General features: G+C 38.7%; 41 protein-coding genes (1 of these 41 only partly in view). 36 read left to right on the top strand and 5 right to left on the bottom strand.

Going from position 1 to position 51980, the window contains the following annotated elements:
* The 18 genes from ACLCDL_RS14455 to ACLCDL_RS14370 form a co-directional block, all read left to right on the top strand.
* Nucleotides 1-208, top strand: a 208-nt coding sequence (locus ACLCDL_RS14455; protein WP_423149084.1) for a hypothetical protein, incomplete at its 5' end; no start/stop codon positions are given.
* Nucleotides 209-219: 11 nt separating this feature from the next.
* Entirely contained in the window at nt 220-1464 is a 1245-nt protein-coding gene (locus ACLCDL_RS14450) for a glycosyltransferase (protein WP_423149083.1), read from the top strand.
* Nucleotides 1461-2408 carry a glycosyltransferase family protein gene (locus tag ACLCDL_RS14445; protein WP_423149081.1) on the top strand — a complete coding sequence of 316 codons (948 nt, stop codon included), beginning with the start codon at nt 1461-1463 and terminating at the stop codon, nt 2406-2408. The genes ACLCDL_RS14450 and ACLCDL_RS14445 overlap by 4 nt, the downstream gene beginning before the upstream one ends.
* A 9-nt stretch (nt 2409-2417) precedes the next feature.
* A complete protein-coding gene (locus ACLCDL_RS14440) occupies nt 2418-3335 on the top strand; it encodes a glycosyltransferase family 2 protein (RefSeq protein ID WP_423149080.1) in 918 nt (305 codons plus the stop codon).
* A 5-nt stretch (nt 3336-3340) separates the two neighbouring features.
* Nucleotides 3341-4489 carry a glycosyltransferase family 4 protein gene (locus ACLCDL_RS14435; RefSeq protein ID WP_423149079.1) on the top strand — a complete coding sequence of 383 codons (1149 nt, stop codon included), beginning with the start codon at nt 3341-3343 and terminating at the stop codon, nt 4487-4489.
* A gap of 176 nt (nt 4490-4665) precedes the next feature.
* Nucleotides 4666-5763, top strand: a complete 1098-nt coding sequence (locus tag ACLCDL_RS14430) for a hypothetical protein (RefSeq protein WP_423149077.1) — start codon at nt 4666-4668, stop codon at nt 5761-5763.
* The gene (locus tag ACLCDL_RS14425; RefSeq protein WP_423149075.1) at nt 5753-6916 is read left to right on the top strand and encodes an acyltransferase family protein; all 1164 of its coding nucleotides are present in this window, start codon (nt 5753-5755) and stop codon (nt 6914-6916) included. The genes ACLCDL_RS14430 and ACLCDL_RS14425 overlap by 11 nt, the downstream gene beginning before the upstream one ends.
* Before the next feature lie 43 nt (nt 6917-6959).
* Complete coding sequence (locus ACLCDL_RS14420) at nt 6960-9290, top strand: glycosyltransferase family 4 protein (protein ID WP_423149074.1); 2331 nt, start codon at nt 6960-6962, stop codon at nt 9288-9290.
* Entirely contained in the window at nt 9272-10408 is a 1137-nt protein-coding gene (locus ACLCDL_RS14415; protein ID WP_423149073.1) for an XrtY-associated glycosyltransferase XYAG1, read from the top strand. The genes ACLCDL_RS14420 and ACLCDL_RS14415 overlap by 19 nt, the downstream gene beginning before the upstream one ends.
* A gap of 110 nt (nt 10409-10518) precedes the next feature.
* A complete protein-coding gene (locus tag ACLCDL_RS14410) occupies nt 10519-10782 on the top strand; it encodes a nucleotidyltransferase family protein (RefSeq protein ID WP_423149072.1) in 264 nt (87 codons plus the stop codon).
* A complete protein-coding gene (locus ACLCDL_RS14405) occupies nt 10769-11134 on the top strand; it encodes a HepT-like ribonuclease domain-containing protein (RefSeq protein ID WP_423149071.1) in 366 nt (121 codons plus the stop codon). The genes ACLCDL_RS14410 and ACLCDL_RS14405 overlap by 14 nt, the downstream gene beginning before the upstream one ends.
* Nucleotides 11124-12020, top strand: coding sequence for a glycosyltransferase family 2 protein (locus ACLCDL_RS14400; RefSeq protein ID WP_423149070.1), 897 nt, complete (start codon nt 11124-11126; stop codon nt 12018-12020). The genes ACLCDL_RS14405 and ACLCDL_RS14400 overlap by 11 nt, the downstream gene beginning before the upstream one ends.
* Nucleotides 12021-12163: 143 nt before the next feature.
* A complete protein-coding gene (locus ACLCDL_RS14395; RefSeq protein WP_423149069.1) occupies nt 12164-13909 on the top strand; it encodes a carbamoyltransferase family protein in 1746 nt (581 codons plus the stop codon).
* 164 nt (nt 13910-14073) lie between these two features.
* On the top strand, nt 14074-22452 hold the full coding sequence (locus tag ACLCDL_RS14390; RefSeq protein WP_423149068.1) for a T9SS type B sorting domain-containing protein: 8379 nt from the start codon (nt 14074-14076) through the stop codon (nt 22450-22452).
* Between the two features lie 84 nt (nt 22453-22536).
* Nucleotides 22537-23454 (top strand): PorP/SprF family type IX secretion system membrane protein, encoded by a 918-nt coding sequence (locus ACLCDL_RS14385; RefSeq protein WP_423149067.1) that lies wholly within the window; start codon nt 22537-22539, stop codon nt 23452-23454.
* 168 nt (nt 23455-23622) lie between these two features.
* Nucleotides 23623-24726: an MraY family glycosyltransferase gene (locus tag ACLCDL_RS14380; RefSeq protein ID WP_423149065.1), complete on the top strand. Its 1104-nt coding sequence runs from the start codon at nt 23623-23625 to the stop codon at nt 24724-24726.
* A 30-nt stretch (nt 24727-24756) separates the two neighbouring features.
* On the top strand, nt 24757-25572 hold the full coding sequence (locus tag ACLCDL_RS14375) for an alpha/beta fold hydrolase (RefSeq protein ID WP_423149063.1): 816 nt from the start codon (nt 24757-24759) through the stop codon (nt 25570-25572).
* A gap of 67 nt (nt 25573-25639) precedes the next feature.
* Nucleotides 25640-26704 carry a DNA topoisomerase IB gene (locus tag ACLCDL_RS14370; protein ID WP_423149062.1) on the top strand — a complete coding sequence of 355 codons (1065 nt, stop codon included), beginning with the start codon at nt 25640-25642 and terminating at the stop codon, nt 26702-26704.
* An 18-nt stretch (nt 26705-26722) separates the two neighbouring features.
* Here the strand turns inward: ACLCDL_RS14370 and ACLCDL_RS14365 are convergent, their stop codons facing one another.
* A complete protein-coding gene (locus tag ACLCDL_RS14365; protein WP_423149061.1) occupies nt 26723-26956 on the bottom strand; it encodes a hypothetical protein in 234 nt (77 codons plus the stop codon).
* A 104-nt stretch (nt 26957-27060) separates the two neighbouring features.
* On the opposite strand from ACLCDL_RS14365, the gene gap reads away from it, so the two are divergent.
* The 18 genes from gap to ACLCDL_RS14275 all read left to right on the top strand — a co-directional run bounded on the left by gap (nt 27061) and on the right by ACLCDL_RS14275 (nt 47626).
* The gene (gene gap / locus ACLCDL_RS14360; protein ID WP_423149060.1) at nt 27061-28059 is read left to right on the top strand and encodes a type I glyceraldehyde-3-phosphate dehydrogenase; all 999 of its coding nucleotides are present in this window, start codon (nt 27061-27063) and stop codon (nt 28057-28059) included.
* 6 nt (nt 28060-28065) lie between these two features.
* Nucleotides 28066-28500 (top strand): GNAT family N-acetyltransferase, encoded by a 435-nt coding sequence (locus tag ACLCDL_RS14355; protein WP_423149059.1) that lies wholly within the window; start codon nt 28066-28068, stop codon nt 28498-28500.
* Nucleotides 28501-28514: 14 nt separating this feature from the next.
* Nucleotides 28515-29705, top strand: a complete 1191-nt coding sequence (locus tag ACLCDL_RS14350; protein ID WP_423149058.1) for a phosphoglycerate kinase — start codon at nt 28515-28517, stop codon at nt 29703-29705.
* 174 nt (nt 29706-29879) lie between these two features.
* Complete coding sequence (gene mraZ / locus ACLCDL_RS14345) at nt 29880-30344, top strand: division/cell wall cluster transcriptional repressor MraZ (RefSeq protein WP_423149056.1); 465 nt, start codon at nt 29880-29882, stop codon at nt 30342-30344.
* Complete coding sequence (rsmH, locus tag ACLCDL_RS14340; protein ID WP_423149055.1) at nt 30337-31242, top strand: 16S rRNA (cytosine(1402)-N(4))-methyltransferase RsmH; 906 nt, start codon at nt 30337-30339, stop codon at nt 31240-31242. The genes mraZ and rsmH overlap by 8 nt, the downstream gene beginning before the upstream one ends.
* A 52-nt stretch (nt 31243-31294) precedes the next feature.
* The gene (locus ACLCDL_RS14335; protein ID WP_423149054.1) at nt 31295-31699 is read left to right on the top strand and encodes an FtsL-like putative cell division protein; all 405 of its coding nucleotides are present in this window, start codon (nt 31295-31297) and stop codon (nt 31697-31699) included.
* Nucleotides 31700-31733: 34 nt separating this feature from the next.
* Nucleotides 31734-33833 (top strand): penicillin-binding protein, encoded by a 2100-nt coding sequence (locus tag ACLCDL_RS14330; RefSeq protein ID WP_423149052.1) that lies wholly within the window; start codon nt 31734-31736, stop codon nt 33831-33833.
* Nucleotides 33833-35293: a UDP-N-acetylmuramoyl-L-alanyl-D-glutamate--2,6-diaminopimelate ligase gene (locus tag ACLCDL_RS14325; RefSeq protein ID WP_423149051.1), complete on the top strand. Its 1461-nt coding sequence runs from the start codon at nt 33833-33835 to the stop codon at nt 35291-35293. The genes ACLCDL_RS14330 and ACLCDL_RS14325 overlap by 1 nt, the downstream gene beginning before the upstream one ends.
* Nucleotides 35293-36537, top strand: coding sequence for a phospho-N-acetylmuramoyl-pentapeptide-transferase (mraY, locus tag ACLCDL_RS14320; protein WP_423149050.1), 1245 nt, complete (start codon nt 35293-35295; stop codon nt 36535-36537). Before ACLCDL_RS14325 ends, mraY begins: the two co-directional genes overlap by 1 nt.
* The gene (gene murD, locus ACLCDL_RS14315) at nt 36537-37886 is read left to right on the top strand and encodes a UDP-N-acetylmuramoyl-L-alanine--D-glutamate ligase (protein ID WP_423149049.1); all 1350 of its coding nucleotides are present in this window, start codon (nt 36537-36539) and stop codon (nt 37884-37886) included. The genes mraY and murD overlap by 1 nt, the downstream gene beginning before the upstream one ends.
* A 74-nt stretch (nt 37887-37960) precedes the next feature.
* The gene (locus tag ACLCDL_RS14310) at nt 37961-39145 is read left to right on the top strand and encodes an FtsW/RodA/SpoVE family cell cycle protein (protein WP_423149048.1); all 1185 of its coding nucleotides are present in this window, start codon (nt 37961-37963) and stop codon (nt 39143-39145) included.
* Between the two features lie 43 nt (nt 39146-39188).
* Nucleotides 39189-40286, top strand: a complete 1098-nt coding sequence (murG, locus tag ACLCDL_RS14305) for an undecaprenyldiphospho-muramoylpentapeptide beta-N-acetylglucosaminyltransferase (protein WP_423149046.1) — start codon at nt 39189-39191, stop codon at nt 40284-40286.
* Between the two features lie 152 nt (nt 40287-40438).
* A complete protein-coding gene (gene murC, locus ACLCDL_RS14300) occupies nt 40439-41794 on the top strand; it encodes a UDP-N-acetylmuramate--L-alanine ligase (protein ID WP_423149045.1) in 1356 nt (451 codons plus the stop codon).
* Nucleotides 41787-42662 (top strand): cell division protein FtsQ/DivIB, encoded by an 876-nt coding sequence (locus ACLCDL_RS14295; RefSeq protein ID WP_423149043.1) that lies wholly within the window; start codon nt 41787-41789, stop codon nt 42660-42662. Before murC ends, ACLCDL_RS14295 begins: the two co-directional genes overlap by 8 nt.
* Before the next feature lie 2 nt (nt 42663-42664).
* Nucleotides 42665-44017, top strand: coding sequence for a cell division protein FtsA (ftsA, locus tag ACLCDL_RS14290; RefSeq protein ID WP_423149042.1), 1353 nt, complete (start codon nt 42665-42667; stop codon nt 44015-44017).
* A gap of 125 nt (nt 44018-44142) precedes the next feature.
* Nucleotides 44143-45774 (top strand): cell division protein FtsZ, encoded by a 1632-nt coding sequence (gene ftsZ, locus ACLCDL_RS14285; RefSeq protein ID WP_423149041.1) that lies wholly within the window; start codon nt 44143-44145, stop codon nt 45772-45774.
* A gap of 157 nt (nt 45775-45931) precedes the next feature.
* On the top strand, nt 45932-47173 hold the full coding sequence (locus tag ACLCDL_RS14280) for an aminotransferase class I/II-fold pyridoxal phosphate-dependent enzyme (protein ID WP_423149040.1): 1242 nt from the start codon (nt 45932-45934) through the stop codon (nt 47171-47173).
* A 264-nt stretch (nt 47174-47437) separates the two neighbouring features.
* Nucleotides 47438-47626 carry a histone H1 gene (locus ACLCDL_RS14275; RefSeq protein WP_423149039.1) on the top strand — a complete coding sequence of 63 codons (189 nt, stop codon included), beginning with the start codon at nt 47438-47440 and terminating at the stop codon, nt 47624-47626.
* Nucleotides 47627-47678: 52 nt separating this feature from the next.
* On the opposite strand, the gene dapA is transcribed toward ACLCDL_RS14275, so the two are convergent.
* The 4 genes from dapA to ACLCDL_RS14255 all read right to left on the bottom strand — a co-directional run.
* Complete coding sequence (gene dapA, locus ACLCDL_RS14270) at nt 47679-48560, bottom strand: 4-hydroxy-tetrahydrodipicolinate synthase (RefSeq protein ID WP_423149038.1); 882 nt, start codon at nt 48558-48560, stop codon at nt 47679-47681.
* A gap of 116 nt (nt 48561-48676) precedes the next feature.
* Nucleotides 48677-50692 carry an NAD-dependent DNA ligase LigA gene (gene ligA, locus ACLCDL_RS14265; protein WP_423149037.1) on the bottom strand — a complete coding sequence of 672 codons (2016 nt, stop codon included), beginning with the start codon at nt 50690-50692 and terminating at the stop codon, nt 48677-48679.
* A gap of 62 nt (nt 50693-50754) precedes the next feature.
* On the bottom strand, nt 50755-51432 hold the full coding sequence (locus ACLCDL_RS14260) for a hypothetical protein (RefSeq protein ID WP_423149036.1): 678 nt from the start codon (nt 51430-51432) through the stop codon (nt 50755-50757).
* Nucleotides 51433-51517: 85 nt separating this feature from the next.
* Nucleotides 51518-51980, bottom strand: the 3' portion of a protein-coding gene (locus tag ACLCDL_RS14255) for an NUDIX domain-containing protein (RefSeq protein WP_423149035.1). It continues 110 nt past the right edge of the window; only the last 463 of its 573 coding nucleotides appear in the window; its start codon lies beyond the right edge, outside the window; it ends in the stop codon at nt 51518-51520.

Genomic DNA, 51980 nt, shown 5'->3' with positions numbered 1-51980 from the left:
AGAAGTAATTAGTTCTGTTTTTGAGATAGGCGGGATTTCTTCTAATATAGAAATTTCTCAGAAAGAAAAACAAAGGGTTTTTGAAAATGAACTAGTTCATTTAAAAGCTGATTTTGAAATATTTAAAAAACTTCACAATTATGAATCATCTAGGTCTCATCACCTTTTGAATAAAACGTTAATTTTTCTCGGCTACAGAAGGAGTTAATCAATTAGAAAATGAAGGTTGGTGTTATTGTAGAAAGATTTCCTAATATCTCCGAAACGTTTATTTTAAATCACATAACAGGATTAATTGATGCCGGCATTGAAGTGAAAATTTTTTCAGTTTATAATCCTAAGCCAACAACTATTCACCACAATTACTTCAAATATAACCTGAAGGACAATTGTGTTTATGATGAACGCCCTTCTGGGAATATTATAAAGAGGTCTTTTGCATATCTATTTATCGCTGTAAAAGTATTATTTAATCAGCCGAAACTATTTTTGAGGCTCCTTTTTTTAAAAGATCTAGTATTTAAGAAGGAATATCTTCCGGTAATTTTAAACAGAAGATATTTTAAAGATATTGATGTCATTCATGCTCATTTTGGTCCAATTGGTAACCGTTGCCTGAATCTTAAAAAATTAGGGGTAATAGGAGCTCATGTTCCTCTTGTTTGTTCTTTTCACGGTTATGATATTGATCATCGACCATTCAGGACTCCACACTTTTATGATAATCTTTTTGTAAGAGCTTCTTGTATAATTGCCAATACTAATTATACAAAAAGTAGATTAATACAATTAGGGTGTAATGAAGATAAGATCGAAACTGTAAGTGTTGGTTTATATACTTCATGTTTTAAACCCCTAACAAATAAAAAGGCTGAAGGACAAATAGTAGTTACTACTGTTGCCCGACTAATTGAAGTTAAAGGTATTGAGTATTCTATTCTAGCAATTAATGAGTTAGTGAAAAAAGGAACAACCCATGTTTTATATAGTATAATAGGGGATGGGCCGTTAAAAGGATCGTTACAAGAGTTAGTAAAGAAACTTCAATTAGGCAATTATGTCACTTTTTTAGGTTCAATGTCACAAGATTCTGTTATCAATCAACTAAATATTTCAGACCTATTCTTGTTAACCGGGATAATTACAGAAGAAGGAAGACAGGAAACGCAAGGCTTGGTAATCCAGGAAGCTCAGGCAATGAAGTTGCCCGTAATTGTCTCCCGCACAGGTGGAGTGCCGGAAGGCGTACTTGACGAACGTACAGGATTTGTTGTAGAACCAAAGGATTTTGTAGCAATTGCAGAAAAATTAGAGTTGCTTGTGAAAGATCAGGATTTGAGGACCTCCATGGGTGAAAACGGGCGTAAGTTTGTTAAAGGCAAATATGAAAACCGATTAATCACAGGCTCGCTTTTAAAAGTATACGAAAGAACATTAGTAATTAATCGATTGCATTCAATATGAATAAGAACAGATCTATAGCATTTACTCTTTTTGAAGGCGATTATGAATATGGAGTAGGTGTTTGGATTAACTCTCTCATTGATAACGCATTTGTCGGAAGAATTGTTGTAGGATATCGTAACGCTCTCCCATTTTGGATAAATCAATTGGAGAAGAATGAGGACAATTATTACTCAATAAAGCGTTTTTCAGAGATACAACTAGAGTTTAGAAGAATTGATTTTAACCATCACCTACGTTATTATAAACCCTTTCTTTTTGAGGAATTATTAGAAGAGTATCCTGATGCTAATATCTATTATTTTGATCCGGATATAACAGTAATTGGAGACTGGCAGTTTTTTGAAGAATGGATAGAGTATGGAGTATGTTTGTGTTTAGATGACTGCTATAGTATAATGCCGTTTTCGCATCCTCATAAACAGAAATGGCTTAAACTTTTCCCTGTTAACCCTGAAAACATTAATTACAGGTATGATTACTATATTAATAGTGGATTTGTTGGAGCTAACAAAAATCATGAATCTTTAATAAAAGAATGGAAAAAATTTATTCTTCATTTAATAAGCCATAGTCATAACCTAAAGAAATTTGGGCCAACACAAGGACGGTTTAAAAAAAGTATAAGATTAGAGGATATAGGGGGCGACCAGGATATTCTTAATGCTGTCCTATGTGCTAATAAGACAGAGGTTAGTTTGATAGGAAGGGAAGGAATGGGATTTATCCCTGGCGAATACCTAATGATGCACAACACAGGAATTAAAACTTGGAGGAAGAATTTCTTAAAAGAGTTCATTAGAAAAGGGATAAGAGTTTCAAGCAGTGATAAATCATATTTACATTATTCTTTTTGTCCTATCAATATTTATCCTAATAGGTGGACCTTCAGAAGCAAAAACCTTAATAAAAATCTAACTCTTCTCTTGCAAAGAGTTTTTTAAAACGTCATCGTGATTCTTTCCATTTGTGTTCCAACTTATAACCGCCCTGACTACTTAATAGAGGTAATTAAATCCTGTTTTTCTGTAACAGAAGTGCCTTGTGAAATTTTAATAGGTGATGACTCTCAGCTTGATAATGCAAAAGTGGTAAATGAAATAGAATATCCAGCTAATTTTGTAGTTCATTACTTCCATCATAAAACTCCTTTAAAGCAAAACAAAAATGTTGACTTTCTATTGCAACGGGTAAAGGGGAAATACTGCGTGTTAATGCATGATGATGATGGTTTTAATAATTCAGGATTGTTAAATTTACTTGAAAAAGCGAAAGAATTGCCACCTAATATAGTTGTTTTTGGAAAACAAATACTTATTGATGAAAACGGAAAGATAGACTTAGCATCAAGTAACGCTGCGAATAAGGATTATTGTAGGAGTGAAGAGTATGCCGGTTTACAGGAAGATAGTACTATAACAGCAATAAATCAGAGCTGTCCCAGTAATGGTTTTATATTTCCCGGATATCTTGCAAAAAGAATTGGCTATAGAAGTTCCGAAATAGTTGGCAATGCCTGTGATTTTGATTTTGTGTTAAGATTGGCATTAGAAGAAGAGTGCGGATTCTATTTTATTAATGAATTCGTCTCTTTTTATAGAATGGGCCATAGTGCTGTTTCAACAAACACCAACTCTGCTTTATATTTTTGGAAAATTATTCAGGAGTACAGGCTGGATGAAACTTATCCGGATATTATTTCACAAAAGTATTTAAATCAATTAAATAAATGGATCGGGACCGCCTACCGATTTAGAGATCTCCCGCTATATAAATATTTGTTTTATCATAAAAACTATCCTTTTCTAAGGCGATTTTCTTTACGGGGAATATTAGATTTTTTTAGGTTTTTAAACCTTATAATTAAGTAGGATAAGTGCAGATTTTAATTATTACAAAAAATTATCCCCCCACCGTTGATGGAGTAGGAGATTATTCATTTCAATTGCAAAAAGCACTAAGAACATGCAATAACACGTTTGAATTTTATATTGCAACAAGTAAAAGTAAAGAGTGTACGGAGCTCGAGGGTAAATTCTTCTATTTTCAGCACTGGAATAAGAATGAATTTAAACTATTGAAAAACTTTATTAAAGAAAAATCAATTTCGGTTGTTCTCGTGCAGTATGTTCCTTATTCATACCATAAGTTAGGTGTGCCTTTTAAACTCGTTTCTTTAATAAGTGATCTGGGCTTAAATTTAATAACCGTTTTTCATGAAGTAAGGATAAAGCTAATTCCATGGAGAAAAAATTTTATTATTGGTTTGGGTCAATTACTTTGTGCTAGAGTACTGTATAATAGATCAAAGTATATTATTACCAGTAATTTTCACTATAAAAAGCTTATTAGTGACAAAGACAGTTACAATAAAATCAGAGTGATTCCTGTTGGAAGTAATTTAAGTTCGGATGAAAAAAATAGAATAATAAAATCAGAAGCTTCTAAATCGAAATTTGTAATAACTTCATTCGGCCAGAGTATTCGCTGCTGGAGAACTATTTTGAATGCATCCTCCAAGTTATTAAATGATATACCCTCCTTACAAGTTTTGCTAATTGGAGCCTTGCCTGAAGATGATAAAAGATGGATAAATGCCGAGGCGAAGAAGTTAAATATAGATCATATAGTAAAAGTAACAGGTAAAATAAGTGCAATCTCGGTACATCAGTTGTTAAAAGAATGTGATTTGTATTTAATGCTTGAAAACTTTAGCTATAATAATTGGACAGGTACCAGTTTTCGGAGTGGTAGTTTGGCAGCTGCGTTAGAAGCACATTTGCCTGTAATAGGAAATGAAGGGGAATTAACTAATCCTGGAATACAAAATTGTGAAGGGATTATACTTCTTAAAACCACTACCGTCGATTCCCTTGTTGATGCTATTTTAAACTTTTATTGTTTAAGCGACCAGCAAAAGAAAGAGCGGAAAAAATCAATAGAAAGCTTGTTCAAAACTGAAATAAGCTGGAATGCAATTGCAAAATCCTATTTAGAAGTCATCAGTTCTGCAGTATCATGCTAGACAAGCAGAAACAAAACCAATATATTATCCTCTTTGTCTTCCTTTTTAGTCTTCTTAGCGGTGCTTTAAGGAAGTGGATTATTGACAATAGTATTATTAATCAAATAATCACAATAGGTCAGGTGGTTGTTATTTACGCGTTTTTATTAATACGGCCACTTGAGAAAAATCGTTTTTTGAATAAAGAGTTTACGGGTTTGTTTGGTATCTATTTTTTTTATCTCTGCATATCAACCGCGAATCCACTCTCTCCTACAATATACCATGGACTTGCAGGTATTATTATTCACCTGGCTTTCTGGCTTGTGTTATTTATTTACATCTCGAATCGCGAGGCCTTCAACCATAAGATCTTTTTCAAATTTGTTTTTATTCTAATTATTGCTGAAAGTATTCTTGCAATTATCCAGTATAAACTTCCAGCAGGGAGTTACCTGAATAGGTATGCAACAGAAGAAGCATCTACTGCTACTACGAATGTTGCTGCAGTCGGAAATGCAATTCGTGTTACTGGCTCATTTAGTTATTTGTCTGGGTTTACAGGATTTATGCTGTTTTTTCAGTTATTTACTTTTGCATTATTATATTCAATGAAAAGGCCCTATGTTCCATTTATAATTTTAAGTGTACTTGGGTTGGTACTTTCTTTCATAAGTGGATCAAGGGCTGCAGTTTTTCTTTATATAATTCTTTATACATCCTTTCTCGTGTTTCAAGTTTCATATAATCAAATAAAAAGAATCGTTCCTCCAATTTTAATCAGTACTCTTCTGTTGGTTCTATTAAATATTGGTTTAGGTGATCCCTTGAAATTTAGCGATTTTATAGTAGAAGCGTACACTAATTTTTCTACAAGAGTGGAGACTAGTGGCACAGAGAGCGATGGAAGAATATGGGGGCCTGTTACTATAATCTTTTCTAATAATTTCCCAAACTGGTTTTGGGGAAACGGTTTGGGAATTGGTTACCAGGGAGTCAATAGTATTTTTGGAACCTCGAGAATTGCATTGAAATATGGAACTGAAGATGAAATAAGAAGGACTATTATTGAAGGAGGATATATATTATTGTTTTTCAAACTGATCTTAATATATTTTGCAGTTAACTACTTGTCTTTAAACAAAATATTTTCTGCAATTATGCTCATATTCATTTTTATTTATGTGCCTTTAAGTTCTAATGCATATAATGCCATATTTCTGCTATTAGGATTAATATATTTAGATAAAGCAATTTATCAATCAAGAGTAATAAAATTACCACTTGTTAACTAACCGAAGCCTTTTGATTAATTTCTTACGTTGGTTCTCAGCAATGCTGGTTCTTATAAGCCATATACGTTCTGTTTTATTTGAAGATTATCAGCAATTGAATTCGCAATCCTATTTTCTGAAATTCTTTTATTTTATAACTAGCCTGGGACATGAAGCTGTTATAGTTTTTTTTGTAATAAGCGGCTATTTAGTAGGAGGAGGAATTGTGAGGAAAATACAGGCATCATCATTTCAGTTAACTGATTATGCCCTTAAAAGATTTAGCCGATTATATGTGGTATTACCTGTGGCTCTTTTATTAACTTTCGTATTTGATGCTTTTGGAGCATACATAAGTGCTTCTAAAATATATGAACAGAATACTTATATCTCTTCTTTGGGATATAACATCGTGCAACGATTAAGTTTTGAACATTTTGCAAGTTCTTTTTTTATGTTGCAAAACATTGTTAAGCCTCCCTTCGGAAGTAATGGGCCTCTTTGGAGTTTATCCTATGAATTTTGGTATTATGTTATTGCAGGTATTACCGGTGCATTTTTATCCAGAATTAATGATAAGAGATTTTTTTCTGCAGTACTTCTTTCCTTTTTAATGATTGCCTTAATATCATTTTTGCCTTTAGTTATTCTGAAATATTTTTCAATATGGATGTTAGGGGTGATGATTGTTGTCTTAAATTATAGAGTTCAATCGTTAAGGTTATTTTATACTTTTTGCGTTTGTCTAGTCCTTTATGTTTTGATTCTTAAGTATGGAGTCCTTCCAAATTTTTTCACTCAATTTTATAAGGATTTCACACTAGGCGGGTTAATTGCATTAACACTGGCCTCTATTGTGGATAAAAAAGAACAGCAGTATGGCATCCATTATCTGTTATCCTCGTTTTCGTATACTTTGTATTTAATTCATTTTCCTTTTATGTTATTTATTCTTGCTCTTTTATTTGAGTATATAGGATTTGGAATCAAAGAAATACCATCGGTGAGAACTTTTTCTTGTTTTTTTATTCTGACCATATTATTAATGTTTACCAGCTTCTTTTTAGCACAATATACTGAGTTGAAAACCCATTTGATTAGGAAGAAAATATTGAGATATCTGAGGCAAATCAGGATGTTCTCAGGGAATTTAACAACTTTAAAGCATAAATAATTAAGAGCAAACTCTGGATAATAATAAAACATGGGACAAAAATATGTTCCGAAGAAAAGCTATCATTATACATCCCGGCACCCAGCATGCTTTTCGACTTGCTAATGGATTAACTAAATCGGAAAGATATTCGAGGGTTTCCCTGTTTACCTGGCTAACACTTCCGGGTCACTATCGTTTGGGTAAGGTAAAGCAATTCAAAAAGCGGGTGAAGAATATTGATAAGGGTGTTGCCGTATATAATTTCCCTTTTTTTGAAGCCTTCATGCTGCTTCATAAAAAGATATTGATCTTGTTGGGTAAGCAGAATAACAACCCGTACTACTTCTGGTACCGGATATTTAACTGGTTCATGCTCCCTTATATTTATTTTAACAGGAGGGGGCTTACTCTGGTGCTATTCGAAACAGCCGGCTGGCCTCTCAGCTATTTCGCAAAGAGATGGGGCATTACTGTGATAATGGATTTTCCTTCGATAAGCCACGAGAAAGCGATGGAGCTGGGAATAAAGGAAACAGCATTAGGTATCCGGATTAAAGAAAAGGAAAGGCAATACATTGATTTTGCACTTTTCTGTTCGTCTTTTGCAGCACAAACGTATCGCAACAGAACATCTGCAAAAAAAGATTTCGTCTTGCCGGTCGGAGCAGATGTTCAGATAGTTAACGTAAATCCTCAAAAGCAGGAAGACAATTGCTTACGACTGGCTTGCATTGCCAACATGGAGTTCCGAAAAGGAATAGACATTCTGTTGCTTGCTTTTTCTAAAATAAAGTTTGATAAAGAATTACATCTGATCGGAAAAATCAATAAACAATGGGTACTGGAGTTTTGCCGTCAGAATTCTATTGATACAAGTCATATTATATTCAGCGGTTCTTTATCGCAGGGAGATTTGAACAGCTACCTGATTGCCAAACAAATCGATTTGCATGTACTTCCCAGTAGGTTTGATTCATTCGGTATGGTTGTTCCTGAAACCATGATACTGGGTATCCCTAATATCCTGTCTCCTTTTGTAGGTGCCGGAGAATTAATAGAAAAGGATCAGGATGGTTTTATTATGGACAACTTAACCCCGGAGGATCTGTTTAATAAAATTCGACAATTTAGACTGCTTTCATTCGAAGATAAGGTAAAGCTGCAAAAGAACGTAATAAACAAGTCTGCTACCATGACCTGGGATAACTATTACGGGCAAGTCGGAAATATGGTGCAGGAGGTTTTGAGTGAAAAGAGAACGGGTAATGGCCGACGAATCGCGTTCATTGTTACACATCCTACACAGTTTGAAGTGCCTTTTTTTCAATTCGTGTCAAAAACTGATAAGGTGAACAACTTATATGTTTTTTACCTGAAAGAACAAAACGAACATTTCGATTCTGAACTAAAACAGAAAATTAATTGGGGCTTTAACTTGTACGAAGGTTATGAGTTTACTATTCTGGATGTTCAGCAGAAGTTTAAGAAGTTGGAGCAACAATTAACCGAACATACATTTGACCTTGTAATTTTAAATGGGTATAAAGGTTTATATAATGGGTTGAACAAGTTTTTCAAATCGCGTAATATTCCTGTTGCCCTTCGGCTGGATTCAGTCCTGTTCAATAATAATCAATTGAGTAATACAATCAGGAGAGTACTTCTGAAGACTGTTTACAGAACTTTTGACGGTTTTTTTGCTACCGGCTCTGCATCGTCTCAATATCTCGCAGAAATGAGGATTAACGAAAACAAGATACATTATTTTTATTATTGTACAGATAATGACTTCTTTGCCGCTAACTCAGCGGATTCCGTAAAAGTTGCAGATCTTAAAGAGCGACTAGGTATCCGGGATGAAAAAGTTATATTATCAGTAGCTAAGTTTAACAAAAGGGAGAGTCCGGAAGATATTATCAGGGCTTTTGGTATTTTAGATAGGAAGGACATTACTCTTATACTTGCGGGTGATGGTGAAGAAAGAGAAGGACTGGAACAACTCGCAGGTCAATTCCCGCAATTAAAGATTGTCTTTACAGGTTATGTTCCATATACGGAACTGGCTGTCTACTATGGAATAAGTGACTTATTCGTTCATTCTGCACAAAATGAGCCCTGGGGAGTTTCTGTGCAGGAGGCGTTAGCTTCAGGATGTAAAGTGATTGCTTCAGACAGGGTAGGTGCAGCTTTTGATCTGGTTAGACAGGGAAGAAACGGATACATTTATCCATACGGTGATGTTGGGAAATTAGCTGCTTTTATTTCAGAATCCTTAGACATGCAAGGCGAAGTTGTAGCAAATGCAACTAATGAAGTACTAGGAACTTGGAATTATTCCGTTGCCTGGAATGAAATATTGAAAGGTGCAAGTAAATGCCAGTTAAAAAACTGAGGATACTCCACATTACCGCCTCCTACAAACCTGCTTATATTTATGGCGGCCCTATTTATTCTGTTGCGGCTTTGTGTGAAGCCCTTGTAAAAGAGGGTAATCTGGTTGATGTATACACCACTACTGCAAACGGAACACAGGAGTTGCCAGTAGCTAAAGCGACAGACGTAGATGGGGTAAATGTTTATTATTTTAAGCGGATTACAAAAGATCATACTCATTTCTCTCCTTCTCTGCTGATTCATTTATTCAGAAATGCGAAGCAGTATGAGGTTATCCATATCCATTCGTGGTGGAACCTGGTCTCTGTTTTATCTGCATTCGTGTGTGTGCTGAGAGGAGTGAAGCCGGTTTTATCTCCAAGGGGAATGTTAAGTGAATATTCGCGTCAACAAAGTAATTCCATTTTAAAGAAACTCATTCATATTATCCTTGGGAAACAATTATTGAAGCGAGTCCGGTTTCACGCCACATCAGAACAGGAAGCAGAAGAAATAAGAACAGTTTTTAAAGAAAGGGCTATACGGACCAATGTTATCTATAATTTAGTTTATTTACCTGCCTGTATTCCTGATAAACTACCATCTTCTAACGTAGTTCTTAAATTGCTTTTTCTCTCCAGGGTACATGAGAAGAAAGGTCTGGAGATGCTTTTTCAGGCTATTGCAAGTTTAGAGTTTCCTTTCAGTCTGACCATAGTAGGTGAAGGAGAGAAAGATTACCTGGAGTTACTAAAGGAAAAAGTGAAAAATTTAAAAATAAGTAATTGTATCACCTGGTTGGATCCGGTTTATGGGAGTAAAAAGTTTGATTTGTACTCTCAATTTGATTTGTTTGTCCTACCTTCCTATAACGAAAACTTTGCAAATGTGGTAATAGAATCACTATCCGTAGGTACTCCCGTTTTGATATCTAAAAATGTCGGCCTGTCAGCTTTTGTCAAAAGCAATAAGCTGGGAGAGGTGTTTGACGGCAGTCAAGAGGATTTGCAGTTGAAAATCAGGAAAATGATGAATGATATTGCTGATTTTAACCCGGAAAGAATTCGGAATACCATTCTGAATGACTTTGATTCCGGAAAACAGGTTAACAATTATTTAGACCTCTATAATTCCTGATGTGTATCTATTAGGTAGCTACTTTGTTAAATAATAAAGCTATAGTTTGTAAATTTGTTTTCATGAGAGAGGCTATAACAGACAAAGTTTCATTGTTGAAAAAGCTATCTATGAACAAAGATAGAATTAAAGCTTTTGGAGTAAAGCAGTTAAGCCTCTTCGGGTCTTTTGCTGCGGGCAATCAAAAAAGTAGCAGCGATGTTGATTTATTAGTGGAGTTTGAACAGGGTAAAAAGACCTACGATAACTTTATTGAATTGTCTTTTTACCTTGAAGAAATGCTTAACAGAAGGGTTGAACTTATTACAATTCAGTCGCTGAGCCGGCGTATTGCGCCTCACATTTTAAAACAAGCGGAAAATGTTCCCCTCTGACCTCGAGTTACTGTACCACATTCTTGATGAAATAGATTTTATTCTCGAAAACTATGCAGCTAAACATTACACCGAAATCGAGAACGATCCGCTTTTATCACGAGCAGTGATTAGAAGCCTGGAAATAATAGGCGAAGCATCAAAGAAAATAAGTCCCGAACTTAAAAACACTTATCCTACTATTGAATGGAGAAAAATAGCAGGAACGAGAGATCGGTTAATTCATAATTATTTCGGAATTGATTATGATATTGTGATAGATATTATACAAAGCAAACTGCCGGACCTTAAATTCTTTATTAAAGAAATTATTGTTCGATACCAAAGCAAAGACAGTGCACGTGAAAGTTGAGAATTTATCCATCATCATCCTAACTTTCAACGAAGAATCCAATATCCGGGACTGCCTCCAAAGTCTCAATGGGTTAAACGTTCCTGTTTTAATTGTTGATTCCGGTTCTACCGATCGGACTTTAACGATTGCACAGGAATACACCTCTGCTATTTTTACGCATCCCTTCGAGAATTACGGGGCGCAACGCAACTGGGCGATAAATAATCTTCCCATTCAAACCGAATGGATGCTGCAGATGGATGCAGACCATCGTTTAAGCGAGGAACTCAAAAATGAAATCGCTACGCTTTTCACGAAGGGGATTCCGGAGGATATTAACGGATTTTTAATCAGCCGTCGTACAATCTTCATGGGAAAATGGATGAAATACGGAGGACATTATCCTACCTATCATGCTACCTTATTCAAAAAAGGATATGGACATTGCGAGGAAAAGCTATATGACCAGCATTTTGTGGTTGAGGGCAAGACTGTAAAATTGGAAGGCGACATGATCGACGTGCTGACGGATTCCCTCTCCAGCTTTACATCAAGGCATAACCGTTGGTCAACTTTGGAAGCTGAGGATCAGTTTTATCGTTACTCGCAAAATAAAAAAGGATTGATTAAGGGAAAGATCGGAGGTGATGCTATTGAACAAAGACGGTTTATAAAATCAGTTTATGAACGTTTCCCCCTGTTTGTCCGTCCTTTCATCTATTTTTTTATCCGTTATTTTTTAAAACTCGGCTTTTTAGACGGCATGAGGGGTTTAATATTTCATTTTTTGCAGGGCTTCTGGTTCCGCTTTTTAATAGACGCTAAAATTTATGAATTAAAAAAAGCGAAGATACCTTTCCACTCCGCTCAGGTTGACAGGAAAGATGAGGATATAAAGGAATAGCATAGTATTCTGAACCTATTTCACTAGCTTGATCTATTTATCTTAACCTCAATTTCGATCACCTACAACCCATAACTTACAACTCGCTACCAAATACTAGTTACTCACTACTAATTACTTGCTACTAACTACCAACTACTCAAATGTACATATTAGGAATTAACGCTTATCACGGCGATGCTTCAGCCTGCATTTATAAAGACGATCAGTTAATTGCCGCTTCAGAAGAAGAACGTTTCAGGAGGATTAAGCACTGGGCCGGGTTCCCCACTCAGGCTATTGAATTTTGTCTGAAGGAAGCTGCGGTTAGTATTACGGATGTAGATTATATTGCTATTTCCCGTGATCCGAAAGCCAATTTCGGAAAGAAGGTCTTTACAGCGATAAAAAATCGTTTAAGTTTCAGCAACGTAATCAACCGGGTAAAAAATCTGAAAAAAGCCGCTTCGGTTGAGGATGAGATATGCAGTTACTTTAAAATTGAAAAAAAGGACTTAAAGGCTCAGATTATAAATGTGGAGCATCATCGCAGTCATCTGGCCAGCGCCTTTTTTGCTTCTCCGTATGAAGATGCCGCCCTTCTTTCAATTGATGGCTTCGGCGATTTTACTTCTACCATGACCGGAATAGGTAGTGGAAATCAGATTGAAGTACTGGATACGGTATCCTACCCGCATTCCTTAGGTGTGTTTTATACCACTTTTACGCAATTTCTTGGTTTTCCGCATTACGGCGATGAGTATAAAGTAATGGGGCTTGCACCCTACGGGGAACCCCGTTATGCAGAGCAGTTAAGGGATGTGGTTCATTTACTGGATAATGGACTGTTTGAGTTAAACCTTGATTATTTCAATCATCCACAGCAGGGGGTACAAATGGTTTGGGAGGGAGGAGTTCCTCACATGGAAAGCCTTTTCAGTGATTACCTGGTTGAGAAATTTGGTCAACCGCGATCTTATGATCAGCCGCTTGATCAGCATCATAAAGATATGGCTACTTCAGTACAACGGGTTTGCGAAGAAACGATTTTTCATATTCTCAATCACCTGCAGAAAAAAACCGGGTATAAAAAAGTGTGTATTGCGGGCGGGGTGGCGCAAAACTCAGTAGCTAACGGAAAAATTTTAGCAAACACCGGATTTGAAGAACTATATATTCCACCGGCTGGGCACGATGCGGGCACATCTATCGGAGCTGCTTTATGGGTATATAACCAGGTACTAAAGAACCCGCGAATAGAGCCTATGCTGCATGGCTACCTAGGAAGCAAATTTGAAAATTCAGAGATAGAAGCTTTTTTAAATGAACAGAATATACATTTCGAAAAGCTATCGGGCGCAGCCTTGTTCGACCGGGTAAGTGAGTGCCTGCTGGATTCGGGTGTGGTCGGATGGTTCCAGGGGAGGGCAGAATTTGGTCCGCGGGCACTGGGGCACCGTTCCATCATCGCCGATCCCAGAAGACAAGACGCAAAAGAGATTTTGAATGCTAAAATAAAAAGAAGGGAATCTTTTCGCCCATTTGCTCCGTCTATTTTAAAGGAGCATGTTTCAAATTACTTTGAACGCACTGATAATGTTCCTTTTATGGAAAAGGTTTACAGGATACGCAAAGAAAAACATGCCGATATTCCCGCCGTTACCCATGTAGATGGAACAGGACGCTTACAAACAGTAGATAAAGACGTGGAACCTAAATATTACGGACTTATTGAATCTTTTTATAAAAAGACCGGCGTGCCCGTTCTTTTGAATACGTCTTTTAACGAGAATGAACCTATTGTGAACACTCCCTACGAAGCATTGCAATGTTTTTTAAGAACAAAAATGGATATGCTGGTGATGGAAGATATAGTGATCTCAAGGAAAAATTTTAATAGTGCGGATTAAAATTTCTTAGAACCTTTTGCTTGATTTGTTGAAATGTGTAAAAAATGTTTATAACTTTACACATAGGTTAATTAAATTTCACACTATGTGATATTTCCCTCCTGCTATTTACTTAAATTTAATACGTAAGATTTCGTAAATACAGAAGACAAGAATTTCTAAAAATGAAAGCTCTCAAAATTTTACTAACCAGCCTTTCTTTGTTTGTGTTGCCTTATATAACACTTGCGCAGCAATGGAAATCTCTGGGTCCGATAGAGGATCAGATGCCTTCTTCGGTTCATGCAGCTGCGTGGACTTCGGTAGCAACTGATGTAAGTGGAACACCTTATATTTTTTATCAGGACGGAGAAAGCAATAAGAAGGCAACAGTAAAAAAATATAATGAAGCGGATAAAAAATGGGAAACCGTAGGATCAACCGGATTTAGTAAAGGATCGGTGAGTTATACTTCTATTGCTGTTAATAACAGTAACGGAGTTTTTATTGCATATCGCGATGAAGGGAATGCCAATAAAGCTGCAGTAAAACGCTTTAATGCGGTAACATCAAAGTGGGAAGCTGTAGGTGCTGAAAACGTTTCAACAGGAGCTGCTTCTTTTGTTTCCATTGCCGTTGATAGGGATAACATACTTTATTTACTGTACCAGGATGAAGCAAACGGAAATAAACCGGTTGTAAAGAAATTTAATAGCGAGTCCTCCCTATGGACTGATCTTGCTTCGTCAAAAATTTCAACAGGATCGGTAGCTTATCCCTCAATAACTATTGATGGAAAAGATATTTACATTGCTTTCCAGGATGTATTATATGGAAGAAAAGTAACTGTAAAGCATTTTGTGAGTACAAACGGTACATGGGAAACATTAGGGAGTGCCGGTTTTTCGCTGGGTGCTGCAGCCTATACATCTATTGCTGTAACGGCTGATCATATTCCGTATGTTGCCTATCAGGATTCTGTAAATAAAGGAAAGCTGAGTGTACAGTGTTTTGACAGGAATAAAGCTTCCTGGCAGATTGTGGGTACCCTTGGTTTTACCCCATCGCTTGCAACTTATTCCGTTATCACGTTTGATAAATCGGGAGCACCTGTAGTAGCATTCAGTGACGGCAGCAAACGTAACAGTAGCAGTATCAATCGCTTTAATAAAAATAAAAAAGGCTGGGAAACAGTAAGCACAGGTTTTTCTTCGGGTGCTGCCGCTTATATCTCTGTTGCAAAAAGTAATAAAGATGTAATTTATGTTACCTATCAGGATGGTGGCTTAGGAGACCAGGCTGTAGTGAAACAGCTGAATACAAATAACCTGCAATGGGAAGATCTTGGAGGTGAAAATGTATCTTCCGGAACCACAGCAGGCTTTATGGCTATGGCAGTGGGAGCAGATGAGTTACCTTACATTGTTTACCAGGATGAGGCAAACTTTAATAAGGCTACTGTAAGAAAATACAATAAACAAAGTGCGTCCTGGGAGATACTCGGAAATCCCGGATTATCTGATGGCTCTGCCGCTTATACTTCCATTGCTGTTGGAAGCAATAATATACCTTACGTTGTTTACCAGGACGGTGCCAGTTTTAATAAAGTAAGTGTAAAATGGTATAAAAGCAGTACCGGTACCTGGGAAGTGGCAGGAACGGAAGGGTTTTCAGCAGGAAGTGCTGATTTTACAGCAATCGCTCTTGACCAGAACAATATTCCCTTTGTGGTTTACCGGGATGCTTCCCTAAATTATAAAGCGGTTGTAAAGAAATATAACAGTTCAGCAAAAAACTGGGAAACGATTGGAGCGGAAGGTTTTTCACAAGGATCAATTGCCTATATAACTATTGCAATTAATAAGGATAATATACCTTATGTAAGTTACAGGGATGATATCAATAGTAATAGAATAACAGTTAAACGCTATAACAGTGTAACATCTTCCTGGGAAAATGTTGGAGCAACAGGTTTTTCTGCCGGCTCGGTAGCGTATACTTCTATTGCAATAGATAGTAATAATATGCCTTATGTGGTTTATCAGGATATAACCAATGGCAGTAAAGCTACTGTAAAGCGATTTAATAGTTCAAGTTCAGCCTGGGAAACGGTGGGCACTGTTGGGATAAGCTCAGCAAATGTTTCATATACTTCCATTGCTATAGATAAAGCGAACATACCATATGTTATTTACCAGGATAAAGCAAAAGCGAATAAAGCGACGGTAAAAAAGTTTAACATTAAAAATGGCCTTTGGGAAAGTATTGGAACAGAAGGATTTTCATCCTCGTCTGTTAGTTATGCTTCAATAGCCGTTAGTTCTTTGAATAAACTAACTATAGCTTATCGGAATGATAATTCAGGGTTCCCTGAGGTTCAGGAATTGAATACTAAAGGCGAGGTTTGGCTGAATTCGGGCGCTGCGGGTATCTCATCCGGGTCAGTTGCTTCGTTTACTTCTATTGCGGTTGATCAGAATAACATTCCTTACCTTGTTTACAGCGATGAAAGCAATTCAAATAAGGCAGTTGTAAAGCGCTATAATAAAACAAGGTCCTCCTGGGAAATATTGGGTGCAGGACCTTTTTCAAAAGGAGGTGCTTCTTATACATCCATCGCAGTCGCTAAAAATAATGAACCTTTTATTGTGTTTAGTGATGCAGAAAATGCAGGACGCTCCAGTGTATATAAATACAATGCTATTACCACAAATTGGGAACCGGTGGGTCTGGAAGGTTTTTCAGCAGGAGCTGCAGCTTATACACAAATTACAACCGATAAAAATAACGTTCCGTACGTAGTTTACCAGGATGAAGCGAACGGGAAAAAAATTACTGTACAACGATTTAACTCCAATACATCGACATGGGATCTGGTAGGTAGTGCGGGCTTTTCTCCGGGAATTGCCCATTCCCCCGGTATTGCGATTGATCAGGATAATAATCTTTATGTTGCCTATCAGGATGCAACGACTAAAAAAGTAACAGTTAATCGGTATAACAGCCTATCATCAGCATGGGAAGTGGTAGGGCCAGAAGGATTTTCAGACGCTGCAGCTGAATATGTTTCGATTGCTACAGATCAGAATAACGTTCTGTATGTTGTTTATAAAGATGGAGCTGCCACTGGAAAGGCTACTGTTAAACGGTTTGATGCTGCTACCTCTTCCTGGGAAACGGTAGGCAAAGCCGGATTTTCCGGTGGAACGGTATTTTATACTGCTATTGCTATTAATAAAAACAATGTTCCTTTTGTAGTTTACAGAGATGGTTCAAATACAGATAAGGCTACCGTACAGCGTTTTAAAAACGAAGCCTGGGAAACTGTAGGAGCTGAAGGCTTTTCAACAGGGGCAGCAGCTTTTACAGCTATTGCTCTGGGCTATAATGATAAGGTTTTTGCTGCCTGCCAGGATGCGGGCGCCGGAAAACAGGCAATGGTATTTGAATTGAATGAGCAAAGTGTAGCCTGGGATGATTTTGGTGATGGAAAAGTATCTGGAGGTGCTTTAGCTTCCTGGGTTACTGCTGCAATTGATAAAAATAGCGATCCGATTGTTATATACAGGGACGACAGAAATAAAGGTATTGCCGGTGTAACAAAATACGATCCACAGAACAAGACCTGGAAAGGGTTTAGTACTGCTGGTTTAACCGAAAGCAGTGTAACGTTTACAGGTGTCGCCACAGATAAGAATAATATACCATACATCATTTATCGCGATGAAAACACCCGGAATAAAGCGATTGTGAAAAGGTATAACGATGCAGCCTCCTCCTGGGAAACACTTGGAAACCAGGGACCAAGTGAAGGGCCTGCCGCTTATACATCTATTGCAATAGATGGAAATAATATTGTTTATGCGGCTTTTCAGGACAGTACCGATGCCTGGAAAGCCGTTGTAAAACGATTTAACGTCTCAAAATCAACCTGGGAACTCGTGGGCAAGGAAGTGTCGGATGCAGGAGCTTCCTTTATCAGCTTAAGGATTGATAAAAATAATGTGCCCTATGTAGCTTTTCAGGACAGCCTTAATCAGGGCCGGATAACAGTAAAATGCTTGTCCGGAACAAACTGGAAAGTATTGGGAGAAGGCATTTCTAAAGGATTGACACGTTATTCGTCTTTGGAATTTGATAATAATAATACCCCCTGGATCGCTTACCAGGATATTGCGAATAATGGTAAAGCTACAGTTCAGCGTTATAATGCCGCTACTAAGAAATGGGAAACAGTAGGACTTCCAAGTTTTTCCTTTGGTGCTGCCTTTTATTCAAGTCTTGCATTCGACCAGACTAACACTCCGTACATTGTTTACAGAGATGATGCAAATGCAAACCGTGCCAGCGTACAACGGTATAATAATACTAAAGTGCTTTGGGAAGCAGTTGGCCAGACTGGTTTTTCTGTAGATGAAGCAAATTATACCAACATTATTTCTTCGGATAATAAACTGTTTGTAGTGTATGCCGATAACGGAATCGGAAAGCAGGTAACCGTAAAAAAATTAAACCAGCAAAGCCTTAACTGGGAAGTGATGGGAGTTAACGGACAATCGGAAGGTTATCCGTCTTCTTTCAGCTCGGTAACAGCAGGAACAGACGGAATCCCTTATATCGCTTTTGCGGATGGTTCAAGGGAGAATAAGGTAACGGTAAAGAAGTACAATGCACAGTCAACTGCTTGGGAAGTACTGGAAGCTTCAGGACTTTCTGCAGGTCCTGCCAAAGAGGTCTCTATAGCTATAAGTTCTGATAATACACCTTATATTGTATATGAAGATGAAAGCCTGGGAGATAAAGCGGTATCTAAACGTTTTAATCCCCAAACGTGGAAATGGGAAGATCTGGGAGTAACTATTTCCACGTCTTCAGCCAGCGCTGTATCCATAGCTGCTGATAAAAACAACAATACTCCATATATTATTTATCGTGACGGAGCGGCTGGTGGAAAAGCTACAGTACGACGTTTTAATAGTTTAAAATCAGATTGGGAAAATGTAGGAAAAGCAGGATTTTCTGAAGGCAGGGTAAATTATACAGATCTGATTATAGGCGCAGATAATTCCCTTTTTATTGCTTACCAGGATGAAGCCAATGGGAATAAAGCTACCGTTCAGACGTTCGATTCGGAAAGCGGCCAGTGGCAAACATTGGGTAAGGCAGGTGTATCCATGGGAATTGCATATTATACAGCGATTGCTGTAGGAACAGATAATACCCCTTATATTTTTTACCGCGATGAGGCAAATGGAGGAAAAGCTACCGTTCAATATTTTGATAAGAGTACTTCCAGCTGGAAGTTATTAGGGACAGTCGGATTTACTCCTGCAGCCATTGCTTATGCGGATATTCAGGTAGATAAAAATAATATTCCCTATATTACTTATCGTGATACACGGCAGGATAACCAGGCAGTAGTTAAACGTTATAACCGGGAAACAAATGAATGGGAAACAGTAGGGCAGGAAAGATTATCCCGAGGTAATTCAAGTTTTAATACCATTGCCCTTACAGACGAGGGAAGAGCTTACGTAGCATTTCAGGATGCGGGAGAGGCAAACCAGGTTGTTGTAAAAGAGTTAAACTCTAATATTCCGGGATGGCAAATATTAGGCTCCAGTGGTATTTCATCAGGAACTTCGGCTAACAATGTTGCGCTCGCTGTAAATTCGGATTCGACCCCATATATCGCTTTCTCTGAAGGGAATAATGGGAATAAGCTGACAGTGAAAAAGTATAACGGTGTCAACCGTGCCTGGGAAACAGTAGGGAGGGTAGGTATTACCAATGGTGCTGCCAATTATATATCTCTTGCTATATGCAGCAATAAAGTTCCTTTTGTAGCCTATCAGGATGGTGCAAACTATAATAAGGCTAGTGTTAAACATTATAACGCAAAAACAGGTAACTGGGAAAGCTTGGGCAGTGAAGGGTTTTCTGAAGGAATAGCCGCTTATATTTCAATAGCTACTAATAAAAGCAGTGTGCCCTATGTAGTTTATCAGGATGCCAGTAAGGATGGAAAAGCAAGTGTGCAATACTATAATTCAGGCTGGAAGCTACTGGGAGCAGCAGGTATTTCAGAAGGAAGGGCGGCTTATACCAGCATAGCCATTGATCATAATGATATTCCTTACATTGCTTATCAGGATTTGGGAGATAAGGCCAGAGTAAATGTAAAACGATATGTATCAGGAAAGTGGGAAAACGTAGGATCCGGCGGAATTTCAGCCGCTCGTGCAAACTTTATTTCTATTGCATTAGATAAAGATAATTTACCTTATATCGCTTATCAGGATAGTACACAGTCAAATAAGATAACGGTAAAACGTTTTAACAGTGCAGATAAAAGCTGGAAGACGTTAGGTCCCGAAGGATTCTCTTCAGGAGCAGTCTCTTATACATCCATTGCTGTTGATTCAAATAATGTTCCCTATGTACTATATCCAAATCAAAGCAAATCTTCAAGAGCTGTAGTGCGCCGTTACAATGCCGATAAAAATATATGGGAGATTTCAGGTGAAGCAGGATTTTCTAAAGGGGTTGCAGCTTTTACCAATCTGGTCATTGGTGCGGGTAATAAAGTCTATGCCGGTTTTAAAGATGCAGGAAGCAGCAATGCGGCTTCTGTCAAGCTGTTGAATAATAAAGCCTTTTCTATGGAAACAACAGGAATGGCGGGTTTATCAGAAGGGGCCGGAACAGCGTTCCTTTCACTTCGTCTGGATAAAAAAGGCGTGCCTTATGTAATTTACCAAGATGCGGGAAGAGAAAATACTGCAACCGTTAAAAAATACAATTCTGAAGCAGGTTTATGGGAAGCTGTAGGTTCGGCAGGTTTTTCTGCAGGAGGCGCCTCATACACTGATATAGCTATATCAGAAAATAATACACTTTATTCTGTTTACAGCGATGTTGCGATTGGAAACAAGGTTATTGTTAAGCAGTACAATGCAGATGCTTTGTCATGGGAAACTGTAGGTACGGAAGGAATATCTCCAAGAGCAGCCGCTTTTGTAAGTATGGTTTCTGTAAATGATACGCTTTACATTGCATATCAGGATAAAGGTAATTCTGATAAGGCAGCAGTAAAAAAATATAATCCACAAACCGGTGCATGGACGACACTTGATCCGGAAGGAGTTTCTTCAGGTACTGCAACTTATACTGCTATTGCTGTGGGCCGCAATAATATTCCATACATTTTATACCAGGATGGTGCTAATCAAAATAAAGCTACAGTTAAGGCGTATAATGCAAAGAAAAAGATATGGGAAGCCCTGGAAAAAGAAGGTATCTCGGCGGGTGAAGCAGCTTATACTTCTTTAGCAATTGACAGCAACAATCAGGTGTATATAGCTTATCAGGATTTTAGTAAAGGCGGAAAGGCTACCGTAAAACGATATAATACGTTAAGCTCGAAATGGGAAACAGTAGGTATGGAGGGTTTTTCAGCAGGGGAGGCTTCTTTTACAGCTATTCAACTGGACGAATACAATATCCCGTATGTTGTTTACCGCGACGGCAGCCAGGGAGGAAAAGTAACAGTCAGCCGTTTTAACAGGATAAAAAAAATATGGGAAGTAGTTACTCAACCGGGGCTTTCTGAAGGTGCAGTTACCTATCCTGCCATTGCAATTGCAGGAAACAGCCTGCCTTATATAGCCTACTCAAGCAGCCAGGCTTTTGCGCAGGCTTATGACTGCGTTCCTGCAATAGAGAGCCAACCTGAAGATCTTACTGTATGTGTTAATACAGATGCTGTTTTTTCAGTAAGTTTAACGGGCGCTAATAATTCGTACCAATGGCAGGTAAATGACGGTTCGGGATTTAAAGATATTACGGAGAGTGAAACATTTTCAGGCGTAAATACCAATGTTCTTAAAATTACATCAGCGCCCATAACTTTCAAGGGATATAAATACCGTTGTCTTATTATAGGCTCCTGTGTTGTTATGTCAAATGAAGCTGCATTAAACTTTAATGATTTTAATGCGAGCCTGTTGCCTCAAATGCTTCCTTTAACAGCAACCGAAAGCAGGCGATTTGAGCAAAGTATTGAAGGTAAAGGCGGAGAAGGTCCTTATAAGTTCAGTATTGCTTCCGGTTCTTTACCTCCAGGCCTTATACTAAGTTCTGACGGTAAAATTTCCGGAACTCCGGTACGGGGAAGCTCAGGTAGTTTTTCTTTTTCTGTGAAGCTTCAGGAAAATAGTATTTGCCACAATGAAAGTACAGCCAGCTTTAACCTCGTAGTTAATCCGATTACGGCAGATATGGTGGAAGTTCATCCGGTAGTAACACCGAATGGCGATAGTAAAAATGATTTTCTCGAGATCTTTGGCATAGAAGCTTTCCCCGAAAATCACCTGCTCATAGTGAACCGAAACGGTACTCCGGTTTTTGATGTCCGTAAATACGATAATCAGCAGAAAGTATTTTCTGGAAGAACAACGTTTGGAGTAGATAATTTGCCTGCAGGTACTTATTTCTATCTTCTCGAATATAAAAGCGGGGATGAAATGATCCGTAAGAACGGTTACCTGGTATTACGTTACTAATAAGAAGAAATGAGGTAAGAATACAAGAGAGGGATCAGGAAGAAGAATAGAATATGCTTGGATTTATAATATAAAATAAAGAAATTGAAAATTGTAGAGTTGAAAAAAACAGGATTCGTATTGATTTTGCTGCTTTTAACCTCGGTAGGTTTGAAAGCCCAGCAATCTTTTACGTATACTCAGTACATGGATAATCTTACTCCTGTTAATCCGGCTTTTTCGCTTCTCAATCCCTTGGGTTCTCTCGATCTGATTGCCAGAAAGCAGTGGGTTGGGATAAAGGGATCACCTTCAACACTTCTCCTGGATGCGTATATGCCGGTGGGTACTGATGAAAAAACAATGATTGGGGCAATAATTTTGCAGGATAATCTGGCAGTTGAAACCCAATCTGAATTTAATGCTTTTATAGCAAGGTCGGTACAAATTTCTGCAACAGATTTCCTGGCGCTATCATTAAATTTCGGGGCAAGAAGATATGTTTCTGATTTTTCGAGCCTCGATGCTGACGATTCGGCTTTGAAAGGAGATATCAGAGAGATTGCTGCAAATCTGGGTTTTGGAATTATGGCTTTTGGTAAAGATGATAATGGGGAAACGAAATATTTTGCCGGCTTGTCTGCTCCGCGTCTGAGCATCCGTACATTAGGTTTAGGGGGCTCTGCGGAAAAACAAAATCTTAAGGATCAGTTTTACATTACCGCCGGATTTTTCAAGAATATTACCGACGGAATCCGCTTTAAACCGGCTGTTCTTGTTTCTCATGCACCTAACGTTCCACTCCAGGCAGATATATCAGGTACTTTTTACCTGCAAAATAAATTCGGTGTAGGCCTCAACTACCGCTCCAACAACGAACTTGGAGGAATTTTTTCTGTAAATGTTGGAGAAAGGCTGCATTTTGGCTACAGCTACCAAATGGTCTTGAGCTCGGCAAGAATAGGAAGCTTTGGTAATGATACTCATGAAATTGCCTTTTCGTATAAGTTGAAAACTTACTGAGTATAGCTCACATTTTTCTTTGGTGTGAAATTCTGTTCTTTGATTAGCGTAAAGTAACTTTTTATTTTCCAGTGTCGTATAAGTATTTCATGGGTTGAAAATATATTTCAGGTTTTTTGAAAATGTATTGCATTCTTAATTGTTTTTTTAGATTATTGTAATCTTACGATGCTTCAGTTACTCAATTTCTCGAATCCCCTTTCTTACTTTTTTATAATAGCTATTGCTCTTGTTCTTGTTCTGATCGCAATTCCATCTATTATTTATGTTGCCAATAACAGGAACCTGTTTGATGATATTGATGTAGAGCGGAAGGAGCATCAATATGGTATAGCCCGTCTCGGCGGCGTAGCCATATTCTGCAGCTTTATGATTACCTGCCTGATATTTCCGCAGGTAACAAGCGTTGAGGGAGGAAGCCTCATTCTGGCCTGCAGTATGATATTGTTTGCTGTTGGACTGAAAGATGATTTGTGGGGAGTAAACCCGAGCACGAAGTTTGGAATGCAGTTAATTGTGGCGCTTATTATGGTTGTTCTTGGCAATGCCCGCCTTACGAGCCTTTATGGTATTTTGGGTATTCACGATATTCCGTACGTTATAGGTATTCCTCTTTCTGCCCTGATTATAATGTTTGTGATGAATGCGTTTAATCTGATTGACGGGATAGACGGATTGGCAGGGATAACCGGATTGGTGGTAAATATAAGCCTGGGTATCATTTTTATAGAGATGGGCCAAACCAGATTAGCAATAATTGCATTTGCATTGGCAGGAGCATGCGTCGGATTTCTACGTTATAATCTTACTCCTGCAAAAATCTTCATGGGTGATACCGGCTCGTTATTATTAGGATTTATATCGGTAATTCTGTGCATCCGCTTTATAGAATTAAATAAAGTTGGAGCTGTTAACCGGTTATTTTATAGTTCTGCACCTTCAATTGCTGTAGCCATACTGATAGGCCCGGTGTTTGATGCGATGCGGGTATTTACCTTGCGGGTGTTCAATCGTACTTCGCCTTTTAAAGGAGACCGAAATCATGTACATCACCGGATGCTGTATATCGGTTTAACTCATTTACAGGCAACCTTTATTTTAATGCTTTTTAATGTTTCCATGATTGTGCTCGCCTTGTTTTTACGAGACATCGGAAACTTACTCCTGATGGGGATTCTATTCTTTGTATGTATCCTCTTTAATTCGTTTCTTTCCTTTTTTGTTCGTTCAAAAGAGCGCAAAAGTTACCGCCTGGTAAATTTTCTCTGGTAAACCTTTTCCTCTTATTCAGGTTTAAGAGGTATGAACGAAACTTCCGGTAAACTGAAAATAGGCGATATAACCTTATCTTATACAGCAACCTCTGTTTCCGATCCTTCGCAGACCGTTATTTTGGTTCATGGCTTTCCCTTTACGAGGGCTATGTGGAAACCCCAGTTAGCCTCATTAACACAGAAAGATATTCGGGTTATAACTTATGATATTCGTGGCTTTGGCAATTCTTCAGCCGGCCATGGATTTTTTAGTATTGATCTGTTTGCCGAAGACCTGATTGAATTTATAACTTCATTAAAACTGGAAAAAATTATTCTTTGCGGGCTTTCTATGGGTGGTTATATTGTTTTGCGGACGTTTGAGAAAAAAACCGACTTGTTTGCCGGACTTATTCTTTCAGATACAAATTCAGGATCAGATCCGGATGGATCAAAACTGAATCGGTTTCTAAGCATAGAGAAGATTCAGAAAGGAGAGAAAAAAGATTTTGCCGAGGATTTTTTTAAACGTGTACTTTCAGATCAAACACTATCAACCAAACCGGATTTAGTGAATACAGTTCGCGAAATGATTCTTTCTGTCTCAGATTCTACAATCTGCGCTGCACAACTCGCCCTTGCATCACGGACAGATACAACTGCCATATTAAAAAATATTAAAATCCCTGTACTTATTATAAGAGGAGAAGAAGACCGCTTAATGCCTGTTGAACAAGCTAAATTTCTTCACTCTCAAATTTTGAATTCCCGCCTTGTTGAAATTCCTCAAAGTGCTCATCTTCCAAATCTTGAAAATCCCGATGCATTTAATGCTGCTGTCACTGAATTTTGTTTAACTATTTAAATAAAATTTCTGAGTTGTAGCTTCTTGCATCGCAAACATTTCCTCATTTCTGTTGCTTTTTATTTCAATGGAAATTGAAGAGCTTTTGGAAGAAACGGGACTTGTTTATATGACAGATTCCAATCCCGGGATTAGTCGTAAGCGGGTGAAAGATGGGTTTGTTTATATCAATTCAAAAGGACAGGAAATAACGGATCAGAAATTACTGTATAGAATAAAAAAGCTTATTTTACCACCGGCATGGGAAAATGTATGGATCGCTCCGAAAGCAAACGCACATTTACAAGCAACCGGAATTGACCAGGCCGGCAGAAAGCAGTACCGTTACCATAACGAATGGAGTAAGTACAGAAATCAGAATAAGTATTACCGATTGCTTGAATTTGGTAAAAAGTTGCCCGAATTTCGAAAAAACCTGAAAAAAGATCTGCAGCGAAGAGAATATGACGACAGGAAAGTATTAGCGATTTCTGTAAGCCTGATGCAGAAAACCCTGATACGTGTTGGCAATGAATCATATAAACAGCTTTATGGCTCTTATGGCTTGAGTACGCTAAGAGATCGCCATGTAAAAATAGAAGGAGCAGAAGTAAAACTCGCTTTTAAAGGGAAAAAAGGAGTACAGCATGAAATTAGTTTGACAGACAGAAGCCTGGCCAGGCTTGTAAAAAAATGCAGGGATATTCCCGGGCAGGAATTGTTCCAGTATTATACCAGTTCCGGAGATCGTCGGTCTATTGATTCGGGTATGATAAACAGTTACATTAAAGATATAACCTCCTGCGATTTTACTGCTAAAGATTTTCGAACTTGGTCTGGTACTTTAGAGGCATTACGAACTTATGCAGAATATGAATATCACGAGTCTGTAAACAAACGGAAGAAAGTAACAGTAGCAATGCTTGATACGGTAGCTTCCAAGCTTGGAAATACCCGTGCTGTATGTAAAAAGTCCTATGTTTTTCCTCCGCTTATCGAAGCATACGAGACAGGAGAGCTCTTGCCCTATCTGAAAAAGATAAAAAAAGATTCAGTTTCAGCAGAAGATGAAAAATTAAGTACTGATGAAAAGGTTCTTTTAAGTTTTTTAAAGAACGAGCGGAAGAAAGCGGGTGAAAATAAAGCAGCTTAAAGATTTGAGACTTATGTTTTAAGTATTACCAGGCTTTTCATCTATCGGCGTGATGGGTTGCTCTCGTTCAACTTTTCTTTTTTGCGGATCATAAAACTCCGGATTTTCTTTCTGATAATCCTTGTCTTTGTCTTTCAAAACCGTCTCTTCGTCATCCTGATGGTGTTTAATTTCTTTCCTCTCCGAATCTTTAGGCTCGAACTTTTCCGGTTTATCACTTTGATTGTTTATGTCTTTGTCGTCATTTGTCATACAACAACAACGATAAGTCCAAAAGTTTTGTTTTAAACCATCTCATTCCCGAAGCTGTCCGTTTTCCTTTGACTTTACACTTTTGAACTTCTAACTTTAGCCTCATGAGAATAGCAATTAATGGATTCGGCCGGATAGGCAGAATTGTGCTTCGTACACTACTTCAAAAAACAGGAATTGAAATAGTGGCAATAAATGATCTTACAGATGCAACCACGCTTGCACATCTTGTAAAGTACGATTCTGTACACCGGGGATTTAAAGGAGATGTATATGTTAAAGGAGATGATCTGAATATAAACGGAAAAAATATTTCGGTTTTTTCTGAAAAAGATCCTTCTAAACTTCCCTGGAAAGAATTAGGTATAGATCTGGTAATAGAATCTACGGGTAAGTTTACTTCAAAGGCTGGAGCTCTGATGCATTTACAGGCAGGAGCACGGCAGGTTATTGTATCAGCGCCATCTTCAGACAAGGATATTCCCACTGTAGTGTTAGGAGTAAACGATAAGGATATTGACTTTTCCTCTGCTATTCTGTCCAATGCTTCCTGTACCACTAATAATGTGGCGCCTCTGGTAAAAGTGCTTGACGATAACTGGGGAATTATTGACGGGTATATTACAACCGTTCACTCCATGACAGGGGATCAAAGCCTGCACGATGCTCCCCATAAAGATCTGCGCCGGGCCAGGGCTGCTTCCTCTTCTATTATTCCTACAACAACGGGTGCGGCGAAAGCCATTACCAGCATTTTTCCGCATTTGGAAGGTAAACTGGGCGGTGCAGGAATCCGTGTCCCGGTGCTTAATGGCTCTTTAACTGATTTTACCTGTATCCTAAGGCAACAGCCCTCGGTTGAAGATATTAACGAGGCATTTAAACAAGCTTCACAATCCTTTTTAAAAGAAATTCTTCAGTACACAGAAGATCCTATTGTTTCGGTGGATATTTTGGACAATTCTCATTCCTGTATTTTTGATGCCCTTTTAACCTCGGTTGTAGGAGGCCTGGTTAAAGTAGTGGGATGGTATGACAACGAGTACGGATATTCCAGCCGCTTGACAGATTTAGTTGAAATAATTGCAAAGAGAAAAAGTTAAGTGTAGATGATTCAATTTATAACAACGGGGCAAACATTATCGATTAGAAGTGAAGTATTACGAGAGGGAAGGTTATCCGCCGAAGAATGTCATTTTGATGGGGATGATCTGGAAGGGACATTTCATTTAGGATATTTTACAGAGGATAAGCTGGTATGTATAGCGACCTTTCATTCCCGTTCTTTGAGTGATTTTGAAGGTAAAGGATTTCGTTTGCGTGGCATGGCAACGGTTGATGGGTATCGCGGAATGGGATTTGGAAACAAAGTACTCAATTTTGCAATTGAGTATTTAAAAGGACAGAAAGTTAATTACCTTTGGTGCAGTGCACGAAAGGTAGCTTTTAACTTTTACCAGCAGCTGGGGTTTCAGTTTATTTCAAACCAGTACGAGGTGCCGGGAATTGGCCCACATAAAGACATGTATCTTAAAATTCAATAATACAGTTTTAGCAAATGAAAACAATCGATAATCTTAATTTTTCTGGCAAAAAAGCATTGATCCGGGTTGACTTTAATGTTCCTCTAGATGAAAATTTTAATATAACAGATGATAACAGGATACAGGGAGCTTTGCCTACAATTAAGAAAATATTAAATGATGGCGGAGCAGTGATCCTGATGTCGCATTTAGGCAGGCCAAAGGAAGGGCCAACAGAGAAATACTCACTTAAGCATATAGTTAAACATCTTTCGGATGTTTTAGGGAAAGAAGTTCAGTTTGCTGATGATTGTATAGGCGAACAGGCCATAGCGAAGGCTGCTGCGCTGAAAAATGGAGAAGTGCTTTTGCTGGAAAACCTTCGCTTCTACAAACAGGAAGAGAAAGGAGATGTGGAGTTTGCTGAGAAATTAAGTAAGCTGGGCGATGTATATGTAAACGATGCTTTTGGAACTGCCCATCGTGCTCATGCCTCTACTGCAGTAATTGCCCAATTCTTTCCGGATGCAAAATATTTCGGATACCTGATGGCTGCAGAATTGCAAAATGCTGAGAAAGTATTAAACAATGCAGAAAGACCGTTCACCGCAATTATGGGAGGTGCTAAAGTATCTGACAAAATCCTTTTGATTGAACGTCTCCTCGAGAAAGTCGACAACTTATTAATAGGTGGTGGCATGGCCTATACTTTCGCGAAGGCGCAGGGAGGAAATATTGGAAATTCTTTGGTTGAGGCGGACAAGCTGGACCTGGCACTAAGCCTGATTCAAAAAGCAAAAGATAAAGGGGTAAAGCTTTATTTACCAATGGATTCAATTATTGCAGACAAATTTGCTCCTGATGCTCAAACCGAAGTAGCAAAAAATGATAATATAAAAGATGGCTGGATGGGCCTTGATATTGGTCCTGAGGCAGTAAACGAATATCAGGAAGTAATAGCTGCTTCCAAAACTATTTTATGGAATGGTCCGATGGGCGTTTTTGAAATGGAGAAATTTGAAAAAGGTACAAAAGCGGTAGCAGAATCGGTTGTAAAAGCGACCGAAAATGGCGCCTTTTCCTTAATTGGCGGAGGTGATTCTGCAGCTGCTGTTGCTAAATTCGGTTTGGAAGAAAAAGTAAGCTATGTTTCTACCGGCGGTGGCGCCCTGCTCGAATATATGGAAGGAAAAGAGCTTCCCGGGGTGAAAGCGGTGAATGAATAAAATAGCAGATAATTTTGTTACAAGGTCCGGGCCCTAGCGCCCGGATTTTTTGTTTTCAGGAGTTTTTTCTCCTGCTGTGGGAAAAAAGATCTGTTGAAAACTTTTTTGTGGGACATTGTGGTAAAAAGTGGAAGTAATTATTACTTTTACTTTACATTATTGGGTAAATACTAGATGTCTCACTTTTTAGGGGAATTTGATTGCAAGCTTGACGCCAAAGGCAGACTGATGATTCCGGTCGGTTTGAGGAAGCAACTGCCTGACGCAGAGCGGGAAGGGCTTGTGGTTAACCGTGGGTTTGAGAAGCATCTGGTAGTGTATACCCGAAAGGAGTGGGATAAGATTGTAGAGGATTTAAGTAAGTTGAATCAATATGAAAAGAAGACGAGGGAGTTTATAAGATACTTTACCAGGGGCGCTACCGAGTTGGTTTTAGATGCGGCGGGCAGGGTATTGCTTCCTAAGTCTTTATTAGATTATGCAGGTATAGCTTCTGATATAGTTCTTGCCTGCCAGTTTAATAAAATAGAATTGTGGGCCAAGGATTCATACGATGCGCAGCTCGATAATGAGCCTGACAACTTTTCTAATCTTGCTGAAGAAGTGATGGGTAATATAGGAAGGAGGAGTGATGGCTGATTATCATGTCCCTGTAATGTTGCATGAGTGTATGGAGGGATTGAATATAAAAGCTGACGGAATTTATGTTGACGTTACTTTCGGGGGAGGTGGGCATTCAAAAGAAATTTTAAAAAAACTGGGTGAAAAGGGCAGATTGCTGGCATTTGATCAGGATGCAGATGCGCAGCAAAATATTCCAAGTGATGATCGGTTGACCTTTATAGATCAGAACTTCCGCTATTTAAAAAATAACTGTCGTTTACATGATGCTCCTTTTGTAGATGGTATTCTGGCTGATCTTGGTGTTTCATCGCACCAGTTTGATCAGCCGGAGCGGGGGTTTTCCATTCGTTTTAATGCAGATCTGGATATGCGGATGGATCAGTCTTCGGAGTTGACTGCAAAAAAGGTTATTAACTCCTATAGTGAAGAAAATTTGCACCGGATATTTGGTGTGTACGGAGAAATTCAAAATGCAAAAACCCTTGCCAGAACTATAGTGACAGCCCGTTTGAATAAGCCAATAGAAACTGTTGAAGATCTTAAATCGGCTATAGAAAGTCTGATACCTAAAAAACGTGAAAACAAATACCTGGCCCAGGTTTTTCAGGCTTTACGAATAGAGGTTAATCAGGAACTGGAGGCTTTGGAGGAATTTTTACTTCAATCTGCAGATATTTTGAAAAAGGGTGGCAGACTGGTAGTGATGTCTTACCATTCTCTGGAAGACAGGCTGGTTAAGAATTTTATTGCCAAAGGAAAGTTTCGGGGTGAGGTTGAAAAGGATTTTTACGGAAATGAAATTAAGCCGCTGCTAGCGATAAATAGAAAAGCAATAACGGCTTCAGACGAGGAGCTTGTATCTAATAGTAGGGCAAGAAGCGCAAAACTGCGAATAGCCGAAAAAATACTTTAGATATAAAATATATGAGTAAAGTTTTGAACTGATTGAAATTGAAGTTTCTATAATGACAAACCGGTTTAAGGAATTGATTGAAGAAGAAGAGATTGAAAAGGAGGTTCAGCCGAGGAAAGAGGAAAAGGCGGAGGTTCCTAAAAATTTTTTTACGCTGCTTTTTACCGAAGGTGTAATGTCTAAAGAGGCTGCAACAGAAATGCTTCCCTTTATTATTTACCTGGCATTTCTGGGGATGATATATATAGGAAACAGACATTTTGCAGAGAAGAATATAAGGGATATTGATAAACTGAGTAAGGAGGTTAAAGAGCTGAGCTGGGATTACAAAACGCTGAAGGCGGATCTGATGCTTAAAAGTACGCAGACAGAGGTGGCAAAACAGGTGGATACACTCGGGCTGAAAGAGCCGGTTGAGCCTCCAAAAAAAATAGTAGTAATAACAAAAGAGGAATAATAAAAGTAACAAACATCTCTTAGGAGATAGAAGAATGAATATCAGAACTGACATATTGCTGCGTGTGTATCTTGCGTTCGGGCTGATCGTATTGCTGGCTTTTGCCGTTTTGTTTAAGTTGTTTCATGTTCAGTTTGTGCAGGGAGAGAAGTGGAGGGCAATGGCTGATAGTTTGTCTACAAAGTTTGTAAATGTGGAAGCAGTCAGAGGCAATATTTATTCGTCCGACGGAAGTTTGCTGGCCACCTCCGTTCCTGAATATGAGCTTCGCATGGACATGCTGGCCGGAGGAATAGAAAAGGATGAAGTGTTTTATGAAAAGATTGATTCACTTGCCCAAAAACTTTCAGCTTACTTCGGTGATAAGTCCCCTCGCGAGTACTCCCGCATACTTCGAGGTGCCCGTCGGGACAGTGCAAGATATTTTCTTATTAAACGCCGTGTATCCCATCAGGAACTGGGAGATATAAAAAAGTTTCCTGTTTTTAATATGGGAAGGTATAAAGGCGGGTTAATTACTATTCAGAAAAATAAAAGAATCCGACCCTTCAAGTCTTTAGCTGCCCGGACAATAGGATATAAAAACGAAAATGTTCAGCCTGTAGGTCTTGAAGGTGCTTATGGTCCTTACATTGATGGTGAAACAGGCAAACGCTTAATGCAGCGAATTGCCGGTGGAGTATGGATGCCCGTTAACCGCGATATTGAAATCGCACCCAAAGATGGTGCGGATATTATCTCAACTATCGATATAAATATGCAGGACTTGGCTCAGAATGCTCTTAAAAAACAATTGATAAAGAGCGAGGCGGATCACGGATGTGTGGTATTAATGGAAGTTGCTACAGGCGAAATCAAGGCAGTTGCAAATTATAGCCGTACAGACGAAGGCGAATACAGAGAAACCTTTAATTACGCCATAGCAGGTAATCAGGATCCGGGTTCAACCTTTAAGGTTGCATCCTATATGGCTTTACTGGAAGATAAAAAAGTAGATACCAATACCCTGGTTGAAACAGGAACTTATAAAATACCGGCGCATCTTATCAAAGATTCTCATGGCAGTATCGGTGTTGTTACGGTAAAAAAGGCATTTGAGGAATCTTCAAACGCAGCAATTGCAAAGCTTGTTAATCTTGCTTATAAAGAAAATCAATCGCAGTTCACAGATCATTTATATGAATGGGGTTTAAATGAAAAGTTGGAATTACAGATTCCCGGAGAAGCTACTCCTGTAATTAAAAATCCCGGGTACAAGAGCTGGAATAAGAACATGACCTTGCCACAAATGGCGTACGGATATGAAATGCAGCTTACTCCCCTTAAAATGCTTTCTTTTTATAATGCTATCGCAAATAACGGAAAATATATAGCTCCAATTTTTGTAAAGGAAATAAGGCGGCTTGGAAATACCGTAGAACAATTTAAAGCCCGGGTAATAAATGAAAAAATCTGCTCGGATGTAACCCTTAGTAAAATGCATGCGATGCTGGAAGGTGTAATAACAGAGGGAACAGGGAGGACAATTATATACAATCCCCTTTATAAGATAGCTGGTAAAACGGGTACTGCGCAGGTGGCAGACGCTAATAAAGGATATCGGGCAAAAAGGCAGTACCAGGCATCGTTTTGTGGTTATTTTCCTGCAGATAAGCCTAAATATTCATTAATAGTAGTTATAAACGATCCAAAGAATGGCTACTATGGAGCGCAGGTAGCCGGCCCTCCTTTTCGTGAGATTGCCGATAAGGTTTACGCTCATGACATAGAAATGTATGATCCTGTTTCGAAAGAGCAGTTTGTACAGAACGCTAAAATACCACCTGCTAAATCCGGTTTTACCCGGTCAACAAATCATGTATTTAAAGCTTTTGGAGTACGTGCTTCCGTTTCTTCAAGTACGGAATTTGTAAATACTGTAGATACCGAAAACGGTATTGAGTTTAAGGAAGTTAAATATATGGAAGGTTTCGTTCCGAACGTAATGGGGATGGGCTTAAAAGATGCACTCTATCTGTTAGGTAATGCAGGCCTGAGGCCGATAGTAAAAGGAAGCGGCAAAGTGATAAAGCAGTCAATTGAAGCGGGTTTGAGGGTAGCAAAAGGATATCCTGTTTTAATAGAGTTAAACTGATGAAGCAATTAAGCGACATATTATTTGGTGTAACTATCCGGCAGGTGACCAGCTCAACAGCTATTGATATTTCAAAAGTTTGTTTTGATTCCCGCCAGGTAGAACAAGGTGCACTATTTGTTGCAGTAAAAGGAACCCAGGTTGACGGTCATCAATACATTGCAAAAACTGTTGCAAGCGGAGCATCTGCTATTCTTTGCGAAGATTTGCCACAGGATATTCAGCCCGATATTACATACATACAAACAGATAATTCCGCTAAAGCTCTGGGTATTGTTGCTTCAAACTTTTTTGGGAACCCTTCTTCAAAGCTTAAGTTGATAGGGGTTACCGGTACTAACGGGAAAACAACGATTGCTACGCTTTTATTTAAATTGTTTCGCGAACTCGGCTATAAAGCAGGGCTAATCTCGACCGTTCAGAATCATATTAACGATCGAATTGTTCCTTCTACACATACAACTCCTGATCCTGTAGCTCTGAATCTTTTATTCACAGATATGGTGGAGAGTGGGTGTGATTATTGCTTTATGGAAGTCAGCTCGCATGCTGTTGCACAGTATCGAATTGAAGGGCTGGAGTTTTCCGGAGGCGTTTTTTCTAATCTTACACACGATCATCTCGATTTTCATAAAACATTTGATGCCTATCTCAAAGCTAAAAAGGCATTTTTTGATCAGCTTTCCCGTTCTGCTTTTGCTTTAACAAATGCAGATGATAAAAATGGGAAAGTGATGCTGCAAAATACCAAAGCACACAAAAAGACTTACGGTTTAAAAAATATAGCCGATTTTAAAGGAAAAGTAATCGAAAATCATTTCAGCGGCTTATTGCTTGATGTTGATGGCCAGGAAGTCTGGTTTAAACTAGTAGGTTCTTTCAATGCATACAACTTAATGGCTGTTTATGGCACAGCAATGCTGCTGGAACAGGACAGACAAAAAGTACTTACTACTTTAAGTCGTTTGTCGGGTGCTGAAGGCAGGTTCGATTATATCACTTCACCCAAAGGTATAATCGGAATTATTGATTATGCACATACACCCGATGCTGTTCAAAATGTTTTAAGTACCATACAGGATATACGCCGGGGAAACGAGCAGGTAATTACAGTGATCGGCTGCGGCGGCGACAGAGATAAAACAAAGCGGCCCGTAATGGCTCAGGTTGCCTGCGACTGGAGCGATAAAGTAATTCTGACTTCCGATAATCCACGATCTGAAGAACCAGAACAGATATTAAAAGATATGGAAGCGGGGGTAATGCCGAGCAATAAGAGAAAGGCATTAACAATTACCGATAGAAAGGAAGCAATACGTACTGCCTGTCATTTGGCAAATCCGGGCGATATAATACTGGTAGCAGGTAAAGGACATGAGAAATATCAGGACATTAAAGGAACTAAATATCCTTTTGATGATAAGCAGATTTTGACCGAACAATTTAATCAGATAAACTAATGCTGTATTATTTATTTACATGGTTGGATAAAGAATTTGATTTTCCCGGAGCAGGAGTGTTTCAGTACATTTCTTTCCGTACCGCCATGTCTATTATTTTATCTCTGATTATTACCACGGTTTACGGTTCAAAGCTGATAAAAATATTACGGGCTAAGCAGGTAGGTGAAACTGTACGCAACCTGGGTTTAGAAGGTCAGATGCAAAAGCAGGGAACTCCTACAATGGGTGGAATAATTATTTTGCTCGGGATTCTTGTTCCTACATTACTCTTTGCCAAAATTGAAAATATTTATGTCACCCTGATGCTTATTACTACTATCTGGACAGGTGCAATAGGCTTTATTGATGATTATATTAAAGTATTCAAAAAAGATAAAGAAGGATTAGCCGGCCGCTTTAAAATTATGGGCCAGGTGGGTCTGGCAGTTATTATTGGCTGGACAATGTATTTTCATCCCGATATTGTAGTTCGCCAGAAAGTTTCCTCACCCCAGGCAGCAACTCAGGGGAAGGTGGAAGCACGGCAACGGGGAAATATAACCTATTACACGGAAGACGTAAAATCTACCAAGACAAACGTTCCTTTTTATAAAAACAATGAATTTGATTACGCGAAAGTGTTAAAGTTTCTCGGCAATGATTATGAGAAATATGCGTTGGTTGTCTTCCTGATGTTTGTAATAATTATTGTGACTGCCGTATCAAACGGGGCAAATATTACAGATGGTATTGATGGCCTTGCAACCGGAACATCCGCAATTATTGGAGTTACGCTTGCTATTCTCGCCTATGTTTCGGGTAATGCCATTACGGCGGAGTACCTAAACATCATGTATATCCCTAATTCGGGTGAGTTGGTGATTTTTGCAGGAGCATTTGTTGGTGCCTGCGTAGGATTTTTGTGGTATAACTCTTTTCCTGCACAGGTATTTATGGGCGATACGGGAAGTCTTGCAATAGGAGGAATTATTGCAGCATTTGCCATTATGATCCGGAAGGAACTTCTGATCCCGATTTTGTGCGGAATCTTCCTGATTGAGAATTTATCTGTCATTATGCAGGTATCGTACTTCAAATACACTAAAAAGAAGTTTGGAGAAGGCAGGCGAATCTTCCTGATGTCGCCCTTGCATCATCATTATCAGAAAAAAGGCTACCACGAAGCTAAGATCGTTACCCGTTTCTGGATCATAGGTATTCTGCTGGCTATATTAACCATCGTAACATTAAAACTACGCTAATGGCTGAAAACAAAAATATAGTGGTTTTAGGCGCAGGCGAAAGCGGAGTGGGAGCGGCTATTCTTGCCCTGAAGCAAGGCTACGATGTTTTTGTTTCTGATTTTGGTGCAATTGCCGAAGATTATAAGAATGAACTGGAACAGCATGGTATTCCTTATGAAGAAAAGCAGCATTCGGAAGAGAAAATACTGTTAGCAGGCGAAGTAATAAAAAGCCCGGGAATTCCTGATAAAGCGGCTATTATTAAGAAAATTAGTGAGAAGAATATTCCGGTTATTTCTGAGATAGAATTTGCAGGCCGTTATACAAATGCTAAAATGATCTGTATTACAGGTTCCAACGGTAAGTCTACTACTACCATGCTAACCTATCATATCCTTAAAAATGCAGGAGTGAATGTTGGACTGGCGGGAAATATCGGAAAAAGCTTTGCAAAACAGGTTGCTAACGAAAGCTTTGATTATTATGTGTTGGAGATCAGCAGTTTTATGCTCGATAATATGTATCAATTCAGAGCGGATATTGCTGTACTGTTAAATATAACTCCTGATCATTTAGACCGCTATGATTACAAGATGGAGAATTATGTCGAATCTAAATTTCGCATAACTCAAAATCAGACTGAAAATGATGTTTTTATTTATTGTGCAGATGATCCTGAAACTATAAACGGATTAAAGAAACATCAAATTGAAGCAAAAAAGTACCCATTCTCCATTCAACAAAAAATAGAACGGGGAGCCTGGCTTGAAAATAATAAACTGAATATAAATCTCAATCCCAATCAAGAAATTTTTGATATGTCAATCACCGAATTAGCCTTGCAGGGCAAGCACAACATTTACAATTCTATGGCCTCAGGAATTGTTGCTAAAGTGTTGGAACTCCGAAACGAGTCGATCAGGGAGAGCATGGGTAATTTTACGAATATCGAACACCGGTTGGAGCATGTCGCAAAAATTTCGGGGATTGACTTCATCAATGATTCAAAAGCAACCAATGTAAACTCTACATGGTATGCGCTTGAAAGCATGACTACAGATGTTGTATTGATACTGGGTGGCGTTGATAAAGGGAATGATTATTCGATGTTAAAAGATCTGGTTAGAAGCAAGGTGAAAAGTATTGTTTGTCTGGGTAAAGATAATAAGCGGATTCATGAGGCTTTTGAAGACGATGTCGAGGTAATCGTTAATACATTTACTGCACAGGAAGCGGTACAGATAGCGTATCATCTGGCTAGAAAAGGAGATACGGTATTGCTTTCTCCTGCATGTGCAAGCTTTGATCTTTTCAGAAATTACGAGGATAGAGGTAATCAGTTCAAAAAGGCAGTAACAGAGTTATAGACGGTAAATTTTAAGCTGTACACTTTAATATGGCACTTAAGACTTACAACGTAAAACTTACAACGTAAAACTCAATGATAAACAGAATACTCAATAAAACAAAAGGTGATCGTTGGATCTGGCTGATCGTGATCCTGCTTTCTGTGTGGTCATTGCTGGCTATTTACAGTTCAACGGGTACGCTTGCATATAAAAAAGGAGTAGGAACAGAGCAATTTCTGATAAAGCACCTCGTAATGATAGTTGGAGGCTTAGGGCTGATGTATTTTTCTCATTTGCTTGATTATCGCTACTATGCGGGTATTTCTAAAGTGTTAATGATAATAACTATTCCACTGTTATTATACACACTCGTTTTTGGGAATACGGTAAATGATGCAAGCCGTTGGGTGACTATTCCTGTTATCAATCAAACTTTTCAGACTTCCGATTTGGCAAAACTGGCCTTGATTACTTTTCTTGCCCGCACACTGACACGAAAACAGGAAAATATAAAAGACGTAAAACGGGCATTTTTACCAATTATGGGTTCTGTTTGTGCGGTATTTATTCTTATCGCCTTAGCTAATCTTTCTACCGCTTTAATGCTTTTCGGAGTAAGTATTTTATTGCTTATTATCGGTCGTATCAGCATCAAACAAATTTTGATTGTTTGCCTGGGAGGAACTATCCTTTTGACAGGTGTGATATTTTTAGGCCCCAGACGACAAACATATATTTCGCGGATAGATGCATTTATGCATCCAGAAAAAGCCGATCCGGATAAATCTTTTCAGTCCAACCAGTCGAAAATTGCCATTGCAACTGGAGGGGTTTTTGGAAAAGGGCCGGGTAACAGCACACAGCGTAATTTCCTTCCGCATCCTTATTCTGATTTTGTATATGCTTTAATTATTGAAGAATACGGGTTAATAGGGGGAGTAGTGCTGGTTATAATTTACCTCATATTTCTTTATCGCTGCATTCTTATTGTTACACACAGCCCCAAAGCTTTCGGTGCTTTGCTTGCGGCAGGCTTAAGTTTCAGTTTAACTATACAAGCTTTTGCAAATATGGCGGTAGCAGTTGGATTAGGACCGGTTACGGGTGTTCCGCTTCCATTGGTTAGTATGGGCGGTACATCCATATTATTTACCAGTGTAGCTTTTGGAATAATTTTAAGCGTAAGCAGAGATATTGAGGAGAAAAAAGCGAAGGAAGCTACAGGAGGCAATACAAATGAAAAAGTAATTGTAGGTGAAATTCCTGCAATGGGATAAAAAGATATGAGGATAGGCAGATAAGTAAATAGCAAAGTAAGTTATGGCAAAACGGGTTATCATAAGCGGAGGCGGAACCGGGGGGCATATCTTCCCCGCTGTTGCTATTGCAAATGCATTGAAGCGTATTGATCCCAATATAGAAGTTCTTTTTGTGGGAGCGAAAGGGAAAATGGAGATGGAAAAAGTTCCGGCAGCGGGATATAGAATAATAGGCCTGGATATTCAGGGGTTTCAGCGGAAGGCATTGTGGAAAAACATCCTGCTTCCATTTAAGATTTTAAGCAGTGTAATGCAGTCGATAAAAATTATAAAGGATTTTAAACCCAATGTGGCTGTCGGAGTTGGGGGTTATGCTTCGGGGCCATTATTGTATGCTGCAAGTATTTTAAATATTCCTTACCTGATTCAGGAGCAAAATTCTTATGCCGGAATCACTAATAAACGGTTAAGCAAGAAGGCTAAGAAAATATGCGTTGCTTTCGAAGGGATGGATAAGTTTTTTCCGGCAGAGAAGATTATGCTTACCGGAAATCCGATTCGGAGAGAATCTGTACAAATTGAGGGTAAAAGGGAGGAGGCCTTTGCGCACTTCGGCCTTTTACCCTCAAAAAAGATACTATTGGTAACCGGGGGTAGCCTTGGTGCAGGAACACTGAATAAAAGTATGCTGCACTCACTTGAAAAGCTTGTTGATGAAGACGTACAGCTTATCTGGCAAACGGGCAAATATTATTTTCAATCCATTCAGCAGGAAATGGAAGAGAATAGTTTTCCGGGAATAAAAGTATACGAGTTTTTGAACAGGATGGATTTAGCTTATGCTGCTGCAGATGTAATTGTCTCCAGGGCAGGGGCGGGAACGATTGCAGAATTATGTGTTGTTGGGAAACCGGTGATATTGGTTCCTTCGCCAAATGTGGCAGAAGATCATCAAACAAAAAATGCTATCGCCCTGGTGAATAATGGTGCTGCCATTTTGGTAGCAGATAGTATTGCAGAAAGAGAATTGGTTGAGACAGCCATATCACTTATTAAGAACCTGCAAAAATGTGATGAACTGGGCAGGAATATCAGAAAAATGGCATTAAAAGATGCAGATGAAATAATAGCAAAGGAAGTGTTGCGAATTGCAGGTTAAAGGGATGCAGTAAAAAGGGCAAGGATAAAGATAAAGAAGAAAGCAAAAACCAGAAAAAGTAAAACAAAAATCTAAAAGAAATAAAGTGGAAGTTAAAGGAACAAAAAGCACTACAAGGGCTTTCACCTTTTACCTTTCACCTCAAAAAGAACATGGAACTTAACAATATCAAACAGGTTTATCTGATAGGAATCGGGGGGATTGGGATGAGTGGACTTGCACGTTATTTTAACAAACGCGGCTGTCTTGTTTGTGGTTATGACCGTACTCCAACTCCTTTGACTGCCAGCTTGATCGAGGAAGGGATTGAAGTTATTTATACAGATGCAGTTTCTTCTGTTCCGGCTGCTTTTCTTGCAAATTCTGATGCTACATTAATTATATATACGCCGGCTATTCCGAAAGATTCACAGATTCTTAATTTTTTCCGCGATAAAGACTTTGCGCTGAAGAAACGGTCGGAGGTACTGGGCATTATCAGTAAAGGGATGTTTACCATTGCTGTTGGCGGTACTCACGGAAAAACGACAACATCTAGTATGGTGGCCCATATTCTAAAAAATAGCGGGTACGATTGCTCTGCATTTTTGGGTGGCATTGCAACAAATTATAACTCTAATATTTTGTTTGGTGATAATAATGTGATGGTAGTTGAAGCCGATGAATATGACCGTTCCTTCCTTACACTTCACCCGGATATTGCTGTTATTACATCAATGGATGCCGATCACCTGGATATTTATGGTGACAAAGGACATTTAACCGAATCGTTTCGCCTTTTTGCATCACAGGTAAAACCTGGAGGAAATCTTCTTTATCATTTGGGCTTGCCTTTAACCGAAGGACAAACCTACGCTGCAGATCCGACAGCGACTGTACGGGCAGAGAATGTACGGATAGCTGGAGGTAGTTTTTATTTTGATTTTTATTCTGATCTCGGTCAAATTAAAAATATTCAGTTAGGTATTCCGGGTTTGCATAATGTAGAAAATGCGGTTGCCGCAACACAAATTGCGTTTATACTTGGAATTACGCCAGTAAAGATCAAAGAGGCGCTTGAGTCATTTAAGGGTGTAAAAAGGCGTTTTGAATATATAGTTAGAACAGAGCGTTGCATCTATATTGACGATTATGCGCATCACCCTGAAGAATTGAGAGCTTGCATTACTGCTGTAAAAAGCCTTTATCCCGACAGGAAACTTACCACTATTTTTCAGCCTCATTTATTTACACGTACGCGGGATTTTGCAGAAGGATTTGCGGAAGCCTTAAGTCTTTCTGACGAGTTGCTGATGCTTGACATCTACCCTGCCCGGGAATTACCTCTTCCAGGTGTTTCTTCGGCAATTATCCTCGAAAAGATGGATCGTTCATCTTATAAACAATGCACTAAAGAAGAGGTAATTGCATTTGTTAAAAAAAATCAGCCCGAACTGCTTTTAACCGTAGGTGCAGGCGATATAGATGCCCTGGTTGAACCTTTAAAAAATGTGTTGAGCCATGCTTAAAAGGATTAACTGGAAACGAGTTTTAATTAGTTTTATCTGGCTCTTAAGCCTGAGCGGGCTGGGTGTGCTGATGAGTTTTATAGAAGTAAAGAAGGGTGATGCCAGATGCAAAGAGGTTCGGATAATAATACCGGGAACTTATAATTTCATCGAACGCACAGAGGTTGATAATATCCTTTATAAAACCCAGGGCCCATTAAAGGGGCGGGTTTTAAATCGTATTAATATCCAGGAACTTGAAACAGCGCTTCGGGCAAATCCATTTATCCGCACCGCACGGGTTTTTACCGATATGGATGGAGTGATAACTGTATTGGTAAACCAGCGGGAGCCAATATTGCGTGTTTTGAATTTAACCAACCAGGATTTTTATATCGACCGTGACGGGTATAAGATTCCAACTTCATCGAATTTTACAGCAAGGGTACTTGCAGCAAACGGCTTCGTTCTGGAGGGCTTTACTAATAAGGTTGATACATTGAAAACGCAAATGGCCCGTGATCTTTTCAAAACCGCTTCCTTTATAGAGCAGGATTCTTTATGGCGCGACCAGATTGAGCAGTTATACGTTAATCAGCAAAATGAAATTGAAATGGTTCCGCGGGTAGGAAATCACAAGATTATTCTGGGAAATGCCGATTCGTTGCAAACCAAGTTTAGAAACCTGTTGGTGTTTTATAAAAAGGCATTGCCGAAAGTTGGCTGGGATGCATATAAAACTATCAATATTAAATATTACAATCAGGTTGTATGCGAAAAGGCAGATTCAACAGAACTCGAAAAAGAAAAGTTAGCGGATACTTCTGTGACAGGAAGTCCCGATTCAATTAATGATATTCAGGATACAAGTAAAATAATAACGCATTAGTTATGGAAAAAAGTTCTTCAACTCAAGCAAAAAGTTCTCCTATTGTTGTTGGCTTAGACATAGGAACTACCAAGATATGTGTAACTGTTGGTCGCCGCAGTGCCCATGGTAAAATCGAAATTCTTGGCATCGGCAAAGCCGAATCTGCAGGTGTTACACGCGGTGTAGTTTCAAATATTCAGAAAACAGTCCAGGGTATTGTACAGTCTGTTGACGAAGCAAGCGCACAATCTAATGTGGACGTTAAGATCGTAAACGTCGGAATTGCAGGACAGCATATCAAAAGTCTGCAGCACCGGGGTATTTTAACAAGAAAAGATCTTCAAAACGAGATTCAGCGTAAAGATATCGATAAACTTATCGAAGATATGTTTAAACTGTTAATGCCTCCGGGCGAAGAAATTATACATGTGCTTCCGCAAGAATTTACGGTAGATAATGAACCCGGGATAAAAGATCCGATAGGGATGGCCGGAGTTCGGCTCGAAGCGAACTTCCATATTATCTCTGGCCACGTAAGTGCCGTTAAAAATATCCTGAAATGCGTAACTAATGCGGGCCTTGAAACGCAGGAACTTATCCTGGAGCCCCTTGCGTCATCCGAATCTGTTTTAAGTGAAGAAGAAAAAGAAGCGGGTGTTGTATTGGTAGATATTGGTGGCGGCACTACTGATATTGCCATTTTTCACGAAGGAATTATTCGTCATACCGCCGTTATTCCTTTTGGTGGAAATAGTATTACTGAAGATATCCGCGAAGGTTGTTCGGTTATGCGTAACCAGGCAGAATTATTAAAAACGCGGTTTGGATCTGCTTTGGCAGAAGAGAATAAGGATAACGAAATTATCAGTGTTCCTGGTTTAAGGGGACGTGAGCCGAAAGAGATTTCCGTTAAAAACCTGGCCTACGTAATTCAGGCACGTATGGAAGAAATAATCGAACACGTATATTATGAGATAAAATCGTCCGGTTACGAAAAGAAACTTATTGCCGGAATTGTAATCACCGGAGGTGGTGCTCAATTGAAGCATTTGTCTCAGTTGGTAGAGTATGTTACAGGGCTTGATTGCCGCGTAGGCTATCCCAATGAACACCTTGCAAAAAATGAAGTTTTGCCAAAAAATGTGTACGACGACCTGAAGAGTCCGATGTTTGCAACAGGTATCGGACTGCTGATAAAAGGAATCCAGAAAACAGAAGAAATTCTGGAGTTGGCTAATCACAAAGGACGGGTTGCTGAGAAAACACAGCCGGTTGAGAAGTCAAAAAAATCGTTTGGTTTATTTGATAAATTGCTTCAAACGGGAGCTAAATTTATTAAGGATGACATCAAGGATGAAGACTATATTAAGTAGTTTTCAACAATTTGGAAGTTTTCAACAAAATTAACAATTGTGGAAAACGCCTGTGTAAAATTTTTTAATATTACATCAGGAACGCATGTAAAAGTACAAAATTTATTTACCTGAAAATAAGCGATATGCAGTTTGAAATGTTAAAAGAAAAATCGTCGATCATTAAAGTGATAGGCGTTGGTGGTGGCGGCGGTAATGCAGTTAATCACATGTACAAGCAGGGAATTACAGGTGTGGATTTCATTATTTGCAATACTGATGCACAGGCATTAGAGCTTAGCCCGATTCCGAATAAAGTACAATTGGGTGCCAGTCTTACTGAAGGTATGGGAGCAGGATCTATCCCCGAAGTAGGAAAAAATTCAGCTATTGAAAATATCGATGATATAAAGGAAATGCTCGGTACAAATACCAAGATGCTTTTTATAACAGCCGGAATGGGTGGAGGTACTGGTACCGGTGCGAGTCCGATTATTGCAAAAGCGGCAAAAGAACTTGATATTTTGACAGTTGGAATTGTTACAACTCCTTTTTCTTTTGAAGGTAAACGCCGTAAAATGCAGGCCGGAGAAGGTTTGGATGAACTGAGAAAATATGTTGATTCTTACCTGGTTATTTCAAATGATCGTTTAAGAGAAATATTCGGAAACCTGACTTTAAGTGCTGCTTTCGCTCAGGCTGATAATATTTTAACTACTGCCGCCAAGGGAATTGCCGAAATAATTACAATTCCTGGATATATAAACGTTGATTTTAAAGACGTACGTACTGTAATGCAGGACAGCGGGGTTGCCATAATGGGAAGTTACGCTGCAGAAGGCGAAAGCCGTGCTTTAAGAGCTGTGGAAGGTGCTTTGGCATCGCCACTATTAAAAGATAATGAAATTGAAGGTGCACGTTATATCCTTTTAAATATTAGCTCAGGATCAAAAGAGGTTTCTATGGATGAGGTAAGTATCATTACCGACTATATCCAGGAAGAAGCGGGTTTGGCAGCAGACCTCATATGGGGTAACTGCATTGATGAAACACTTGGAGAAAAAATTTCTGTTACCATTATTGCTACTGGTTTCCAAACTCAGGAAGAACGTGCAGTAGAGAAAACACATCAGAAGAAAGTATCTGTTCTAACTCCAGATAATGCCCCATTGGTAAAGCCGGTAAATGTAATTAACTCATTTATCGAACCTGAACCCCTTGCTGCTCCTGAAGTAACAGAACCGGTATTAAAAGAGACAAAGACTGTAGAAGCAAAAGAAGTACAACCCGACCTGTTTGCAGGATTTTTTGCTAAACAGGAAGATAAAAAACAACCGGAAGCTCCAATTATTAAGCACAGTTTAACAGAAGAGGAACCGAAGCAGGACGAACCTTCTTTCGAGTTTGAAATGCGCCTTACTGAATCCGAAACTGTTTATCAACCAGAACTACCTGCTAAACCAGAACCTGAAAAAGAACCTGAACCAGCAGCTGAGGTTTATAATCCGGATGAGAATAAAACGAACGAGTCTATTGAAGAACAGTTACGTAAATCAAAAGAACGAATCCTTAGATTAAAGGATCTGAGCATGAAGCTGCGCACCGCTAACGGCCTTCAGGAACTTGAAAATGAGCCCGCATATAAAAGAAAACAAATGGCTTTGCAGCAGGTTCCACATTCTTCAGAATCGCAGGTGTCAAGATTTACGTTGTCTAATGAAGACGGAGTTACTGAAATAAGACCTAATAATTCCTTTTTGCATGATAATGTAGATTAGCACACATCTCATTATTTAAAGCCTTTATGACTTTCATAAAGGCTTTTTTTTATTTATTGAATTTAATATTAATACTTGTTCAAGATTAAATTGAAATTCAGCGCTATAAGCCCTAAATTTGGAATTTTAAATTTATTCATCTTTAAACATAATATCATTGGATTTATTTGATAAGATTTCGAAAAACATGGGTCCGCTCGGTCAGCACCTGAAGTGGTCTCATGGTTATTTTTCTTTTCCTAAACTTGAAGGAGAAATTGCTCCTCATATGAAATTTCGGGGAAAAGATCACCTGGTGTGGAGCTTAAATAATTACCTGGGGTTAGCTAATCATCCGGAAGTACGTGAAGCTGATGCGAAAGCTGCGGCCGAATATGGCCTTGCCTATCCGATGGGCGCACGTATGATGTCTGGTAATTCCAACCAACACGAAGCGCTTGAAAAAGACCTCGCTGAATTTGTTGGCAAGCAGGATGCTTTTTTATTAAATTATGGATATCAGGGAATGGTATCTATTATTGATACTCTTGTTGACCGTAATGACGTAATTGTTTACGATGCCGAATCTCACGCCTGTATTATTGACGGTGTAAGATTACACATGGGGAAAAGATTTGTTTATCAGCATAACGATATTGAAAGCTGCCGGAAACAGCTGGAGCGGGCTACAAGGCTTGCTGAGCAAACCGGAGGTGGTATTCTTCTTATAACGGAAGGCGTATTCGGAATGTCAGGTGCTCAGGGAAAACTAAAAGAAATTGTTGATCTGAAAAAGGACTTTAAATTTCGCTTGCTTATTGATGATGCGCATGGTTTCGGTACAATGGGCAAAACAGGAGCCGGTACTCATGAAGCGCAGGATTGTATTGAAGGAATCGATGTATACTTCGGAACATTTGCAAAATCAATGGCTGGAATAGGCGCCTTCGTAGCTTCTACAGAAGATATTACCAATTACCTGCGCTACAACATGCGCTCCCAAACTTTTGCGAAATCATTGCCGATGCCAATGGTTATGGGTTTGCGTAAACGCCTGGAACTTTTAAAGAACAAACCCGAACTGCGTGAAAAACTTTGGGAAATAGCTACTACTTTACAAAACGGATTAAGAGAACGTGGTTTTGATTTGGGTATAACGAATACAATGGTGACTCCGGTATTCTTAAAAGGAGAGCTTTCTGAAGCAACTGCCATTACCATGGATTTGCGGGAAAATTATGGTATTTTCTGTTCCATTGTAGTTTATCCGGTTATCCCAAAGGGATTAATGGAACTACGGATTATACCTACTGCGGCCCATACATTAGAAGATGTGGAACGTACCTTGAAAGCTTTCTCGGAAGTAGGAGAGAAATTGAAAAAAGGTCACTACAAAGAGCAGAATGTTGCAGTAGCTTAAATTTTGACTCTTTAAATTATAACAGAAAACCTGGAGGGATGTCTTCAGGTTTTTTTTCTTATAGTTAAATCTGTTTAGTATGCCGATGTTATTTTAATTGTCTTAATTAACAATTAGCAGTGGAAAAGGCCGAAAATGTGGAAAAAAACGTATGAACTGCCTCTTTATTAAAGCTTTGAAAAATTTTTTTTTACGAAAAAACCTTTTACTTTAGCTTATAGCTATTAAAAACAAACATTAATAAAAAGAAAAGGAGTAATTAAAATGAAAAAATTTGAAGAAGTAAAAAATCTTGTTGCCGGCCTGGAAGGCGATGCTGATAAGTTTTACAATAAAGGTAACAGCGCAGCAGGTACCAGAGTTAGAAAAGGTATGCAAGATTTAAAGAACCTGGCTCAGGCTATTCGTTTAGAGATTCAGGAGTCAAAAAATAAAGAAGCTGCAAAAAAATAGTTTTCTTTTTAAAAGAATTTTAAAGCCGGATAAATTTTATCCGGCTTTTTATTTATTGATCAGTTAGTTTATTTGTTTCTTCTACAATTCGGTTATACAGGTTTTCGCTCACATTTACCAAAGGAAGGCGTAACGTGTCGTTGCAAACCCCAAGGTATTTTAAAGCAGCTTTTACACCTGCCGGGTTTCCCTCTTCAAAAAACAGGTTTGTTACAGGGGCTAACTTATAATGCAGAATTTGTGCTTCTTTAAATTTGTTCTCCAGGCAAAGCTGTACCATTTTTGACAGGATTTTTGGAAAAACATTGCCAACTACCGAGATTACACCTACTGCCCCCAATGCAATTAACGGAAGGGTAATTGGATCGTCACCTGAAATTAAGAGAAAATCTTCCGGTTTTTCCGCAAGTATTTTGTTAAAGCAATCGAAATTTCCAGAGGCTTCTTTTATACCGATAATATTTTTTTCCTGAGCTAGACGTAACGTTGTTTCTGCATGAATAGAGCTTCCTGTACGGCCTGGAACATTATATAGAATAACCGGCAGCGGTGATGCTTCTGCGATAGCCTTATAATGCTGGAAGATACCTTCCTGGGTGGGTTTATTGTAATAGGGACTAACAGATAATATTGCTTCATACCCTGAAATGGTAAAACTTTTTACAGATTCAACAGCTTCACGGGTATTATTTCCGCCGATACCTGCTACCAGAGGAACTCTCCCGGCAACAGTTTCAGCAGTAAACTTCCATATAGATTCCTTTTCTTCTTTAGTTAAAGTAGCAGTTTCTCCTGTAGTTCCTAAAGAAACCAGATAGTCACATTTGCCTTCAATTAAAAAGTTTATAAGGTTTTTTAATCCGTTAAAATCTACTGATCCATCACTGTTGAACGGAGTAATAATAGCTACCCCTGTTCCGTATAATCTGTTCATCTGAATAATATAAAGCTTTCGCGGTATTTTAATAGCGAAAATAACAACAAGGTGCTAATTTATGGGTATTTATCAATTTTAAGAAAGAATTGAAAATTTGGGGGGGTAAATTCTGCTTAGTTGCTGAGCATCTTTAATAATTCATCTTCAGAAATTATCGGAATATTCAGCTTTTGTGCTTTTTCTAATTTTGAAGGCCCCATATTATCTCCAGCAACTACATAATTCAACTTACCCGAAATGCTGCTCAGTATCTTCCCTCCGTTATTTAAAATTAATTGAGTAAGTTCTTCTCTGCTGAATTTTTCAAATACTCCGGAAATGATAAAACTTTGTCCGCTTAATTTATCACTGTCGAGTATAACTTCTTTCTGGGCGCTTTCAAACTGTAAACCGTGCCTGCGTAACAGGTTTATTTGTTCAATATGCCTGCTGTCTTTAAAATACTCCAGTATACTGTCGGCAATCCGGTCGCCGATCTCTTCAACAGAAGTCAGTTCATCAAAACTGGCGTTCATCAGGCTGTCAATGTTTTTAAAATGAGTCGTTATTTTTTTTGCTACCGTTTCTCCTACATAACGTATCCCCAAGCCAAAAAGAACTTTCTCAAAAGGCATTTCTTTAGATTTTTCAATGCCTTCGAGCATGTTTGTTATAGACTTTTCGCCAAAGCGTTCCAGCTGTTTGAGTTCATCGCGTTTTTCATGCAGAATGTAAAGATCGCTGATGTGTTCCAGGAATCCTTTCCGATAAAAAGCTTCTATCGTTTCCTGTCCCAAACCTTCAATGTTCATTGCTTTGCGACTAATAAAATGCTGAATTTTACCAACTATTTGCGGGGGGCAACCTTCGTCATTAGGGCAATAATGAACAGCTTCTCCTTCTTCCCTGATCAAATTGCTTCCACATTCGGGACAGGTTTCAGGATATATAATTTTTTCTGCTCCAACAATGCGCTTAATTGTGTTTACAGCAATTATTTTAGGAATAATTTCGCCACCTTTTTCTACAAATACCGTATCTCCCTGATGTAAATCGAGTCGTTTTATTTCATTAGCATTGTGTAGAGTAGCTCTTTTTACAGTTGTTCCGGCAAGTAGAACAGGTTTAAGATTTGCTACCGGCGTTACCGCACCGGTACGGCCAACCTGGTAACTTACGCTTTCAAGCGTAGTTTCAACTTCTTCTGCCTTATATTTATACGCTATAGCCCAACGTGGAGATTTGGCTGTGAAACCAAGTTCGTGCTGCTGTGCGTAATTATTTACTTTCAAAACTATGCCATCAATATCATAGCTCAATTTGTGTCGTTCTTCTTCCCAATAGTGAATAAAATTTATTACATCCTCTATATTTCTGCATAGCCGGTTGTGCTCACATACATGAAATCCCCACTTCTGTACTGCCATAAGGCTTTCCCAATGGGTTTTAAATAAGGGTTTGTCGGTATACAGGAAATACAAAAAACAATCCAGCGGTCTTCGGGCTACTTCTCCCGAATCCTGAAGTTTTATTGTCCCCGAAGCAAAATTCCTCGGATTAGCATAGGGTACTTCGCCAAGTTTGATACGTTCCTGGTTTAATTTTTCAAAGGCAGGCCGGTGCATAAAGATTTCCCCCCTGATCTCAAAGTTATCGGGATAACCAGAACCACGAAGCTTTTTAGGAATTCGATTAATTGTTTTTACATTGGTAGTTACGTCATCACCCTGACTGCCATCGCCACGGGTAACAGCACGTAGCAGTCTGCCATTTTCATAAGTCAGACTCATGGACAAGCCATCGAATTTAAGCTCGCAAACATATTCGAAATCCTCGCCTATTGCTTTTTTTATACGTTCGTCAAAATCTCTTAAATCTTGTTCATTATAGGTGTTGCCCAAAGAAAGCATTGGCCATTTATGCTTTACGGTTTGAAATTCTTTTGTGATTTCTCCACCAACCTTTTGTGTCGGAGAATCAGGGTCCTGGAAATCCGGATAATGTTTTTCCAGGTCTTCAAGTTCCTTTAATTTTTTATCAAAATCGAAATCGGAAATTGTAGGCTGGGCAAGTACGTAATAGTTGTAATTATGCTGGTTAAGCTCTTTAACCAAAGCATCCATACGATCTTTAACTTCGAAAAGCGACATGAGCGAAGATAAGAGTTTTTTGAGTTGAGTATAAGGTGCGTATTGCTAAAGTAAGACTTATTTTATGAATTTAAGAGTTGTTCAATATCGTTGAAAATATCCATAAAGGCAGCTTTTAAGATTTCACGGTAGTCAAACAAGATTGCAGTGAGTTGTAATTTCTGCGTTTCGTTAAAGGATGAAGGCCATAATCGCATACAAATGCGATTGATGGAGTATATGATATTACCCGGGTCCCTGTAATTATTTAAGTAAGCTGCTTCAATAAATTCGTCAAAGAATTTGAAGAAAATATCAGTTTCGGAAATCTTGTTTAATTGGAGAAATCTGTTAATAGCGTTTCTATCGGCAGATTTAAGATGTGAATAAAACCGATCTGTTCCAAGAATTGATTCCGTAAGCAGCAAGCTGTCCAACATAATTTCGAGCGCAATATGAGCCACAAAAAAAGGTTTGGCAGAAGAGCCGGCCAATACAGGAGCAATAGCAACTCGGATGGCAGCGCTATGCTTAAGGAAAAAATCCGAGCAATGAAAGATTCTGTCTACTGCCAGGTGCCGGTTCCATCCTTTTAAAATGGTTGAAAGATTTTTATCAGTGCTAAAGTTCTCACTGTTTTTTTCAGGACGAATGTTCCATTCTTTTTTTGCATTTTTTATCAGATCAGGCAATACTGTTCCCGTCACCATAAGTGAATCACCCGTGTACCTGTCGAAATAAAAGTGAGATAAAAAATTCATGCCTGTTAAAACGATTAGATAAGCCTTTAAAAGGCGCTCTATTCTCAATTTACGAAAAAAGAGGCGTTTTATTTCCAGGAATGAATTAAATGATGTTATTTATTATAGCATACTGAAGCAGTATAATGGTTTTTGCATCGTGTATTTTACTATCTGCCAGTAATTGCCGGGCCTCCTGAAAAGACAGTTCGACAGTGTGTATATCTTCTCCTTCGTCTTTAAGTCCGCCACCTTCAGATACTTTCAATTCTTCATTATACTCTCCAACAAAATAATGGACAAGTTCTGTAAAAGAGCCAGGAGAGGAGTAAGCTTCCGCTATTTTTTTTATCTGCGAAATGCGATATCCTGTTTCCTCTTCCACTTCCCTGATAACTGCATGTTCCGGAAATTCACCTTCATCGATTAATCCGGCGCAGGCTTCCAGTAATTTTGTATGCTTTTCTTTTAAATAAACAGGCAAGCGAAACTGTTCGGTTAATAAAACTTTCTTTTTAGAGGGATCATACAATAAGATAACGGTAGCATCCGGCCGATGAAAGACCTCC

Origin of the sequence: Rubrilithobacter danxiaensis (genome assembly GCF_047272945.1) — a bacterium.
In the GTDB taxonomy this organism is placed as follows: Bacteria; Bacteroidota; Bacteroidia; order Sphingobacteriales; family Sphingobacteriaceae; genus Rubrolithibacter; species Rubrolithibacter danxiaensis.
The sequence above is the reverse complement of the archived record's forward strand: the minus strand, read 5'-3'. Positions and strand labels throughout refer to the sequence as shown.

Coding starts and splice junctions, on each gene's coding strand:
- ACLCDL_RS14380 (WP_423149065.1), top strand. CDS start 23,623: ATGCTTCAGTTACTCAATTTCTCGAATCCCCTTTCTTACTTTTTTATA.
- ftsA (WP_423149042.1), top strand. CDS start 42,665: ATGGAAAAAAGTTCTTCAACTCAAGCAAAAAGTTCTCCTATTGTTGTT.
- ACLCDL_RS14325 (WP_423149051.1), top strand. CDS start 33,833: ATGAAGCAATTAAGCGACATATTATTTGGTGTAACTATCCGGCAGGTG.
- ACLCDL_RS14355 (WP_423149059.1), top strand. CDS start 28,066: ATGATTCAATTTATAACAACGGGGCAAACATTATCGATTAGAAGTGAA.
- ACLCDL_RS14390 (WP_423149068.1), top strand. CDS start 14,074: ATGAAAGCTCTCAAAATTTTACTAACCAGCCTTTCTTTGTTTGTGTTG.
- ACLCDL_RS14405 (WP_423149071.1), top strand. CDS start 10,769: ATGTTCCCCTCTGACCTCGAGTTACTGTACCACATTCTTGATGAAATA.
- ACLCDL_RS14450 (WP_423149083.1), top strand. CDS start 220: ATGAAGGTTGGTGTTATTGTAGAAAGATTTCCTAATATCTCCGAAACG.
- ACLCDL_RS14260 (WP_423149036.1), bottom strand. CDS start 51,432: ATGAATTTTTTATCTCACTTTTATTTCGACAGGTACACGGGTGATTCA.
- ACLCDL_RS14415 (WP_423149073.1), top strand. CDS start 9,272: ATGCCAGTTAAAAAACTGAGGATACTCCACATTACCGCCTCCTACAAA.
- dapA (WP_423149038.1), bottom strand. CDS start 48,560: ATGAACAGATTATACGGAACAGGGGTAGCTATTATTACTCCGTTCAAC.
- ACLCDL_RS14330 (WP_423149052.1), top strand. CDS start 31,734: ATGAATATCAGAACTGACATATTGCTGCGTGTGTATCTTGCGTTCGGG.
- ligA (WP_423149037.1), bottom strand. CDS start 50,692: ATGTCGCTTTTCGAAGTTAAAGATCGTATGGATGCTTTGGTTAAAGAG.
- ACLCDL_RS14395 (WP_423149069.1), top strand. CDS start 12,164: ATGTACATATTAGGAATTAACGCTTATCACGGCGATGCTTCAGCCTGC.
- ftsZ (WP_423149041.1), top strand. CDS start 44,143: ATGCAGTTTGAAATGTTAAAAGAAAAATCGTCGATCATTAAAGTGATA.
- murG (WP_423149046.1), top strand. CDS start 39,189: ATGGCAAAACGGGTTATCATAAGCGGAGGCGGAACCGGGGGGCATATC.
- ACLCDL_RS14370 (WP_423149062.1), top strand. CDS start 25,640: ATGGAAATTGAAGAGCTTTTGGAAGAAACGGGACTTGTTTATATGACA.
- ACLCDL_RS14410 (WP_423149072.1), top strand. CDS start 10,519: ATGAACAAAGATAGAATTAAAGCTTTTGGAGTAAAGCAGTTAAGCCTC.
- ACLCDL_RS14295 (WP_423149043.1), top strand. CDS start 41,787: ATGCTTAAAAGGATTAACTGGAAACGAGTTTTAATTAGTTTTATCTGG.
- gap (WP_423149060.1), top strand. CDS start 27,061: ATGAGAATAGCAATTAATGGATTCGGCCGGATAGGCAGAATTGTGCTT.
- rsmH (WP_423149055.1), top strand. CDS start 30,337: ATGGCTGATTATCATGTCCCTGTAATGTTGCATGAGTGTATGGAGGGA.
- ACLCDL_RS14310 (WP_423149048.1), top strand. CDS start 37,961: ATGATAAACAGAATACTCAATAAAACAAAAGGTGATCGTTGGATCTGG.
- mraY (WP_423149050.1), top strand. CDS start 35,293: ATGCTGTATTATTTATTTACATGGTTGGATAAAGAATTTGATTTTCCC.
- mraZ (WP_423149056.1), top strand. CDS start 29,880: ATGTCTCACTTTTTAGGGGAATTTGATTGCAAGCTTGACGCCAAAGGC.
- ACLCDL_RS14365 (WP_423149061.1), bottom strand. CDS start 26,956: ATGACAAATGACGACAAAGACATAAACAATCAAAGTGATAAACCGGAA.
- ACLCDL_RS14335 (WP_423149054.1), top strand. CDS start 31,295: ATGACAAACCGGTTTAAGGAATTGATTGAAGAAGAAGAGATTGAAAAG.
- murC (WP_423149045.1), top strand. CDS start 40,439: ATGGAACTTAACAATATCAAACAGGTTTATCTGATAGGAATCGGGGGG.
- ACLCDL_RS14375 (WP_423149063.1), top strand. CDS start 24,757: ATGAACGAAACTTCCGGTAAACTGAAAATAGGCGATATAACCTTATCT.
- ACLCDL_RS14275 (WP_423149039.1), top strand. CDS start 47,438: ATGAAAAAATTTGAAGAAGTAAAAAATCTTGTTGCCGGCCTGGAAGGC.
- ACLCDL_RS14445 (WP_423149081.1), top strand. CDS start 1,461: ATGAATAAGAACAGATCTATAGCATTTACTCTTTTTGAAGGCGATTAT.
- ACLCDL_RS14420 (WP_423149074.1), top strand. CDS start 6,960: ATGTTCCGAAGAAAAGCTATCATTATACATCCCGGCACCCAGCATGCT.
- ACLCDL_RS14350 (WP_423149058.1), top strand. CDS start 28,515: ATGAAAACAATCGATAATCTTAATTTTTCTGGCAAAAAAGCATTGATC.
- murD (WP_423149049.1), top strand. CDS start 36,537: ATGGCTGAAAACAAAAATATAGTGGTTTTAGGCGCAGGCGAAAGCGGA.